This is a genomic window from Parabacteroides sp. AF17-28 (assembly GCF_003479205.1).
Taxonomy (GTDB): domain Bacteria; phylum Bacteroidota; class Bacteroidia; order Bacteroidales; family Tannerellaceae; genus Parabacteroides; species Parabacteroides acidifaciens.
Map to the genome: position 1 here is coordinate 298 of NZ_QUGV01000009.1, position 57671 is coordinate 57968.

A 57671-nucleotide genomic window follows, 5' to 3' on the forward strand; every position below is an offset into this window, starting at 1 on the left:
CTGACTCCTTTTTCTGTTTGTAGGGCTTTATCGTCTGATAAATAATAATGCATTCGTGATGGGATTATCAAATAAGATATTTATCTTCGCTACTTAAATCTAAATACAGAAAAACATTTGAAATGAAAAGAAGAACGTTTCTTAAATCGTCACTATTCATGACTGCCGGCTTGGGGTTGGAAACCTATGCTAAAGAAGAAGTCATAGAAGAATGCCAGCAAACCCAAAAGCCGCATGTTATCTTGATAATGACTGACCAGCATCGCGGGGACGCATTGGGATGTATGGGTAATTCAGCAGTAATATCTCCTAATATTGATAGATTGGCAAAAGAGGGAACTCTTTTTGTGAATGGATATTCTTCTTCGCCGAGTAGTACGCCTGCCCGTGCCGGTTTGCTGACGGGTATGTCTCCCTGGCATCACGGTATGTTGGGATATGGTCGGGTTGCAGAAAAGTACACGTATGAAATGCCTCAGATGCTTCGTAACCTCGGATATTATACGTTCGGTGTGGGTAAAATGCACTGGTTCCCACAAAAGGCGCTTCATGGTTTTCATGCAACGTTGATAGACGAGAGCGGACGTGTCGAATCCAAAGACTTCATCAGTGATTATCGGGAATGGTTCCAGCTCCATGCACCCGGAGAAAATCCGGATTTGACAGGTATAGGCTGGAATGCTCATGGAGCAGGTACCTATAAACTGCCGGAAAATCTACATCCGACTGCTTGGACCGGGCAAACGGCTTGTGAGCTAATTAAGAATTATAATAGTGACAAGCCTCTTTTCCTCAAAGTCTCTTTTGCACGCCCTCATAGTCCTTATGATCCTCCTAAACGTTATTTGGATATGTATAAGGATGCCGATATCCCGAAGCCTTCAGTTGGCGATTGGTGTGGAAAATATGCAGAGCGCCTGGATCCGGAGAAAGCGGCTCCCGATGCCCCGTTTGGTAACTTTGGGGATGATTATGCCGTTAAGTCCCGCAGACATTATTATGCCAATATCACTTTTATAGATGACCAGATAGGAGAGGTTATAACAGCGTTGAAGAAAAAAGGAATGTACGACAATGCTATTATCTGTTTTACTGCCGACCATGGGGATATGCTTGGCGATCATTATCATTGGCGGAAAACATATCCTTACGAAGGTTCGGTCCATGTCCCTTATATTGTGAAATGGCCTGCCGGTATATCTAAAGAGGTGCCTGCCGGAGCAAAAATCGAACAACCTGTAGAACTTCGTGATTTTTTGCCTACCTTTATCGAGTTGGCAGGAGGGGCTGTTCCTCCCGATATGGACGGTGTATCTTTGTTGAAACTGGTTCAGGGGCAACAAGGCGGATGGCGTAAGTATCTGGATATGGAACATGCAACTTGTTATAGTCCGGATAACTATTGGTGTGCATTGACCGATGGTAAGATCAAATACGTCTGGAACTTCCATACGGGAAAAGAACAGTTGTTTGATCTTCAGAAGGATCCGAAAGAGCTGGTGGAGTGTTCCGGTAAGCCTGCTTATGCAGCCCGGCTAAAAGAAATGCGCCAGGCGATGGTTGAGCATCTGGCTGAGCGCGGTGAAGATTTTGTAAAAGATGGAAAACTGGTTGTGCGGGAGACGACGATGCTTTATAGCCCTAATTTCCCTCAAACAATATGATTCGTATAAATTCTTTAAACTGTATGTGTTATGATGAGAAAATGGAAATTCCTGCTGGTTGGGGTAAGTTGTATAATGGGTACAGCTATGGCACAAAATAACCCTATATTGTTATTCCCGAAAGGTGCGCCGGGCGAAACAACCAAGCTGATCGAAAAGGCTGACACTGACGGTGGTAAAACCGGAGGCGAAACCGTGCTTCGAATAACGAATGTAAGTGAACCGACAATTACCGTTTATCCGGCTCCGGATGAAGTGGCAACCGGTGCTGCTATGGTCGTATGTCCTGGTGGCGGATATAATATCCTGGCTTATGACCTGGAAGGCGACGAAGTTTGTGAGTGGTTGAATAATCTGGGTGTTACAGCAGTTCTTTTGAAATACCGTGTGCCTCGCCGGGAAGGACGGGCAAAGCATGAGGCTCCTCTTCAGGATGTGCAGCGCGCTATCGGATATGTTCGCGCCCATGCAGAAGAGATGAACCTGGATCCGCAGCGTATCGGTGTAATGGGATTCTCTGCCGGTGGACATCTTTCTGCGATGGCAAGCAATAATTTCGAAAAACGTACTTACCCGGCAGTGGATGCCGCCGATAAGGTTAGCTGTCGTCCTGATTTCTGCTTGTTGGTTTATCCGGCATATCTCGATGGAGAGAATTTCCAATTGGCTCCGGAAGTTAAAGTATCTTCTGCTACTCCTCCTACCATGCTGATTCAGGCGGAAGACGATAAATCATATATCAACAGCAGCCTTTTCTATTACTATGCGTTGAAAGAAGCTGGTGTTCCGGCATGGATGCATTTATATAGCAAAGGCGGTCATGGTTACGGATTGAGAGATACCGGAGCTTCTGTCAATGAATGGCCGGACCGGGCCGAAGACTGGTTCCGTGAGATCGGCGTAATAGAATAAAAAAAGCTAAAATAGAGTACAAAGATCCCCGAATTTTCGTATCTTTGTACTCACAAATCATGGGGATGACCGGTTTTGACAGCGGGTAGAAGTGGTTTGTAAGCATGTAGTGCGTGGTCGGCTTGCACTTTAATCTCAGACGGCGAACAATTAACTGGCGAAAACAATTACGCTCTCGCTGCTTAATCGAAGTATAGTAGATTCAAGCTTAATCCCTGCAAAAGTTGCGGGGACGTGACATCACCCGGATGCTGTGGCTCCGAAGCGTTCCGATCAGGTGGTGCAGCAATATCGGAGATAGTTTGAAGGAAGCCTCGGACTTCAAGCGAAACTTTAGAGGATAAGGTTCAAGTGGGTGGCTTCGGTCTTGCTTGTTCCCGACAATCGAAGGCGAAGATAAACATGTAGAAAGCAGATTAGTTCCTCGTTTGGACGAGAGTTCGAATCTCTCCATCTCCACACAAAAAAGGCTGATAGTTTGACTATCGGCCTTTTTTGTGTGATCACATTCAACTATACATTCCCTATTTTGTATCCGGTTTTGTTACCAGTTTGTTACCGGTGAGTTCTTTCCGGAAATAAACCATATCCACCAACTGCCTGCCTTCATCGAAGATCGGATGGTCGTAGTTGTCCGTAAAAAAGTTTTTGACACGGTGGGAGTAGGTGAAACCACAATCTTCATAGAAAGGGACAGTCTGCGGGCTGTCGCCTGTGCCGACGAACATTGTGTGCTGCCTGCCCCGGTAGTGTTCGAACAGGAACAGGACTAATCTTTTCCCGTATCCCTGTCTTTGATATTGCGGGTAAGTCGCAAGACTCTTGAGTTCGGAGATGCCATCACCTTCATCAGTGACGACACAAGTTGTTTTTAGGATATTCTTGTCGTAAAGTGCAAACATTTCTCCCCGTTCCAGGTAGCGGTCTATCATTGACTCCTGTTCATCTGCCAATAGCAAAAGATCCAGGAAGTCCTTTTTGCAGGAAATGATTTGTCGGATACTTATGCCTTCATCAGTGCTTTTCAATTCTATCTCTTTTAGTGAGAGATGCAGGATCGGGAACGGATTCCCGCTTGGATCGGTTTCATCTCTGCCGATAATTTTAAATCCTCTGTTCAAGTAGAAAGACGTTGCCTTCTTGTTTTGCTCGTTGACGTCAACTTTGAAGATATGTTTGTCGTAAACTGCAAAATCGATTAGCTGTTTACCATATCCTTTTCCTTGTTCTTCGGGGTGTACGAAAAGCATTTCGATTAGTTCTTCACTTAATCCCATAAAAGCCGTTATCCGGTTTTGTTCGTTCCGGATGACGTATAATTCTACTGCCGGAATATACTCATTCCGGACCAGTGGCTTATAGAAAAGAATATCCTTTTCCGTTAGGAAATGATGTGTGCTGCGCACAGAGGCTTCCCACACTTCAGCCAATTCGTCTTTTAACTTTTCCGATTCATCAGGATTAATTGTTGACCAGTCTATTTTTACTTGCATGGATTTTGAATGATAAAGGGTTTCTATTGATGGAAAAACTCTTGAACTAAATGCCGGATGGCGGCTACAGGATGATACAAAATCATCCTGGGACCTGCGAAACGCATCACTTCCTGCATCTTCTTCCGCATATCCGGTTTGTAGCAATGAACGGGACATATCCGGCATGTCGTTTTCTTTTCTCCGAAAGGACAACGCGCAAGTCTGGCATGAGCATATTGTAAAAGCTCCATACAGTCCGGACATAATTCTCTGTGCCCCTCTTTCTGACGGCAATAGAGACGAATCATTTGCTCGACAATCTCTTGTTCTTGTTGGATGCGGGTCGATGGCATACTTTTAATTCTTTATTGATAAGATAAAGAACAATATTCGAATACGGCAGGTGCATTTTCATCCCCTTCGTGATAGAGTCCCGGACGGGCCACGCGGTCCCAGCGGATAAGGGAACGTATCGTTTCTTCCGATAAACCATGTTTGAGGCTATTCCAGCTCTTGCCGTCCTTGCTCCATGCGAACAGGAAGGGGAGGCCTTCTTTCACCTGCATACGGAGATGCAAGGCCGGGCTGGGAAGCGGCAAGTCTGCCAACTGCTGTTCTTTTCCATCGCGTATGACCTTTAGCTGTAAACGGTCACCGATGCTTCCGAAAGCGAGATGACAACTATTGTCGCCATACATGGTGATCCCTTTCCAACTGCCGTTCTGGTTTGAGATACCCGTTTCCAGTATGTAATCGGAACTTGCCGGACGGAGGCAGAGGGCTTCACCACTCCTGGATTCCTCTTTCGGAGAACCGCTTAACTGTAACCTGCCTGCTTTTACTTCGGTCTTTACGTCGGCATACGGATAATTCCAGCTCCATTCCGGACGAAGGTTTGAACCGTTGAAATCGTCGAAGAAGTCGGCGACAGGTTCTTGTACGCAGTCCGTGAAAGGCATCGGCTGCACCAGGCTTGCATATTCCCCGGTTACAAAATGAGGCCAGTTGTCTTCCCCGAACCGTAGTTCCTGTAAATGGGGTTGGCGTCCCTGATAGAAACCGCTGTTAGGCAAGTAAGCGTGGCAGAGATAGAACATCCGCCCGTCGGGAGTCGTCGTTATCGTGCCGTGACCGATGGAAAGGATATCCCGGCTTCCGTGCAGGATCGGATTTCCCTCGTATTTTTCATACGGCCCTTCGAGTTTGCGGGAACGGGCGACTGCGACTGCATAATCGCTGCCCGGACCGCAACAGCCGTTGATGGCATAGATCAGGTAATAATAGCCGTCTTTCTTGAACCATTGTTGTCCTTCCATGCCCCGTCTCTCGTCGTCACGAAGCAGGCTGAACGGTTTACCCGCTAACTTTAGTCCGTCCGGTGTCAGCTTACTGGCTAAAAGTTCGATGGGACGGTTATCCAGTCCGTATGCTTTCCAGGTGATGTATAGTTCCCCTTTGTCTTCCATTACAAAAGCGTCTATCGCTTCCTTCTCAAACTCCACAACCGGCCCGTAATCCTTGAATTTACCGGTGGGAGAGTCGGCAACGGCTACTCCGATGTAAGAGGTGTTGTTCGATTTCATGCGTGCCGTATAATAGACGTAGACTTTCCCTTTGTAGTAGAACAATTCGGGCGCCCAGAACGACGACTTGGTCCATTCCGGCTGTTCCGTAAATATATGTCCGGTTTGTTTCCAGTTGACCAGGTCCGTAGAGGTGAAGACCGGGTAATAGGGCGCCCATTCGGAGGATGTTCCGGTTGCGTAATAGGTGTCGTTGATCCGTAGGATAGACGGGTCGGCTACATCTCCGTGGATGACGGGATTGGTGAAATACGTTTGCTGCTGCGCAACGCTTGTTCCTGTAAAAAGAACTGTGCCTAATAAGGCGATAAGAAGTTTGTTCATGGTCTGTTAAAACACTTTATTTGATTGGTCTAAAATTGATTGGTTACAAAACTAATGGATTAATCAGACCTGTCCAAAAATTTCCTTTACTTTTGCCTTGTAAAATGTTTAGATTGTAGAAACAGCATGGACAAACTTCACTCTTTTGCAGGTGCCGCCGCCCGAATCCCGTTGCCGGACAAGTTCACCTATCCGTTCCACTATACACCGCATCCCCTTTGTGTGATGGCGGCGGGAGAGGTGCAACGTTATCTCATGTCTGTCGATGTTTGGCAGGAGGAATTGCGGAAAGGAAAGATGTTCGGCGTTTTAGTTGTCCGGACAAGTAGGGGAGAGGTCGGTTTTCTTGCTGCTTTCTCAGGTATTTTGGCGGGAAAGAACCAGCATGCTTACTTTGTCCCTCCCGTCTACGACGTGCAGGAGCCGGGCGGATTCTTCGAGGTCGAAGAGGAACAAATATCGGCTATCAACGAACGGATCAGGCAATTGCAGGAGGACACGTCGTATGCGGAATGCAGGCAACGGTTGTCCGCCGAAACCCTTCTTGCCCGGCTGGAACAGGACGAGATGAAGAATCAGATGAAAGAAGCGAAGGAACAGCGTGAGCGACTGCGACAGGAATATCCGGACGATGCTACACTTGAAATCCTGACGCGCGAGAGCCAGTTCCAGAAAGCCGAACTGAAGCGGCTGAAGCAGCATTGGAACACACGCCTTCTCTCCCTGCAAGCTGAAATAGAAGCTTTCGAAACAGAGATAGAACGGTTGCGGACAGAACGCAAAACCCGCTCGGCGGCCCTTCAGCAGCGCTTGTTCAAACAGTTTCAAATGCTGGATGCCTGTGGCAGGAAACGCGATTTGTGTGATATCTTTCAAGACACTGCCCAAAAGGTGCCCCCGGCCGGAGCGGGCGAATGTGCTGCGCCGAAACTTTTGCAATACGCCTATCGGAGCGGCTTGCAGCCTGTAGCAATGGCGGAGTTTTGGTGGGGAGATTCTCCGAAGAACGAGATTCGTCGGCACGGTTATTATTATCCTGCCTGCAAAGGCAAATGCGAACCGATCCTGAGACATATGCTACAAGGGTTGCAAGTGGAGGATAATCCGCTGCAAAACGATTCCCATCGGGATACGGAGCTTGAGATTCTTTACGAAGATGAATGGTTGTTGGTCGTGAACAAACCTGCCGGGATGCTCTCGGTTCCGGGAAAACTGGATGTCGATTCCGTCTACCAACGCGTTCGAAGAATCTATCCGGAGGCGACTGGCCCAATGATTGTGCATCGGCTGGATATGGCAACTTCCGGCCTCTTGCTTATCGCCAAAACAAAAGAGGTACATCAAAACCTGCAGGCGCAATTCAAGAACCGGACGGTGAGGAAGCGTTACGTCGCCCTGCTTGACGGCCTTGTCAAGCGGAGAGAAGGTCTGATCGCCCTGCCTCTTCGTCCTGATCCGGAAGACCGTCCGCGGCAGGTTGTGGATGAAGTAAGCGGGAAGCCGGCTGTAACCTTGTTCGAAACGTTGACATGCGAGGCGCACCGATCCCGTGTCTTGTTTTTCCCGCAGACCGGGCGTACCCATCAATTGCGTGTCCATGCCGCTCATCCCCTCGGGCTGGATGCCCCGATTGTCGGCGACGAGTTGTATGGAAAGAAGGCTGAAAGGCTTTATCTACATGCTGAATATCTGGCTTTCCGGCATCCGGTATCCGGCCGGATGATAGAAGTGGAGAAGCTGGCGGGGTTCTAACTGTTTGTCGTTTGTGCCACAGGCTTGGCATAACAGTGTCACAGGCTTGGCACGGCTGTGCCATAGGGGTGGCATAACTGTGCCAAGCTGATGGCACAAGGATTACCAGTCGTAGCTGTCGTAATAACTATCGAACTCCCAGGGTTCGTTTACTCCATGTTTTTTGAGAATGTCTCTGACGATTTGCTGTTCGTCAGGAGACAAGGGACGTTCTCCTTTGCGTACACGGTAATAAGTCCTGCGCTTGAAAGAATATATCAGTCGGCCGACAATCTCTAACATTTGCTTGTGGGGCAATTTGTTCAGGATACCGATGAATCCCTTCGCAAGGCGGATTTTTTGGCAAGGACGATAGTAGCGGCATTCGCCTTCTGTGGCGGCCAGATGTTTGAGGGAGATAAAACTCCAGTGGGTAACGCTGTCCGGCATGTTGATCTCCGCCTGGCGGCGGAGGCATGTGTCGGCTTTTGGACATTGTTGATTTAAGCATACCGAGTATCCCAGCGGTACTTCAGAGAAGTTCAGTTCTTCTTCCATGTCTTATGGGTTAACAGATTTGTTTAATTATTCTATATAAATCATTTTCTTCGTCATCCCTCCGTCAATCGTAATGTTTTCTCCGTTGATGAAGTCGTTCTCTTCCTGACAAAGGAATACGCACATACGGGCGATGTCTTCCGGTTTTCCGACCCGTCCGGAAGGATGTTGGCTGTGGTCTTCCGGCCGAAGCTGTTCGTAGTCATGTGTTTGTATCCAGCCCGGTGCGATGGAATTGACGGTGATGTGCCATTGGGCAAGCGAGAGCGAGAGGGCGTGTGTCAGTGAATAGATGCCGCCTTTGGATGCCGCATATCCTTCACTGCCGGGTTCGCTCATCAAGTAACGTGTAGAGCAGATGTTGACAATCCTGCCGAACGGATTGGGTGTCGTTTGTGACTGGCGATGGATGGCAAGCTGGCGGGAGGTGATGAAAACCGGGCGCAGATTGACGGACAGGATGTGGTCGAAGTCGTCCACGCCGGTTTCCGTAATGGGAGAAAACTGACTGATGCCTGCATTATTGATCAGGATGTCGATGTCTCCCCATTCCTGGAATATCTGCTGCATACAGTTTTCCAGTGCTTCTTTATCGCTGACATCAGCATGGAAAAAAGAGGTTCCGGTCTTTAATGCCGTATCCTTTCCCGCCGCCTCATTCCGGTCGCAGAACGCCACGCGGTGGCCGGCGGAGCGGAATGCTTTTACAATCGCTTTCCCGATCCCCTCGGCACCTCCTGTCACAAAGACTCTTCTGGTCTTATGGATAGCCGTCGTCTTCTTGCTGCTGCTTGCACGTGTCCCGGCCGATTTGCGGGATTGTAGCTCTTCGTATTTCTTTTCCAAATAGTTGTCTGCCATGATGATGTCGTTTAAATAGAATAATCCTTCATCCATTTTTCGGCAGCAGCTAATATTTCCGCTTTCCCTACGTCGAGCAAGCGAAGATTGTCGTCCGCATAGGCATGGATATTTGTTTTGGCACAGATGGACAGGTAGAAGTTGATGATAGAGAACTTCCCGGTCCATTCTTCCATCCAGTCGAATATTTTGGGCGACAAGACATGTATGCCGCTGAACGCATATTCGTTGTATTGATTCGGGTCGAAGTCCGGATAGAAAGATTTGACCTCACCTGTGTCACGGTTGCGCCAACCGCATAATTTGTTTTCTTTATTGAAAAGCAGATAACGGGAGGTATTGCGTTTACTGACCAGTAATGTCGCCAGCGGGTTCATCTCCAAATGATGGTTATAGAGTGCACGCAGGTCGATATTGGACATGATATCTACATTGTGTATCAGGAACGGCTCGTTTCCTTGCAGGAATGCGGCGGCGTGTTTGATTCCTCCGCCGGTATCGAGCAGGTAATCCCGTTCGTCGGATAAGTAGATCTGGACACCGAAATTGTTGTTAGCCGCCAGAAAGTCGATGATCTGGTCACCCAGATGGTGTATGTTAATGGCGATTTGGTGGAAACCTGCGTCTTTTAATTTAAGAATCACATGTTCGAGCATTGGTTTTCCGTTGATGGGAATTAATGCTTTCGGGGTGTTGTCGGTCAGCGGTTTGAGACGTGTTCCTAAACCGGCGGCGAAAATCATAGCTTTCATAATGTAGCGTTAAAGAGTTGTTCAATATTTTGTTCTCTGTGCACAAGGTCTACCCGGACTCCGAACTTCGAGTGAATGTGTTCGGCCATGTGCTGGGCCGAATAGACCGAACGATGCTGGCCGCCTGTGCAACCGAAGCAGATCATCAGGTTTGTGAATCCGCGGTCCATATAGCGTTTGACGGAGGCATCCACAATTTCGTAGGCATGTTCCAGGAACTTCGTGATCTCTCCGTCTTCTTCAAGGAAGCGGATGACCGGTTCGTCCAGTCCGGTGAAATGGTTATAACGTTCATACTTGCCGGGATTGTTGATGGCGCGGCAGTCAAACACGAACCCGCCTCCATTGCCACTCGGATCGTTGGGAATGCCCTTTTTATAGGCAAAGCTGACGATCTTTACCTTAAGTGTATGCTTCTGTATGTCATCGTAGAACTGGGACAAATTAGTCAATTCCCGGAGCACTGCGCATAAGTAGGGATATTCGGGATAATCTTCTTTTAGAAGTTGGCGGAGGTTATCGATTGCAAAAGGCACGCTTTGGATAAAGTGGGGCTTCTTCTCGAAATAGCCCCGGAAACCGTAAGCGCCTAATACTTGCAAGGTTCTGAAAAGAACAAAATGGCGCAACTGGCAGAAGAAATGCTCTTCGTCCACCTTTGTGTATCGCTGTAAGGCTTGCAGGTAATCCGTAATCAGCTCTTGCCGCAATTCGGCCGGATATTTTGCTTTTGCCTGCCAGAGAAAGGAGGCGACATCATAATAGATCGGTCCCTTGCGGCCTCCCTGGAAGTCGATAAACCAAGGCTCACCGTCTTTTACCATCACGTTGCGCGACTGGAAGTCCCGGTACATGAATGTCGGAGTGCAATCTTGCAGCAGAACAGCGCTCATCTTTTGGAAATCATCTTCCAAGCGGTCTTCCTGGAACTCCATTCCGGTCGCTTTCAGGAAGCAATATTTGAAATAGTTTAAATCCCAGAGGATGGAACGTTTGTTGAATTCCGGTTGCGGATAACACTGGCTGAAATCGAAGTCTTCTGCTCCTTTAAACTGGAGAGCGGGCAGGAGCGTGATCGTTTTGTGCAGCAAGTCCCGTTCGGACTCGTCGAAGAAACAGCTTTTACGTCCCTTTTCAATCGCGTTGAAAAGCAGTGTGTCACCTAAATCTTCCTGTAGGTAAAAGGACTGGTCTGAAGACCAGTTGTACACTTCGGGGACGGGAAGCCCTTCTTCCCTGAAATGTTTTGCCATATAGATAAAGGCTTTATTTTCGTCCGTTGAAGTGCCGCTTACACCTATCAGTGAGACAGGACCCGACAATCTGAAGTACCGGCGGTTGGAGCCGGAAGAAGATAGTTCGGTTATATCGGTTGGCTGCGAGCCGGTGTGTGCCTGGTAGAGTTGTTTTAATTCTTCCGTTATCATGTCTTTCTATTTTCGGCACTAAAGTAGTAAAACAATTGAAAATAAAGAGAGAATCCGGACAATAAAAAAGGGAGAAGCATCTGTTTCCAGCTCTTCTCCCCTTATTCAATAATCATTAATCCCTATTTACTTCAAATATCGAATCAAACTAATTCTCAATTCTCCATTTTCAATTTTCAATTAAAGAATGCCCTGTGCCATCATTGCTTTGGCAACTTTCATGAAGCCGGCTACGTTTGCACCTTTCACATAGTTTACGTAACCATCGGTTTGTTTGCCGTATTTTACGCATTGTGTGTGGATGCTTTCCATGATGCTCTGCAACTTCTGGTCTACTTCTTCGCTGCTCCAGCTCAGTTTCTGAGCATTCTGTGTCATTTCCAGACCGGAAACAGATACACCGCCGGCATTTGCCGCTTTACCCGGAGCATAGAGGATCTTAGCTTCCAGGAATGCATCGATTGCTTCCGGGGTTGAAGGCATATTTGCACCTTCTGATACAGCGAAACAGCCGTTGGCAAGCAATGTCTTTGCTTCTTCGCCGTTCAATTCATTCTGAGTTGCACTCGGCATTGCAATATCGCATTTTTCTCCCCAAGGACGAGCGCCTGCTACATATTTGCAGCCGTATTGTTCGGCATATTCACGGATACGTCCGCGGTAGAGGTTCTTTAATTCCATGATGTAGTCCAGCTTTGCACGGTCGATGCCGTCCGGATCATAGATGTAACCGTCTGAGTCGGACATCGTCACCACTTTGGCGCCGAGGCTGATCAGCTTTTCTACTGTATATTGAGCCACATTACCGGAACCGGAAACGGCTACAACTTTACCTTTAATGTCGATACCTTTAGTCTTCAGCATCTGCAGTAGGAAGTAAACGTTACCGTAGCCTGTTGCTTCCGGACGGATCAGTGAACCGCCGAATTCGATGCCTTTTCCTGTGAATGTACCTGTATTTTCGCGAGCCAGCTTCTTGTACATGCCGTACATATAGGCAACTTCACGTCCGCCGACACCTATATCGCCTGCCGGAACATCGGTATCCGGACCGATGTGGCGCCACAATTCCAGTACGAAGGCCTGGCAGAAACGCATGATTTCAGCATTTGACTTACCGCGCGGGCTGAAGTCTGAACCTCCTTTACCGCCACCCATCGGTAATGTTGTCAGTGAGTTTTTGAAAGTCTGCTCGAAGGCCAAGAACTTAAGGATTGACTGGTTTACGGAAGCATGGAAACGGATACCGCCTTTGTACGGGCCGATAGCATTGTTATGCTGGATACGGTATCCCATATTTACTTGGATCTGGCCTTTATCGTCTGTCCAGGTTACGCGGAAAGAGAAAATACGATCGGGGATACAAAGACGTTCGATCAGATTGCTCTTCTCGAATTCTGGATGCTCGTTATAAGCCTCTTCGATTGTTCCTAATACTTCTGAAACTGCCTGATGATACTCCGGTTCATTCGGGAATCTTCTCTTTAAGTTGTCTAAAACTTCACTTGCCTTCATAAGACTGATTTTCTTTAGAATGTTATACTTGTTATGTCATATTGTTAACCGCATGCCGTTTTTTCAACGACTTCGCAAAGGTAAGCTAAAAATTTACACAAACAAATATTTGAAAGAGAAAATGCGAAAAAAATATCATTTAGGTATTTTAATCGGGTAAAAGCGATCAAATGTTATTCGTTCTTACGTCTTCTGCTCTTATAGATAGGGACAAACACAATGATAGCCGATGCTACCAGGGCAAATACAATGTCGAATGTTATCTTTTCGCTGTATGCAAGCAGCATGTAGCAAAGAATACCCCATAAAAGAGTTATACATACAGCCTGACTATTTGTAATCTTTTTGCGTGCCATTGTTTACATTTGTTTAGTTGGATGAGACAAGCGATCCGAAGTAAATGACCAGTGCCAGAAATACGGCAACCAGGATGAAAAGAACGATAATTTGCCTTTCGAGCGGGAGGTGGCGGAGGAACGGTATATGGCGCGCCCATCCGGAGACAACCTGGATTTGCTCCGGTTCTTCGTCTTCTTTGGGGAACTCGTATCCGTTTGCTTCCATGACTTCCATTGCATGGGGCACTTCGCTTTCGAGGAGTTCGACGCGGATGCCTCCCATATTGGCGGGATACATGACCTGGCTGGTATATTCATTTCTCAGATAGCATTTGATTCCTTCCGATTTGAGGAGCGATTCAAGCATCTGAGCCTGTTCCGGTTCGTAAAACCGGGCGATTTCAACTATTTTGTCTTCTTCGTTTTCCATCATTCAATTAATTAGACTGTTTGCGATAGCTGTTGCTTGGCGGATGCGGTCGGCCATGCCGATGCCGCCTTTGAGATTACCGGCCAGAATAAGGCCGGGATAGCTGGCTTCTAATTCGGCTATGGTAGCGAAACGGATGCCGCTGTTCTGTTCGTATTGGGGAATGGCGTGTTCGTGACGGAAGATGCGGATCATATCCGGCCCGGCTTCTTCCGGAAACTTCAGCATAGCATGAAGTTCGTGCCTAATAAGAGCTTCCAGCTCATCTTCCGGCCAGGTTGTCAGATTGGCATGTTTTACGCCTCCGATGAAGAACGAGAACAGGGCTCCTCCTTCCGGAGCCCGTCCGGCAAAGCAGGCGGCAGGGAAAAGAATGCCGAGCACATCCTTTTTCTCACAGGAAGGAACCAAGCCTCCGAAGGCTTCAAACCGCAGTCCTCCGGTATTGCGGAAGCCGACGCTGGCTTGTACGACCGGCGCATAATGCAGGTTGCTGACCTGCTCCATTTTTTCTTTGGGGATGAATGGCAGAAGGCTTGGCAATGTGTAAGCTCCTGTGGTGGTGATTACTTTGTTGGCAATGAGCGTTTGCTGGCCCTCGGCTGTCGTGTAGGTGATTTGCCATTTGCCGGCAGACGGTCGAATGGTGACATCCGCAGCCGAAAGCGTGATGCGTGTATGCCCGATAGCATCGGCCATTGCAGTTGTCAGGCGGTCCAGACCTCCGACGGCAGAGAATACTTTCTTGCTGGCCAGGCGGTCGCGTTCGGTTTTCGGCTGTCGGGCTTTGGCGATCGAGCCGCGTATAAAACTGCCGTATTCCTGTTCCAGGTTATATAGCTTCGGAAGCGCATAACGGGTGACGAGTTTCAACGGGTCGCCGGCATACACGCCTGACAGGAACGGGTCGACTGCGTAGCGCAGGAAGGATTTGCCGAGGCGCCTCGCCGCCAGTTCGCCGACCGACTCATCGGGATTAGTCCCTTTGGCGCGAAACGGCTCGCCGAGGATGCGAAACTTGTCGCCAAGCGTAAACAACGGAGTCGTGACGGCGCTGAACAGTCCGGAAGGTAGTGCGTGAAACTTGTTTCCTTTCCAAATCAAGCGGCGTTTGGATTCTTCGCGGGCCGTTTCGAGTGTGCAGGCTGGTGCCAGGGCGGCAAACAATTCGGCCACTTCGGGATAAGAGACAACTCCTGTATTCGGTCCGCTCTCAAAGACGAAACCTTCTTCACGAAAGGTATGAATTTGTCCCCCTACGTGATCCGAACATTCCAGTATCTGCAGGTCTTTCCCTGCACGTGACAGCCAGAAGCCTGTTGTAAGCCCGGTCAGTCCGGCTCCGATGATTACTATGTCTGTATCCATTTATATCGGTTTAGAAAATGATTTATTTGTATCCAGCATCAGTTTGTCAAGCGAAGCCGCCACGTTACGGACAAACGGTTTGCCCTCGGGCGTTACCCATATTTGGTCGTTGTCGTATTCGATAATACCGTCGTCGGCAAATTCCTGTAAGCGGGCCTCATCATAGGCTGTCGCTTGCTTGATCTCTTCGATCGGGAAGGCCAGGCGTTCGGACAAATCCTCCCACTTGATATGGTAATTGCACATCAGCGCTTCGATAACTTCACGCGTGATCTGTTTTTCCCGGTTTAATTGATAGTATTTTACGGTAGGCAGGATACCGGCTTCGACTTTCTCGATGTATTCCATGATATCCTTTGTGTTTTGAGCATAGGCCGTTCCGAGCTGGCTGATACCCGACACGCCGAAGGCATACACTTGACCGGTCGTCTGACGGGTGCAGTATCCCTGGAAGTTACGGTGCAGTTGTCCTTTGGCGAGCGCCCGATAGAGATCGTCATCTCCTGTGACGAAGTGATCCATCCCGATCTGTTTATAGTCCGCCTCGAGGAAAATCTTACGGGCAGCTTCGAACATTCGGCTTTTTTCTTCTGCGGAAGGCAAGCCGGCTTTTTCCAACATCTTTTGGCGGTTGAATATCTGCGGAAGATGTGCGTAAGAGAAAGTGACGATACGGTCCGGCTGCAAGGATACAGCCTTTTCGATTGTCTCGGCAAAGCTCGCTTCCGTCTGGTAGGGCAATCCGTAGAGGAAGTCCATATTGATCCGTGCACCGCCCGAGCGAAGGGTTGCTATTGCCTTTTCTATCGGTATCAATGGAGCTTCGCGATGGACAGCTTTCAGGACTTTATTATTAAAATCCTGTATACCGATGCTGACCCGGTTGAACCCGGCTTCTGTCAGTTTCATCCACGCGTTTTCTTCCATCCATCCCGGGTGACATTCAATTGCGATTTCCGGATTGTCGATTGTGTCGAACGGTGCCAACAGATGCCTGTTCAAGCTTTCCAGTTCGTAAGCCGGAATTATATTGGGGGTTCCTCCTCCGTAATGAATTTGCGATATCTTGCGCTTTGGGTTTAGTAAGGGGATAATGATATCCATCTCCTTATGTAAAGCAGCGATATAACGATCTATGATTTCCGGTTCGGGACAAGCTATTGAATTGCATCCGCAATAATGGCACAACTTCAAACAAAATGGAATATGGATATAAAAGGATATTGCCTCGGGCTTTTGGCTGTTAGACTGCCAGATCGCTTTTATATAATCCTTCTGATTGGTCTTGTCTTTGAAATAATTCGCCGGCGGATAGCTTGTATATCGTGGGACCGGTACATTATATTTATCAATAATCTCTTGTTTCATATCGTATTTTTTTCGTTTTTAAAAACCGTTACTATGTAAATGAGTGAAATCAGGGCGATACTTGCTTCAAAGAAGAAGAGCCCGTGATAACCTGTATGATCGGCTATTTTCCCGCTAAGGATCGCCATCAGCATACCACTAAGATGTGTGATAACTGTCTGGATCGTGAAATCCGTCCCTTCGCGTCCGGGGCGTACACAGTCCATTGCGGTGGTATAGACCACTATTGTCGCCATCCCGTAGCTTCCCCAGAGAAGAATGATCCCGCCGTAGAGTAATGCGGTTGTGGGATGCACATACGACAGCCCGAGAAAATAGAGAGTTGCCGCAAGCACGAACACGGCGAATAAGATGCGTGCACGGAACCGGCCGATCCGGCGTACGATCATCCCACCGGCGAAAGATGCAAGAAAGCCGGCAAACGTTCCGACCAACCCACTCATTACCCCGATCTCTTTCATGTCGTAGCCCAGATCGACAAGCCAGGGCTTCAGCATAGCTAACGTCCCGATCAGCCCCGAATAGTAGAGGAACAGGAAACCGATCTGTTTCCAGATGCTCCGGCGGGTAAAGAAGTAGAATACATCCGCTTTTTTAGCACGTTCATGGCTATCTTTCGGCTCGATCCGGATGCCTTTATTAAAGACAAGCGGCAGGAGGGCGACGACAACGAACAGTGCCAGGCAGGGTAACAGGCTGTTCCAGCCGATCTGTTTGAAAAGCAGTAGCAAGACGCCGCCTCCGAGCATCGAGCCACCGAAACTCCCCATCGACTGCATACTGTTGACCATACTTTTGTCTTGTTTGCTGAACGAAAGCACTGCTAATGCATCGGTTGCAATATCCTGTGTCGCAGAGGCGATAAACGAGATGATGATCAGGCCCACGATCGTGTAAAAATCTGTATGAAAATCGAGGAAAGCGACGGCAAAGATCAATGCGGCGTATATTAACTCGGAAGAAAATATCCATCGCTTATAATCTCCGGTGGTCAGCGCATGGCGGTCGACCATCGGCGACCAGAGGAACTTTAATATCCAGGGCAGCTTGATCAGTTGTAAGAGCCCGATGGCCGATAACGAAAAGTTCTCCTGGCGCATCATCACCGGGATGACGGTCGAAAAGAAGCTCATCGGGATCGTCTGCGCGATGTAGAGGCAGAAGAAGGTCGCGAGGTTGTATGTTTTATCTTTCTGTATCATCAATTATTTTGTTTATCGTTTTCCGGACTTCCGGAAAACTTTAAAAACTCAATTGGATATTGCCTCCGATCGTGAACGGCCGCCCTTTTTGTGCCAGGCCATTGCCGGCGCTTTCAAAATAGTAGGCCGCATAATCGGCATTGGTAATATTCTTCGCCCAGATTGCAAAGGTAATAAAATCTTTGGTAGCAGATACTTTCGCATTCAACAGTCCGTAATAAGATTGCGACACCTTGTTGTCTTCTTTCCACAGGATGCGCCCTGTTCCGGTATAGCCGGCACTGACAGTGAAGCGGTCGATATGCGTGCAAGGATGTGGGATCGTGTAGTCGGCGCCTGCGGCAAACGTGTGGCGGGGCACCATCGGAAGGAAATTGCCGGCATAGTCGATGCCTTTCCTGTTGTCTTTATAATCCTTGAAGGTGGCATGCGTGAAGCCGTAGTTGACCTGCACCATCAGCCCGTTCACCGGGTTTCCTTGCAAGCTGACTTCTATGCCTTTGCTTTCGCTTCGCCCGGCATTGCGGAGGAATTGTCCGGTTTGCGTGGCGAGCATCTGATAAATCTGCTGGTTTTTCCAGTCGATCCAGAAGAAACAGAACTCGGCGTTGAGGCGGTTGTCGAGGAACGGGTGTTTGGCGCCCAACTCGTAGTTCCAACTCGTCTCGGGCTTGAAGCTGCGGTCCTCCTCTCGATCGAATGAGGTGTTGAAGCCGCCTGTTTTATAGCCTTTTGTCGCGGTGGCGTAGATCATTCCGGTGGATGGGAACATATATTGCAGGGCGATCTTTGGCGTCACTTGGCTGAACTTGAGCTTGTTGTCGAAAGCGTCCATCTGCTGGCTGCCACCGTCTGCCTCTTTATAGAAAAGGTAATCGTTGGAGGCGTGTTCGTAATCGTAGCGGAGTCCGAAGGTGAGCGAGAGGCCGCGCGTCAGCAAATCATCTATCGTCGATTGGTGATAGAAGGCGACGCCGTAAGTGGGCGTGTCGTATAACTTGCGCGTCGTATAGTCTTTGGATAGATAATCGAGAATTACAACGTTGTCTATGCCTTGCCAGAATCCGAAGGCGCCGAAAAGCCATTTATAGTGGCCGGTAGTGGTCGATTTGATGTTTAATTCTTCGGAAACCATCTTCTGCTTCATATCCTGACGGGCGAAATAGATGCTTCGGGGCGAGAAATCCTGGTCGATGCCCTGGTGGTCCGAGAGATATTGGAAGGCTGTACGGCTGTTGATGCTGTAGCCCGCGCCCTGGTAGTCGGCCGAAAATCCGGTGGTGGAGAGTGTCCGTTTGTAGAAGCTGTAATCGTTATAATTCACGTCGCCGGGGCGGTGTGTCACCGAGTCGCAGACGGCGTAGGGGTAGCCTCCCTGGTTCGAGCGGTCGAACGAACTCATCAGCCCGAGAGAGAGCCGCGCACTGGGTTTCCATTCCAGGCGGATGCGAGCGGAACCGGCTTTCGAATCGTCCGTTTTCTTGTCGGTATAGAGGTTGGTGAAGTATCCGTCACTGTTAGTGTAATTGCCCGAGATGGCATACCCGAATTTCTCGCCGATTTTATTGTAATGGGAGAGGGAATAGTCGCGATAACCATAGGTCCCGTTGGAAAGCCACAGGTTTGTTCCTTCGTACTTCAAGGGCGATTTGGTGTAGACGTTGATGATGCCGCCCATTGTGTTACGCCCGTAGAGTGTTCCTTGCGGACCGCGCAACACTTCTATCCTGTCTACTTCGGCAAAGTCGAAATCGAATGCAGATTTCTCGAAGTAGGGGATTCCGTCGACGTAGAGGCCGACCGACGGCGAGTTGATCTTCGAACCGATCCCGCGGATGTAGACGGGCGACGTCAATTTCGATCCGTAATCGGGCATGAAGAGGTTCGGGATGAAGGAACTGAACTCTTTGATCCCCGTAATGTTACGGTTCTGTATGGCTGTACCCGTAACGGCTGTGGCCGAGAGGGGTTCGAGCCGGAGGTCGCGTTGCTGCTTGAAGGATTGAACGACGATCTCGTTCAATTCCACGTTCCGTATCTTCGACGTGTCTTTCTCTATTTCTTCTCCTTTTGCCGTATAGGAGAGAAAGAAGAAAACCGGGAGGAAATATAATAGTTTCATGTTTTATCTCTTAAAATGCTACCGTTATTTCGCCGCCGATCTGGAAAGGTTTGCCTTTCTGGATGAACGAACGGTTGAATGACTCGAAATAGAACGCTTGGTAGTCTGTGTTAGTGATGTTTCTGCTCCACAGGTTCAGGTTTACGATCCCTTTGCGGACTCCGACTTTGGCATTCAGCAGTCCGTAGAAGGGCTGGCTGATATCGTTCTTTTCCGTCCAGAATATCTTGCCGGCTCCGGTGAATTGGGCGGAGGCGGTGAACTGGTCGATCGGCTTATTATGCAACAGTTTCGTGTATTGCACTCCCAAGCTGACCGTATGGCGTGGGGTGTAAGGTATATAATTGTCCTTACAGTCTGTTTCGACTATCTTGCCCTGTTCATTTTTGTCGGTGAAGACGTAATCGCGAAACGAGGCATGTGTAAAGCCATAGTTGAGGTCGGCCGTCAGCCCTTCAGTGATCCGGCTTCGCAGGCTCACTTCCACACCGTAGCTGTTTGCCTTCCCTCCGTTGGTGATCAGGCGGCCGCTGCCGTTTTCGGCGAACGAAGTCAGTTGGATGTCGCGGATATCCATATAAAAAAGGGTCAGTTCGCTGCTGAGGCGGCCTTTGATCAGTTCGCTGCGGATACCGGCTTCGTAGTTCCAACTGTGCTCGGGTTTGTAGGAAGCGACATCTTTTACCTCTCCCGGTTTTTTGGCTCCGTCGGGCATGAATTTCGACTGGAGTTCATATTGCGCTTCCGCCTGGACGAGGTCACCAAACATTTGGACGTTGTATCCTCCGGTCTTGTAGCCCTTGGCAACCGAAACGTAGGTGAATGTCCCTGGTGTGCACTGGTAGCGTAGTGACACTTTTGGTAACACCTGGAGGAAATCTTGCGAGATGTTGCCATCCATCACCGTGTTGACGGGAAGCGTTATGTTCATCGGGCCCATTTGTACGCCGATCTTCATGCTGTCGACAGCCGAATGGTAAGTCAGTTCCGCCTTTTCGTAATCCAGTCGGATGCCGGCGGTGATGGAGAGGCCATCTATAAACAAATTATTGTAAGTCGATTGGTGGAACGCTGCAAATCCGTGTGTTGGTGTGTCGAAGTTTCCGGGAAAATAGATCTGGTTCGATTCGTCGCCCAAGACTGTTAGCTTCGGCGCTTTCGGATTATTGGCCAGCATGTCGTCGAATGCTTTTTGCAGGATGCCGCTGAGCCCGTCCTTTTTGAAGACGACGGGGCCGTCGGTGTTCAGGCTGTTGTAGAAACCGTATGCACCGAAGCTCCACTGGTAATTACTTTTGGTGTTGGACTTAATTGCCAGTTCTTCGCTCCAAGCGTATTGCTTTTGTTTCTGGTTGAGGGTGAAAATGGAGAGCTCCGTGTAATCCTGGTCCATCTTCATGTCGTCTTTCAGATATTGGTAGGCGGTGGTGGAAGAGAGGGTAAACCGGTCTGTCTTCCATTCCAGGTACAGGCTGTTGTTGAGTGTTCGCCGCCAGTAGGAGCTCGGGTCGTTGATGCGGATCGGCTGTACGGTTCCGGTTGCCGGATCGTATTGACCGTATGGGAAGGCTTTCTGGGTGACATAATCGTAATTGAACGTGTATTGGGCCATGAGCTTGTCCGTTATGTGCCAGTCCAGCTTGAATCGTCCGCCGGCCGACTCCTCTTTGTCTGCTTTACTGTTGTCGTATTCGTTGATGAAGAAACCGTCGTTCCGGTCATAATAGCCGTTAACCGAGATGCCGACGTTTTCACTGAGTTTGCTGTATTGGGAAACCTTTGCTTTAGCTGTTCCGTAATTACCCATCGACATGGATATCTTCGTTCCTTGGTAGGTGAAGGGCGAGAGGGTATAGATGTTGACGATTCCTCCCATTGCATTACGCCCGTAAAGAGTTCCCTGCGGACCACGGAGGATTTCGATGCGTTGGATGTCATTCAGCTCGAAATCGAAAGCACTTTTGTCCAGATAGGGGACGTTGTCTACATAAAGTCCGATAGATTGCCCGCTGCTTCGTGCCCCGATTCCGCGGATATAGATGGCTGAAGTCATTTTTGACCCATAATCCGGCATGTACAAGTTGGGGACAAATGCACTGATGTCCTTCAGCGCATCTATCTGACGAGCAGCTATCGCCTGGGGCGAAAGAATGGAAACTGCTCCGGGAAGCAAGCGCAGGTCGTTCGTCTCCTTCGTCGATGAGGTGATCACCACTTCGTCGATATTGTAAGTTTTAATCGTGTCGTTAATATTAACATGCTCTGCCTTTAATGTTTGCAGGCCGATCAGTGAGCTCGCAACAAGAGCATAGAGGTAGCGTTTGTTCATCGTGTTGTTGTAAACTATTAGTATTTTACGCTTACAAAGGAACGAGAAAGATTCAAGGCTGTCAATCACTATATGTAGTGATTTTTAACTTTCAATTCTCAGCTTTCAACTTTAAAGTTCGATCTCGTCGCCCGAGATAATGCCGTTCATGATGGCGTAGAAAGTGAGTCCGGAAACTGTTTTGATACCGAGTTTGGTAGTGATGTTTTTGCGATGGGTGAGAACGGTGTTAAGACTGATGTTCAGTTTGTCGGCGATTTCTTTGTTTGTGCTGCCTTTGACGATCAACTGGAGAACGTCTGTTTCACGGATAGACAGGTCTTTATTGTTTTCGCCGGGATAGCAGCTGCTGTCTCCTGCAAATAGTTGTTCCAACTGCTCGATGATGATTTCCTGCGGAGCTTTGGTCGTGATATGATTTGTGGTTGACAAGCCGCCTTCTCCTTCTGTTCCGTCTATTAATACCATTGTCTTACTGCGTCGGGGCAGAAAGAAGTCTGCATTTAGTACAAACAGGGTAGAGTTGGTGAAATAGTAGTCGAATGTGTCGTTTCCCGAAGTCGACAAGGCTTCGAATGTAGGATAATGGCTGATTTCTACCGGTGGAAAATAGTCGATCAGCATACTTTGCAGTCCCGTGCTTTGCAGTGTGTCGGACAGTATGATTGCTATTTGCTTGTTGTGGTGCATCCGGTCGAATTTGTTAAATACACAGCTTCTCCATTGCAGAAACCATAGGAGTCAGTATCCGGTAACGGATGCGGTTGTGTTGTTTGATGTCTTTTTCCAAACTGCTGACAGCAAATATGACGGCGTAACACAAGTTCTCATTATAATCGCCGGATAAGTGCTTGATCATAATGCTTTTCAAATCGGCCAGCAGTGCTTCTATCGGATCTTCCAGCCGTTGTTCGGAACCCAGGTGAAGGGCTTCGACTTGTCCGGATGATTGATAGTTTTTCAACTGTTCGCTTAATGATAAACAATAGGGGAACCAAACCTGTTCGTCCTTCTCTATCCGTGAAGTCAGTTCCTCTTTGAACGAAGAGAAAAATTTTCCGATCAGGTTAAGTGTATTATTTCCCGGTGTACTCATGGAAATGAACGAACCGAGATGCCTTTCTATATTCGGGATTTGATAACGTTGGTAATATTGATTGGTTTTAGTCAGGTAATCGATGATCTGTGATGTATGGAATGTTTGTAACTTCTTTTCGGGGAAGTATTCTTCATTGAGAAACGTATTGATCACCGTCAACAGGAAGTCGGTATCCAGCTGATATTCTTCACAAATTGCTTTGACCGATTTGTCGCCTAATCCCAGACGGATTCCAAACCGGTTGATAACAGGAATGAGTGAGGGGTGCTCTTCCACCACCTCACTCATTTGCATATTAGGATATACTAATGGCATATTATGCTTCTTCCCACTGTTTACGTAATAATTCAACTGCGGCAGGAACCAAAACATTCCGGTCACCCTGACATCCGCATTCGAAACTTACATATTTATCATAGCCTAACATTTTCAAACCTCTGAAGCCGTTTACATAGTTATCTGCATCTCCGTCTTCACCTGGCATGCTGCGGCGTTTACGGCTGGCAATGTGTACATGTTGCAGGTAATCGCCTGCAGAAAGGAATGCGCCCATGTCGCTTGTCTCTTCCCATGTCATATGCCAGAAGTCACCCATGCAACGTACGCCCGGATTGTTGATGTCGCGGCAGATAGAAGCGGCATCTGCTACCTGACGAAGGTAGAATGCTTCTTTTCTGTTAAGCGGTTCAAAGATTACTGTCGTACCGTGCTCCTTAGCGAAGTTGCCCATTTCATTGAACTGTTCGCATAAGAAATCGCGTGTTTCCTGCGTATGAGGCATTACCGGAGACTGCGAATTGAATGCCGGAACGATAATTACACCGACGGAACCAAGCTCTCCTGCGGGAGCAATAATTTCCTTCATGGTGTCCATGCATTTTTTGCTTTTTTCCGGATCGCTTGATAGGATGAAACCATCGAAACCTGCACAGATCGCACTCACTTTGATATTGCGTCCATTCAAAGCATCCTTGATTTCCTTCACCCGGTCTTTCAGTCCACGTCCGCCCGGTTCGAAACCTACAACACCCAACTTTTCCATCAGGTCCAGTTTCTGATTTAGGTTTTCACCCGGCGCAATACCTTCCTGGAAGGATATTTTCAACTCGGCTTTGCTATTGCAACAAGCTTTCTTGTCGGTCGGACAACCTTCAGCAGAAGCCCCTTTGCCACCACAGGCAGCAAGAGCTGAACTACCGGCTGCAACAGCCGCACCTGCCAGAGTCGTTCTTAAAAAGTTTCTTCTGTTCAGTGCCATATGTTATTTTTTCTTTTCGTCACGAGGTTTACCCGGTACCGGAACAGTAAATCCACTCATGTCCATCTTACCCAGATTCAGGTCTTTTGGAGTATAGTCCAGAGGAGATGCAGTCATCGCTTCCCATGTTGTTTCCATCCCACTGTATGCTGATTCACGTCCCATGATGGCAGCCATGTTGGCCACTGCTGTTTCGGAAGCTTGTTCGATTTTCTTGCCGCCACGAATACAGTTGATCCAGTTTACGTGTTCCAATACATATGGATTCTGCTGTTTTGTGTTTGCTTTTTCAGCTTCGGAATCATATTTCCAAACAACATTGCCGGCATTGTCTTTGATTACTGTTTCACCGTTAGCTGTTGACCAAGTACCTTTTGTTCCCTGGATAAATTCGCTGACGTTGTTTACGCAACCGTCGATCTGGCGACACATACTGTGCATATGGATACCATTTTCCATTGTGAAGTCAATGCTGAAGTTGTCATACTGGTCACCCGTGATACGGCGTTGACGAGAACCGAAACCTACAGCCTTAACCGGTTTCAAACCGCTGAACCATGTAAATACGTCAATGTTATGTACATGCTGTTCTACGATATGGTCACCGGATAACCATTTCCAGTTAACCCAGTCTTTGATCATATATTCGCAATCATTCCAGTCTTTCTGACGTTCGCGGAACCAAAGCATATTCTGATTCCAGTAAACAACACCGCCGGTAATTTCACCGATAGCGCCTTCCATGATCTTCTTATAAGATTCAACATAGCTGCGTTGGTGATGACGTTGTGTACCTGTTACGACACACAGGTTCTTGGCCTGGGCTTGTTTAGCCGTAGCCATAATAGTACGGTAACCTACGGGGTCTACACAAATCGGTTTTTCCAGGAAGCAATGTTTGCCTTTTTCAACTGCGTATTGGAAATGAACCGGACGGAAAACCGGAGGAGTCGCTACGATAACTACGTCTACACCGCTATCGATCAATTGTTTGTAAGCATCTAAGCCAACGAAGCGTTTGTCGGCAGGAATATCACATCCTTTTGCTTTCAATTTATCAGCCAACCCGTCTACACGTTCTTTAAAAGTATCAGCCAAAGCAACGATTGTTACGCCGTTTGCTGCTTCCAGGAAGTTTTCAGCAGCGCCGGAACCACGTCCGCCACAACCGATAACACCGGCTTTCAGTTCTTTACCGTCTGTTGCCAAGTCAGGCAATTCGGGGATATAGTATGTTCCGGGTTCTTTCAGCGGTTTGTTGGCTGCTGCACTTTCGCTACCGCTACCGGCACATGAGGTTAATACACTCGCACTACCTGTACCGATAGCACCCAGTGCACCGGCCATAGCTGTACTTTTCAAAAAAGATCTTCTGCTAATACTGTTTTCTCGCTTCATGATATAGTAAATTATAGGTATCAATTAATCATCTGTTATTTTACTCCAATCGCAGGGTCCGGTTCGCAAACCACACGGAAACCGATACCACGAATATCCGAATACCACCAAATACTCTTCGGTTGTTGCGGGTCTGTTTTTAACCAGGCATCATGCTTTGTATAATCACGGGCTGCAGAACGAACATCTGCAGCATCGGAAGTGTAGTTACCTCCACGTACAACCCATTCTTCACCCTCAGTGACCAATGGGTTTGTTACGTTTTCACCGCCTTTGCTATAAGCTTGCGGATCATATTTGTCTGCACAATATTCCATTACGTTACCCAACATATTTTTCAAGCCGAACGGATTTGCTTTCACTTCATTTGGCTCCTGTGTCCTGTTCTTGCTGTTCTTTACATAAATTACGAATGAACTGATGCTGTCTGTTTTTGCATCGAAGAACTTACGCCAGAATCCCTGGTCTGAAAAATCTTTCGGGTTGCCGGTGAAGAAGTAAGGGGTTTCCGTACCTCCACGAGCAGCATATTCCCATTCTGCTTCAGTCGGCAGACGGTATTTCTTTCCTGTTTTCTTAGATAACCACTGGCAGAACGTTTCTGCAGCATAGTGGGTCATTGTGATTGCCGGACGATCACCGCCACCCCATCCCTGGTCGGGGAATCCGAACGGTGGAGTCGGACCGGAAATCGCATCTACATCCGGGTTGCTGTTGTTGGCATACACCGTTTCCGGAGGCGTACGTCCTTCACTCATGGTCTGTCCATAGAATGCCCAGTACTGATCCCAGGTAACCTCGACTTCGGCAATGAAGAACGGACTGACTGTTACGTTCCGTACGGGAGCTTCATCTTCCTTGTGGAATGCTTCCTTTTCGGTGCTACCCATTTTGAATGTACCACCCGGTATGGCAACCATCTTGAATGAAACGGGCGTTCCGGGGATTTGTTCCGTATAATCGGCAAAAGACGTGACAGGTGTAGCTGTTTTGAAATACATACTGGTGTCTATGGATGCAGTCGTATTTGCGCCCGGAATGCCTGTCAATTTGCCGTGTTTGTAATCCGGATTATAATGTCCTGCGTCAAGGTGGCAACTGATACATTGTAAATCCAGTTTCTTTTCGTTTTCATCATAATAGAGGTGTGCGGTAATGCCATCCTGATTGATTCCCTCCGGAAACAAATTCTGGTGACATTCTTTACAAGATTCGTTCGGGATATATTTAACCGCGTGTTCCAATTCCGATTTTGTGTCCCAATCGAAATCGGCACTGTCTTTTGTCATATAGGACCATACATCCTTTAATCCTAATTTGGCTTTTGCCGTATAATGGTTCCATGTATCACTTTGAGGCGGGAGGTGGCAAGCTACGCAATGAGTTTTAACCCCACTTCCGTTGTTTACATGTTTGGAAAGTTTCCAACTGTCTTCAACGTGTGGATGTACATGGCACATCATACACGATTCGTCGGATGAAAAGTAAACGGATGTCTTATATACGGCAACCATAATGCCCGCACCGAGAAGTAATCCGATCAAGAGAATAAAGGTCTTTCCTTTGAAAAATCTTCCTTTTTTCCCTGAAGGATAGCGATTCAAATTCTTGTTAGTAGCCATTTGTTTCTTATGGTAAGCGATTTTACAATTAGTCTTGAATTAGATTTAAAAATCGGGAATAAAAGTAGTGTTTTCCGGTATAAAACGAAAGTCTATACTGGCTATTTAACGAAATATGCACAGGGATTATACTTTTTTATCAGTTTTTATAAAGGAACGCTTGTCTCCGCTTGATATATCGGCTTTTAAGAATCCCATATCGTCGCGGGAACAAGCGTTTTTTAGTAAAAACTTATAAATTGGACTGGATCGGTTTCATGATGAATGAGAATTCATAATCCCCATAATGAATACGATATTGTTCCAGCGGCAGTGTTCCCCAGCTGTTGATACAACCCAATCCCATTTGTACCTTGTCTATACACATATTGGTGTAGTTTATCTGCGGTACAAGTTCCGAATGTCTTTGTTCTTTCTGTGTGCCGTCATCCAACGACTCGATCGAATAATGTAATGCGGAAGCAGAGAAAGGAGCTTCAGAAATAAACATCAACCCGTTACCTCCCTTATTCATTTGTTTCCACCAGCGGATATCTGTTTTTGTCCCTGTTTCCTGCGGGCGGATATATGAATAGAACTGTTCGTCTACGGTCTGTTTGTAGTTCCCTAAATCAGTTACATTGTTACGATCGGAATAGTTTTCAATAGGACCTCTTCCGTAATAATTGATTTGATCCAGGCATTTCGGCATTTGCATTTGCATACCGAAACGGAACATATCAGATACTTTTGCGGACTTGTCGGCTACCATTTTTTGTGTAACTTTAACAGCACCTTCATTATTGATCGTATAGGTCAGATACAATTTTGCTTTGACAGCATCCATTGTGTATTCAGCACTGACAATAGCCATGTCGTTTTCGATCTTATTTGTCAGAGAGGTCAGCTTCAGCCCCGGTTCTTTCCATGCCGCATATTTATTCTGCAGGTTGGCACCCATATCGTTATCCGTTGGAGCGCGCCAGAAGTTCGGAGTCAGTTTTCCGTCTTCTTTCAGCATAGGCATACCGTTTACGTCATATCTGCACAAGAATCCGTCATGTCTGTTGAAATCCATCCGGAAGTTTTCTCCTTCAATGATCAGATAGTTGAAATCATTCTCTTTAATAGTCGGAACGACTGTGGCAATGTTTACTTTCTGTTTGTTTTGCAGATCCAGTTTCGGAGCTTCATACGGACGGATTGTCATTTGATTCTTGGCAACCGTGTAACCGGCAGGAAGCAATGTTTCCGCTTTCTTTAATTTAAAAGCTACATTCAGTAAGAGCTCTTTACATTTGCAGATACCTTCTGTGCTGTAATTCAACTTGACAGATTTAGTCTGCTGCGGAGCAACTTCCAAATCTTTCACCATACCTGTCTGAACAACTTCTCCGTTTGCCAACAGTTCCCATTCTGCATAGTAGCCGCTCAGGTCGCGGAAGAAGTTTTCATTATAAACATTGATGACGCCGTTTGCCAAATCGGAGGGAGTAGCCCAGATGGACTGATAGATATGGCCTACTTCGTACATATGCGGATTCGGTTTGCGATCCGGACTAATTAAGCCGTTGTCCATAAAGTTGTTGTCGGAAGCATCATAACGATTCCAGTCACCGCCATAAGCATAGAAAGGAACACCGTCTTTTGTTTTCCAGCGTAAGGACTGGTCTACGAAGTCCCAGATAAAGCCACCCTGGTATTTCGGGTATTTACGAACCAGATCCCAATATTCTTTAAATCCGCCTTCCGAGTTACCCATGGCATGTGCATACTCACATTGGATAAGGGGTTTGTCAATGCTACCTTTACTATATTCTTCACTTCTCTCGTAGTTCAGGTACATCGGGCAATAGATATCAGTGAATTCGCTTGTCCGTGCTTGTTCATATTGTACGGCACGCGTTTTGTCCTCGTTCTTAATCCAGGTATAACAAGCCTCGAAGTTAGGACCCATACCGGCTTCATTACCTAACGACCAGAAAATGATGGATGGGTGGTTATATCCGCGTTGCACGTTACGTTGATTGCGTTCCATATGCGCTTTTGCGTATAATGGATTTTTAGCCAGTGTCTTGTCGCCGTATCCCATACCGTGCGATTCGATGTTGGCTTCGGCAACTAAATAGATACCGTATTGATCGCAAAGGTCATACCACAGGTTGTTGTCCGGATAGTGGCAGGTGCGTACGGCATTTATATTATATTCCTTCATCACTTTGATATCCTGGATCATGCGCTCCGGTGAAACGACATATCCGCCGTCGGGGTCCATTTCGTGGCGGTCGGCACCTTTAAACAATACCGGTTGTCCGTTCACCAATATCTGTGAATTTTTCAGTTCGATTTTACGGAAACCGACTTTGACCGGAATTACTTCCGTATTGTTACCGTCTTTCAGAGTTGCTGTCAGGGTATAGAGGACCGGAGTTTCTGCCGACCATTTTTCAGGATTTCTGACTGCGATATCTGTTGAAATTTTACCGGCACCTTTTACGGATGAAGTGGCAACTTCTTTTCCTGCCTTATCCAACAATTTCAGATCCACTGTGCCGCTTCCTTTCAAATTAAGCGATACATTCAAAGTCGCATCTTTGTATTGTGCATCCAGATCCGGAGTTACGCGGATATCCTGTATATATTTCGGATTACGGGCATACAGGTAACAGTCACGTCCGACACCCGAGAAACGCAGGAAATCCTGGTCTTCCAGATAAGTGCCGTCACACCAGCGGAATACCTGGAATGCGATCACGTTTTTTCCCGGTTTCAGATATTTAGTCAGGTTAAATTCTGCTTCCAGTTTGCTGTCTTCGCTATAACCTACAAACTGTCCGTTTACCCACAGGTACATATTGGATGTGACAGAACCGAAATGGGCGAAGATTTCTTTTCCCTTCCAATCTGCTGGAACGATTATTTCCTTCCGGTATGATCCCACATGGTTGTTTTCGGTCGGAACTTCGGGAGGGTTGTTCTCGAACTGGCTTCTCCATGCATAACCTACGTTTACATAGATCGGATCACCGAATCCGTTCAATTCCCATAAGCCAGGAACTTTCATGTCGGCCCAGCCTTTGTCATTGTAATTTACCTGATAGAAATCTGTCGGGCGCATATCTGCGTTCTTAACCCAGAAAAATTTCCAGTTTCCATTCAAGGTCATGAAATTTTCAGAGGATTCTTTACATCCTTTTAATGCACTGTTCTCATTTTCGTATGCGAAATAATTTGTGTGCATGGGAGCCCTGTTGATTTCGTTTACGTTAGGGTCTCTCCACTCATTTTTTTGAGCGAAAGCTGCTGTCCCGATCAGGGACAGACAGCAAGCAGCAAGTACGTTTAGTTTCATAAGATGTTATTTATTTACGGTTTTTCAGGATTTAATCAATCCATTTTTGCCATTTTACATTATCGTTATATCCGGCTTCAACCATTGTTTCAATGAATTGCATGCCTCTTACGCCATCATGGACAGTCGGGAAGTCCAGGCAATCTCCGCTTGGGGTTTCGCCGTTTTTGATAGCTCTTACAGTAAGTGAGAAATTACGGTAGATATTGGCGAAAGCTTCAATGAAGCCTTCCGGGTGTCCGGCCGGGGTTCGGGTATTCCACAATGCCTTTTCGCTCAGATAGCCGTTATTACCGATATTCAATATTTCTGCCGGACGGTTGCCCCATTTCAAGGTCAGTGTGTTCGGCTCCATTTGATGCCATTCGAGCCCGCCTTTTTCGCCATATACACGGATGCGGATGTTGTTGGCCTCGCCTGTTCCTATCTGGGTTGCCGTCAGGACACCTGTCACATCGTTCTCGTAACGAAGGAATGCGGCGCCGTCATCATCGATCGGACGTCCGGGAACGAAGGCTTTCAGGTCTGCACACAGTTCTTGTACTTTCAGTCCGGTAATATATTCGCTCAGATGCCAGGCATGTGTTCCGATATCGCCTACGCAACCAGCCTTGCCGGAGCGTTTCGGGTCTGTGCGCCACCCGGCATTGTTGCCGCCTTGCAGCTCGATGCGCTCAGCCAGCCATCCTTGTGTGTATTCGACATATACACGGCGCAATTTGCCGAGTTCGCCATTCGCAATGCGGGCTTTCGCTTCTTTTACGGCCGGATAGGCTGAATATACATGTGTCAAAGCCAGGATAAGTCCCGTCTCTTCAACTTTTTTCTGCAGGAGTTTAGCTTCTTCCAGTGAAAATGTCATCGGTTTATCCACTACCACATGAAATCCTCTTTCAAGTGCCATCATAGCCGGTTCGAAATGCCAACGGTTGGGAGTCACGATGGTAACAAAGTCCATCCGCTCGTCTTCCGGCAAGGTCATTTCATGTTCGAACATTTCCTGGTAAGTGCTGTAAATCCGGTCTTCCGGCAAGAAATAGGATAAACCGGAACTTTTGGATATCTCAGGGTCTACGCTGAAACATCCGCAAACTAATTCAATTTGGTTGTCCATAAAGGCTGCCCGGCGGTGGATTGCCCCGATAAAAGCGTCGCTTCCTCCGCCAACCATACCCATTCTTAATTTTCTGTTCTTCATGATATTATTAAATTAGCAATTTAATGAATTGAGATACTGCCCAAAGTTACAAAATCTTGTAAGATGTACAATAGCGTTGCAACATTAAATTGCAATATTGGTTGTATAGGTTTCAAGATTCAGTATCACTCTATCACGGTTGCTTATTAAATATTGAGGAATAAGTGTGATAGATGTATTAGGAAAAATAATTTATAAAATAGATGATTGGTGTAGAAGTCTCATGTTCGAAGGGGGGCAGAATACGCCCCCTCTTCTTAGGTGAATTTTTAGATTATTCTCCATATCCAGGATTCTGGATCAAGTTTGGATTACTGTTGCATTCATTGCGCATCATAGGTAAATAATAACATTTGTCTACGAATTGGCGGCCTTCATTGTTTAGATCAATTACTTTGTAGTGCATGTCCCAAACAGTAGGGTCGGCGTCATATTTACTTCGAGCCCCGATACCAGGTTTCAATGTTGCGGTCACACGGATACCTTTTAAGCTATTCAGGCCTGGCAATTCTGGTGCAATCATCCAGCGGCGAACGTCCCAATAACGAATTTCTTCATAAGTAAATTCCAGGCGGCGTTCGTTTTGGTAGATCTTTCGCAATTCATTTTGATCGTTTGTTGTTATAGTCGGTAAATTGACATTCGCGCGATATTCGTTCAAGTACTTCTTGGCTTCATCCAGCTCTCCTAATTCAATACAAGCTTCGATGTAGTCGAAATAAATTTCGGAAAGGCGAATGAACGGGAAGATGGCATTAATCTTGTTACGATGGTCTCCATCCGCCGGGTTGATATATTTTTTCAAATAATATCCAGTGTAAGTGGCATTCCAGTTTTCTCCTCCTCCTGCACGTGTATCCATTCCGGGGAAGAACTTAGAGTCGTCTGTTATGGACGGATCTAACTGGTAGTAACCGGTCTGGATTTTGCCGGTTGGCTCTATTGCCGCAAAGTCCGATGGACGTTGAATCCATTGCATTCCATCGTACATGATTGTTGCATAAAAGCGTGGTTCGCGATTGCTGTAAGGGGCTGTTGCATGTTGAGGATCGTTCCAGTTGAACTTGCTACCGTCTTCCATTGCATAGGCATCAACCAAATCTTGTATAGGTGTATTGCCTCCCCAAGCATGATAACCGGAAGGACCATTGAATATCGGCATCTTGGTTCCACTTTCATCTTTGGTGTCGATGAAATAGCGCGAGAAGATGTTGTCTGCACTTTCCGTTAGAAAGAATTTCCAGATAGCTTGTGCTTTCTCTTCTGTTGACAGTCCGCTTCCGCCATAAGTCGGAATGGCGTGTCCCATCGGATTGTCCAAAAGGTCTTTAGCTGCAGCTTTGGCTGCTTGCCAACGTTCAGTACGTGATCCTTCTGTGTAGAATAACAGTTCGGGATGTGCGTAAGAACCCAGTAAGGACGATTTGGCAGAAGCAGTAGGCTGATCGTGCAGATCACTGGCTACATCTGTTAATACGCGAACTCTCAGCGCTTTTACGGCGGCTAAAGTTGCACGTCCTTTTTGTGTATTAGCAAATGTGCGGTCTTTCAGGTATTCTGCAGCATTGTCGATATCACTTAATACTTGCTTGATGCAATCTGTATAAGAAGACCTTGGAATAAGGAATGATTCGGGATCATCTGTCAATTGGGTTACCCTCAACTGGATGGGTACTCCGCCGAATGCGCGGGTTAAACGGTGTAAGAAATAAGCACGTAAAAAGTATGCTTCTCCTTTTAATTGCACTCGTGCATCTTCTGCAAATGTGGCATTATCCAGATTTTCGATAAAGTCATTGCAAGAACGTATATTCAAGTATAGACGCTGCCACTGATGCCCGCTTTGAGTCTTTGAGAACCAGCCGAGGTTAACATCGGTGACTGCACCGGCATTCGTTTCCGGAAATTCGCGTCCATGCGTGAACATGGCTTCGTCGCATGCAGAAGCCTGTAACTCTTCTGTAAAACCTGCATCTTGGAAAGCAAAATAGATATCGTACATATAGGCTTCAGCCAGGCTTTTTTCTTTCCAGATATCTTCCGCCATGATTTCCGTTTGTGATTTTGTATTCAGGAAATCCGTACTACATGAACTTGTCAGTAATATGGCAGTGAGTAAATATAATATATTCGCCTTTTTCATATTCAAATTGATTTAGAAAGTTACTGTAAAACCGACGTTGATGATCTTAGACTGCGGATAGTTGGTTGCGTTGGAACTTGTACTTTCCGGGTCGATATCCTTGCATGGTGAGAAGGTCAACAAGTTAACACCATTGACATATATGCGGGCGTATGAAATAAGCTTAGTTTGTGCTAACCAGGCTTTTGGTAGCGACCAACCGATTTCAAGGTTCTTCAAGCGGATATAGTTGGTGTTAACCATCCAGTAAGTATTGTTTCCGGCCGCTGTTCCATCCCAATAATACTGGCTACGTTCATTTACGCGCGGGTATTTGTCCGAGGGGTTTTCAATTGACCAATGTTTGTCATATACATATTTCGGATAATTACCGATATCGCCTGCTTCCCAATATACTTTTGTCCAAGAGTCTGCAGCTCCCTGGAACAAGACGCTCAGATCGAAGTTTTTCCATTGCAGGTTTCCTGTGATACCATATGTCCATTTGGGTTCATTATTGCGGTTTGAACGAACACGGTCGTCTGGTGTGATTTTACCGTCTCCGTCAATATCCTTGAACTTCATATCGCCCGGTTTCAGGTCTGCATCTTTTGTGATACCGTCATAATTCGGGCGGTTTGCAGTGTTATTGATTTCGTCCCAATCTTTGAATACACCGTCATATTGGTAATATAGATCTGTATTCATCGGATGTCCGGTTGATTTCTGCCACTGGGGAGAACCGGGAGATTCGTCCCAAAATTTGATTGTGTTTCTTGCATAACCTCCGGTTGCAGAGATGCTGTAATGCCAGTCTTTACCGATGTTGTCGTTCCATTCGATTTTAAAATCGAAACCAGTGTTGTCTACTTTACCGATGTTTTCAGCTGGTAAGGTTAAACCTGAAGTTGTCGGAATAGAGGCATTTCTGCGCCACAGAATGTTAGAGCGCTTATTGTAGAAATAGTCTGCTTCGAGGTACAGACGGTTGTCGAATGTACGGGTTTCAATACCGACATTGAAATTGTTGGCGCGTTCCCAAGTAATATTCGGATTCGGGAAACGGCTGATACGCAAACCTTTTTCGTCTGCATTGTCGACGATATATCCCCATTCGTAGTAGTAAGTCGGAGCAAATTGATATTCTCTCAAGCTACCGTCATAATATACCTGGTCGTTACCCATCTGCCCCCAGGATGCACGGACTTTGAAGTAATCAATAAAGGAGAGATTTTCTTTCCAAAAATCTTCTTCGGAAATACGATATCCTAACAAGACACCGGGGAAAAAGCCGAAACGGTTCCCTGCTGCAAACATATACGAACCATCGTAACGCCATACAAACTCAGCCAGATATTTTTCTTTATAGTTGTATGCTAAACGTCCGAAATAGTTCATGCGGGCACGCTCCCAGTTGTCACCATCGCTTTTAGCATTCTTTTCTTTATCACCGCCTGCATTAAAATGATGCAGGGCGTTTGATAGGAAATAACGGCGATAGGCATTGAATGACTCTGCGTTTGACCAGTCACGTTCCATGCCGATAAGAAAGTTTATGCCATGGTCTCCAAAGTTACGGTCGTAAGTCAAAATACCACTTAGCACGGTATTGGTCTGGTCTGTGGATTCCATAGATAAATCAGGGTCTTCATGATTCGGATAGCTGAGCATCGGCGTCAGTTTTGGAGTAATGCCATCTGCTTCATAGCTTACTTTATCCCAATCATATAAAGTCCATGGCTGGAACCATGTTTTGCTCTGTTTTAAATATTTATCATACGATACGGAAGCTGTCAATTTCAAACCATCAATCCATGGCTGGGTAATTTCAACTTTTGCATTACTCTGGATATAGTAACGTTTATCATGTGTATAACCTGTTGCATCCGTACAGGCGACAACAGGGTTGCGTCCGTATTCCTGCGCCGGACCGGGAAGTCCGTTAGGCCAGTATGCTTGGTCTGTAGGGCGGCCCCTGGAAGTGAACCATAGTAAATCACCGGCTCCCTGGCTGGGGAAATTACGATTTTCCTGGCGTCCCATCAATTGTGCACCGACTTTAATATAATCATTAAATTGTGCATCTACGTTCATACGCAGGTTGAATTGTTTGTAGTTGTTTGCGGAGTTTTGATAAAGCCCGTCGGTATATTTATGACCGAAATTTACAAAATACTGGTATTTGTCGGATCCACCTTCTAAAGATGCGTTATGGACACGTTGAGGTGACCAGTTCTTAAATGTTGCGGCATACCAGTCTGTGTTCGGATATCTCCAGGGGTCACTGCCGTTACGATAGAGCTCGATCTCTTCCGGCGTTCTGAATAACGTATAATCCCCCATGCTTTCTCCGTTGTTCAGAGCCGGGTTTTTCATAGCTTTGTTCATATAGAGTTCATTCATTAGTTCGGAATATTCTACGGCGTCGCACATATCCGGCAGGTTGGTCGGCTTAGACCATCCTTGATTGAATGAATAGGTAAATTCAGGTTTTTTTGCGGCCCGTCCTTTTTTTGTTGTGATCAAGATTACGCCATTGGCGGCACGGGCTCCATAGATAGCAGCAGATGCATCTTTTAACACGGACATTGTCTCGATTTCGTTTGGATCCAAGCGTTCTAAGCCACCGGCTCTTGCAGCAACTCCGTCGATTACGATTAAGGGGTCGTTGTTTCCTAATGTATTTGAACCACGGATGCGGATGGTGGCTCCATCGTATCCCGGCTCACCGGAACGTTGGTATGTTACTACACCTGACATTTTACCGGCAATAGCATTTGACAGGTTTGCAACTGGTGATTTAATCAAATCTTCACCTTTCAATGTCGACACAGAGCCGGTAACAGTTTCTTTTTTCTGTACACCGTATCCCACAACGACTACTTCGTCGATGTTTTGAGTGTCTTCCTGTAGTGTGATGTTAATTGACGTTTGGTTTCCGGCTGAAACTTCTTGTGTCCGGTATCCGATGTAGGAAAATACAATTATTGCATTTGTCGGAACTTCTAAAGTGTACTTGCCGTCAATGTCGGTAATGATACCGGTGGTAGTACCTTTTACTGATACGTTTACACCGATAAGTGGTTCGCCGGTGGCGTCAATAACGGTGCCTTTAATGGTCTTTTGCTGTGCAAAAACGGTGGTTGTACAGAATGCAAAAAGCAATAAGGTTAACATTTTAAGAAGATTGCTTATTACACCACCTTGCTTGGAATGTGTTTTTAAAGAAGATTCTTTCATGTTCTTTCTTTATTAAATGAATATAAGGTTAAAAAAACAATAAGGATATTACTATCCTGCTAAAAAACTGGAATTCTAATATTATGTGATCATAGGCAACAAGTATTAAATGAAACATTTATTTTGAAAAAAAATATCATTTGATATTGGGTGAATTTTACAATAAGAGGATTACGTTATAAATGACCGAGTAAGTATTTTCCTGGCATATCCATCCGATATGCCAGGGCCTGATTGGAAATGCCTCTTGAATAGAGGTTGAAAGATAAGTGATGCATTGTAGATGCTCTTTTGGCTGTAATACAAACTTTTCTTGGTCTCATCTTGAACTCTTTTTTAGGTTAACAATCTTATAATGAGATGTGTATTTCTTGAAGTAAACACAACTCTTGTTAATTGTTATGAATTATATTTGATGCAAATATATTGCAAAATGTTATATGTGCAAAATTATTCGCAATAAAATATTGCAGGATGTGCTTATTTTGTTCTGAGACAATTGTTAACTTGGTTATATGAACAGTATATTGGATAATATTGATACAATTCGAAGGAATAAAGGTTATTCACAGGAATACATAGCTGCACAAATAGGTATGAAGCAGGCGGGGTTTAGTCTGATAATGTCTGGAGAACGTGAGCTTAAATATAATACCTTATTGCAAATTGCAAAGGTATTACAGATCTCTGTAATAGATGTTATTACATTTCCGGAGAAATATATTCCTTCTAAAGGAAGCAGTCTGTCGACAGAGGCTGTCTTACAAATAAAACTGGATGGCGATAAAAAAGATCAGATACTAAACATTGCACTTGGAGAACAGATTGCAGATTTGCTGAAATCGAAATGATTTTCTGGAGGAATGCACGGAAGGAGAGGCTCGAACTCCCGACACCTGGTTTTGGAGACCAGTGCTCTACCGACTGAGCTACTTCCGTGTTTGCGGGTGCAAAGGTAAGATATTATTTTGAATAACCAAGCCCTTAATATAAATTCTTCACTTTGTACTTTGAGAATGTTTTGAATATCTTTGTGTGTTCCATAAAATCAATCAACAAAAACATGAAAAACGAATTAGAAATGAACGCCAACCCTTTGGTTGAGCATCTTCAGAAGCCATCTTCCGAATTTACAAAGGCGGATATTGTATCTTATATAAAGGATAAAGGTATCCGGATGGTAAACTTTATGTATCCTGCCGGTGACGGACGGTTGAAAACGCTGAATTTTGTAATTAACAATGCGGCTTATCTGGATGCAATTTTGACTTGCGGCGAGCGTGTGGACGGTTCCAGCCTGTTCTCGTTTATCGAGGCGGGAAGTAGCGATTTGTATGTGATCCCGCGTTTCCGGACGGCGTTTGTCGATCCTTTCTCCGAATTACCGACGTTGAGTATGCTGTGTTCGTTCTTTAATAAAGATGGGGAGCCGCTGGAAAGTTCACCTGAATATACATTGCACAAGGCAAGCAAGGCTTTTACGGATGTGACCGGCATGGAGTTCGAGGCGATGGGCGAGTTGGAATATTATGTAATCGCAGAAGAGGAAGAGCTGTTCCCGGCAACAGACCAGCGGGGGTATCACGAGTCAGGGCCGTATGCCAAATTTAATCAGTTCCGTACGCAGTGTATGCAATATATCGCACAGGCAGGCGGACAGATCAAATACGGACATTCGGAAGTGGGTAATTTTACCCTGAACGGGAAGATCTATGAACAGAATGAGATCGAGTTCCTGCCGACGAGAGTGGAAGACGCAGCCGACCAGTTGATGATTGCCAAATGGGTGATCCGGAATCTGGCATACGAATATGGTCTTGACATTACTTTTGCCCCGAAGATAACGGCGGGGAAGGCCGGCTCCGGTTTACATATACATATGCGCATCATGAAAGACGGCAAGAACCAAATGTTGCAGGATGGTATTTTGTCGGGAACAGCCCGCCGGGCAATTGCCGGAATGATGAAGCTGGCACCGTCTATTACGGCATTCGGCAATACCAATCCGACTTCTTATTTCCGTCTGGTTCCCCATCAGGAGGCTCCGACTAATATTTGTTGGGGCGATCGTAACCGTTCCGTTTTGGTACGCGTTCCGTTGGGATGGGCAGCCAAGAAAGATATGTGTTCGCTGGCGAATCCGCTCGAGGCGGACAGCCATTACGATACGACGCAAAAGCAGACAGTCGAGATGCGTTCGCCGGACGGATCGGCTGATCTTTATCAATTATTGGCAGGATTGGCAGTCGCTTGCCGGTATGGATTCGAAATCCCGGATGCGTTGGATGTTGCGGAAAAAACGTATGTGAATGTGAATATCCATCAGGCTGAAAACAAAGCGCGGTTGGAATCTTTAGATCAGTTACCGGACAGCTGTGTCGCTTCAGCTAAACGTTTGCAACAGCAGAGAGCGATATTCGAACAATATAATGTGTTCAGCCCGAGTATGATCGACGGTATCATAAAGAAACTGGAAAGTTATTGCGATACGATGTTGCGCAAAGACCTGGAAGGCCACACCGAAGGAATGCTGGAACTGGTGAATCGGTATTTCCATTGCGGGTAAGATATAGTTGAAAGTGGAGAGTTGAAAGTTAAAAATATCGCTTGTCGCAACTTTCCACTTTCAATTTTCCACTTTCAACTGATATTCAGTTCTTCAAACATGACTTTATAGGCAGCAGCCTTTTCTTCCAATGGTTTCGGGTACGCCCGGGAGGAAGAAGGCATGCGGTAAAGGCGGAAGACACGGTCCAACAAGGTGAAACGGGAATAGGAGCCGACTTTGGGTTCTTCAACCGGAGGCAGCATGGCAATTAATGTATCCATCGCTTTTTGTCCTGTTACGACAATGGCTTCACATGCGGGAATCTTGGCCAGAACTTCAGCCGGGTTCAATGGAGTGACAACCTGCAGGAAGTTGTCGGATGCATTGCCTTTCAGACGGATTACCTCCATTGCCGTATCGCCGATCCCGATTCCTTTTTCCCGGCAGAAAGCTTTCGCTTTTTCTTCGCTGAAAGCCTTCTTTGTTTCCAGAAAGTATTCCTTGTTATGATAGAAAATCAGGCCGAGTATCCGCCACATATCGTTTTGGATATTCGGGTAGTAGAAGTTCATAGACCAGCGCGCGAGCGGAGGCGGGAAGCTTCCTAACATCAGTAACTTCGTATTCTCCGGCAGGAAGAACCCTAAAGGATGTTGTTCGACCTCTTTCTTCTCCATTATTTATCTTCTTTCCTTTGTCTCTTGGCATCTTCCTTTGCCATCAACACGACATTGTAGACAAAATCGGTCATCCATTCTTCCGAGTAGCCGAGTGACTCTTTGTATTTCCGTATTCTCCAGGCTACTTTCTGTGTGCTGACTTCTTTCCATTCCGAGCGGGTTACGATCTCGTGGATGGTCTTCTGCGTCTGGGCATATAAAAGTTTCTTTACCAGCATGGAGAAACGGAACTTCCATTGCATCAGAGTGTCCAGCAGGGAGAACAGGTCGTTGTTGAATCCCTGGTACATGATGAAATAAGATTTAATGTCGTTCTGCGTCCGGCAGTTCTTTTTGATGGAAGCGTCGATTTCTTTGAAGAAGTTTTCGTTCAAGCCGTATTCCTGCATCAGTATTTTGCGGGCACGCGATTTCTCGGCGATCCCTAACTTATTGTTCTGTGTCGGGATTTTGAGCATCCGTTTAAACAGCGCCATATCGTTCAATATGTTGAGGTTCGTGATCCCTAACTGTACGGCCATCACTGCCTGATAATACACGCGGATCAGCGTAACAAACTCCTCGACGGAGCCTTTCGATACGACTGTTTCTTCTTCTTCTTTCTTCTTGAATAGTTTGGAAATGATATTCATTTGTATGTTCGTTATGATAATTTGGGGGCAAATATACTAAAACTTGTCCCGCCGACAGACATTCTTCCTACTCAATTCGTTCAATCGTTATTTCCGGAAATGTCTCCGTGAACCAGAGGAGCGGGCTGTCATCCGAATATTTCTTTGCTTTCACAACTAATGACACGAGGTAAGTGTTTGTGGCCGTATGGCTTAACTCCTTTAGCTCGTAAGAGGCGAGCAGATATCCCCGTTCGGATATGACGGGTATGATCTTTTTAATAATATCTTTCTCTGTCGTGGAAAAAACAATCAGCGAACTTTTCATTCCCACACTTTTAAAGATAACGCTTAGTAGCTCTAACCCGACCAGCGTGAGAATGGTTGCGGCAATACTGATGCCGTACATACCGGCACCGCAAGCCAACCCGATACCGGCCGTAGCCCAAATCCCGGCGGCTGTGGTCAGACCTCGCACGAACTGTTTCTGTATGATGATGGTGCCGGCCCCGATAAAACCGATACCGCTGACAACCTGTGCCGCAACACGGCTCGGGTCGAGTGATACGCTGTCTTCCAGGATGATTTGCTGGAAGCCGTATTGCGAAACAATCATAATCAGTGCACTTCCTAAAGAAACGAGGAAGTGAGTGCGGTACCCCGCCTCTTTAGCCCTGTATTCCCTGTCGAGCCCGATCACGGCTCCCAGGATGCCGGCCACGAATAGTCTTAAAATAAAATCCCATATCATGACAAAAATATTATATTCTGCAGTATGTAAACCGCGGCGCCCGACAAATAGCCGGCCATTGCGAGCAGGGAGACCCGTTTCAGGTACCAGAGGAAGTTAATCCCTTCCAAGCCCATGACGACGACTCCGGCAGCAGACCCGATAATCAACATGCTGCCTCCGACACCGGCACAGTAGGCAAGGAACTGCCAGAACACGCCGTCCTGTACGAAATGAGTCATATAAACCGGATCGGCGGCTGTCGCAATCATCGCATCCGAAGCGATCGGGTACATGCCGATAGCTCCGGCGACAAGCGGAACATTGTCGACAACGGCTGAAAGGGTTCCGATAATCAGGTTGACCGCATACACATTTCCGATCGTGTCGTCCAGCCAAAGTGAGAAACTACCTAAAACGCCACTGCAACGCAGCGCGTCTACAGCCAGCAGGATGCCGAGGAAAAACATCAGAGTCGCCCCGTCGATGCGGCTGACTACTTTCGACAGGCGCAGTTTCAGGTCTTCGTTGATCGGCGTCCGCCGATACATCAGTTCGGTGAATACCCACAAAATCCCGACTCCCATCAGAATCCCCATAAACGGGGGCAGATGCGTGATTGTCTTGAATATCGGCACGAACAGCAGGCAGAACACGCCGATGCAAAGAATCGCCAACTTTTCATTTGCCTTTAATACCTTTAAGAGCTGGTTATCCCTGTTTTCCTCGAAAGCGTTAGGCGGCGTCACCTTCCCGTGCAGATAGCGGGAGATGAGCAACACCGGAACCAATGCCGACACGAGGCTTGGCAAAAACAAATGCGGGATGGTTGCCGAAGTCGATATGTTTCCTCTGACCCACAACATGATGGTCGTCACATCACCGATAGGCGACCAGGCTCCGCCGCTATTGGCTGCAATCACGATGATACTGCCGAAAATCCAGCGTTCCTTATAGTTACCGATCAGTTTCCGGATCAGCATGACCATTACGATAGAAGTAGTCAGGTTGTCCAGGACTGCTGACATGAAGAATGTTATGGTGGCGATTACGAATAACAGTTTGCGTTTGCTATTGGTCGTGATACGGTTGGTGATAAACATAAAGCCCCCGTGCGAATCGACCAGCTCGACTGTGATCATGGCCCCGATCAGGAAAATCAGTGTCTCGGCAATCTCACCGATGCTATCTAATATCTGGTGGTCGATGACAAAACGGATACATTGATCGGCGTATGGCAAATCCTTCATGAAAGGAAAAGCGTCCAGGAAAAGACTGAATTCTTCGGCGGAAGCCGTCGGGATAAATTGTGGTGATCCAAAGGTGTATAAGACCCAAAGAATCGTCCCTGTCAGGAGCGCTGTCCCCGCCTTGTTGATTTTTAGAGGATGTTCCAATGCGATAAGTAAATATCCGACCAGGAACACGATGATCATTGCTGTCAACATCATATTTGTATTAATTGCTTTATATCCGCAAAATTATCAATTTATATGGAACTAACACTGTTGTGGAGACGCTTTTTCTAAATATAAATGTAACTGGATTTTCATTCCCTGTAACACCTTAGTCATTATGTTGAAATGCAGTTGGAGGACTTTTGCAGCGGAAATACATTTATCCACTAAATACAATTGTGTATGAAAAAAAGTTTACTTCTTAATGTGCAGTCTCTGGTTGCTGCTGCACTTGTTTCTTTAACGGCTGGCGTACAGCCGCTTTCCGCACAGGAAACAACTCTTACATTGAATAAGGCGGACTTTTCCGTTCCTACCTGGACGAAGTTGTTGCGCGCATCGAAGGCTGCCGATGGCAAACTGCCTTACAGTATTAATATGACAATAAACGGCGATCCTTCTTCACAACTTGGTTTTGCCTGGTTTACGAATCCGACTTCGGAAAAGGGGATGGTTCAGATCGTAAAGAAAGCAAATGCAACAGAAAAGGATTTCGAAGGTTCTATTATTACTCAGGATGCAACAATCGAGCATGTTTCTGTGAATTATCTGGTAGATGCCAATAAGGTGGATGCCGGTATCGAGTCGAAAACGGATATGGCTTACACCAGTCATAAAGCGCTGGTCGATAAGCTTTCTCCGGGTACAACTTATTCATTTCGCGTCGGTGTGCCCGGAGCTTGGAGTGAAATTGGTAGTTTTACAACCGCTAAGAACGATAAGAGTGCCTATTCCTTTATTTATATAACGGATACACAAGCCCAGTATGATGAAATGTTCGATGTGTCGCAGAAGACGATTCACGCAGCTCAACGTCTTGTCCCGGATGCGCAGTTCGTACTTTGCAACGGTGACTTTGTTGAAACGACCGGTGCGACAAAAACTGCTGATGTAGACAAAAACTTCTCATCCGAATGGGAGTGGGAACAGTGGTTCTCAACCATGCAGGATGTATGGATGCAAAAACCGTTGGTTCCGGCACAGGGAAATCATGACCGGAGCGTGCGTGACAGTAATTTTGCCAAACATTTCAATACGGATAATTCATTCAATGAAAATTCTTCGGCCAAGACTGCTATGGACGGAACTATCTACTCCTTTGTTTACGGAGATGCGCTCTTCATGGTAATCAACTACGAAGATTATAGCGCCGAAGGATATTTTGATGAGTTGAAGGCTTGGATGCGCAAGCAGGTAGATGCTCATAAGGATGTGAAATGGCGTATCGCTACCTATCATAAGAATATGTTTACCGGTAGCAACTCCCACCAGGACGATGCCGACGGTAAGGCTGTCCGTGCCGCCATGCTTCCGATATTCGATGAGTTGAAGATTGATCTGGCGCTTCAGGGACACGACCATATCTATGAGGTGATCGGCCCGGTCAGCAATACAGCCAAGACGCTGGTCGCCGATGCTGTTCAGAACGTAGAAGTAGTCGGCCAGCCGGGTGCTCGTGAGAATATGACCGGAAAGAAGGGTGGCGTGTTTAATGTAAAAGACGGGACGCTTTATTTCTTGAACAATTCCGCCGGTAAGAAAAAATACGAACCGCGTAACGAAGCTGCCATGATTGCATCTTTGGACAAACATGAGGTGGCTAATTACTGGGGTCTTTTCTCCGGCAAATTTGGCCAGACAGGCGAACCTACTTTCAGCCGTGTCAATATGAGTACGGATAAAATCGAGATTGAAACCTATACGGTCAACGATCTGGGCGAACCTTCTTTGTTCGACTCTTTCACTGTGGTCAAAGACGATGCGACAGCCAATACAAGCGTTCTCAAGTCGGCTCAGGTGACGGTTGCGCCGAATCCTGCATCCGATGTAATCCGTATCGACGGAGTGATTGCCGACAAAGTGGAAATCTTCTCGATGAACGGAGATTTGGTTAAAGTAGCCAGAAATAGCAACGAAGTGAATGTAAGTTCGCTGGCGACCGGTATGTATGTGGTAAAAATCACTGCAGATAATGAGTTGTTCTTCTCCAAAGTAATGAAAAAATAACCAGGATAAGGGGGTGTGTCAAAAGTAAGTTCTAACGCTTTAGCGTGTCATTGCGGACTTGCCCCGCAACCTTATACTAAACTGATTTACAGTAATTAGGATGAGATGGCAGGTGCAGTCATCCCGGACTTGATCCGGGACCGCCAAGACACAGACGCTATAAATAGGACTTTTGACACATCACCTTATTGTATAAAACGGTTTTTTTAGGTTTAAGAGACATCCGAAACAAAACAAATGTTAATCTACTTTTTTGACCTCAAAAAGGGACTTTTTCGCCTTTTTTGAGTGTTTTCCCAAATTACGACAGTCTTCTTTGCCATTACGACCGTGCTACTGTGTAGTGCACTCGGCACCTCGCGAAGATTAGGACGGTCATAATGGCGATTAGAACGGTCGTAATTGAAAAGAGGACCGTTTTCAGGGCAAAAAAGCCCCTTAATTTCCTTGGGATATTTGGAACGCCGTCCGTTTTATTTTCAAATATTCGATTCTCCGGGAGTTAAGCTTTATCACATTGTCGGTGTTTCCGGTTTCCGGCAATCAAATTGCACGCTTTTTGAAACGGACTGCGCACCTCGTTTTTCCCATTGTCAGAAAGGGAAGCTTAAACCGTGAAAAGAGTCAATCCAAAATCGATCAAATTTTCGGACGAAATAGAAAAATAGCCAAAAAGGGGGTTATTGTAAATTTCGTATTTAAGACATGAGGTTTTTCGAACCTGTAAGTGTTAATCCGCTTTTCGAACGTCAAAAAGTTGGTTCTGCCCAATCTTTTGTATCTTTGTCCTGCATTTTAAGCAGATATGAATATATGATAAGCTACTTACAGATAGATAAGCTGACCAAGAGCTTCGGCGACCTGGTTCTTTTTGAGGATATTACTTTTGGAATTGCGCAAGGACAGAAAGTCGGGCTGATAGCCAAGAATGGTACAGGTAAAACGACTTTGCTGAATATCATAGCCGGTAAGGAAGATTATGACAGTGGGGCGGTTGTCTTCCGTAACGACCTGCGCGTCGGATATCTCGAGCAGACGCCGCATTATCCGGACGGCTTGACTGTCTTACAGGCTTGTTTCTATTCGCCGAACGAGACGGTGCGTCTGATTGCCGAATACGAACAGGCGATAGCAAGCGGCAACCATTCCAATCTCGAAGACATACTGCTCCGGATGGATAACCTGAAGGCCTGGGACTACGAACAGCGGGCGAAGCAGATTTTAGGGCAGTTGAAGATACAGAATTTCGACCAGAAGGTGGAAACGCTTTCCGGCGGACAACTGAAGCGCGTGGCATTGGCAAACGTCCTGATTACCGATCCGGAACTGATTATTCTTGACGAGCCGACCAACCACCTGGACCTGGAGATGACCGAATGGCTCGAAGGATACCTGTCTCGTGCGAACATTAGCATATTGATGGTGACGCACGACCGTTATTTCCTGGACCGTGTCTGTAGCGAGATCATCGAAATAGACCGGCAGCAGATTTACCAGTATAAAGGAAATTACAGCTATTACCTGGAAAAACGCCAGGAACGCATAGAGGCTTTGAATACGGAAGTCGACCGGGCGAGCAACCTGCTTCGCAAGGAGCTGGACTGGATGCGCCGTCAGCCACAGGCTCGCGGGACCAAAGCCAAATACCGGATCGACGCTTTCTACGAACTGGAAAAGAAAGCGAAACAGCAGCATGACGCGGGCAACGTGAACCTGGATGTGAAGGCGTCGTATATCGGTTCCAAGATTTTCGAGGCGGAACATGTCTGTAAGCGTTTCGGCGACCTGAAGATCGTAGAAGATTTCAACTACGTCTTTGCCCGTTACGAAAAGATGGGGATTGTCGGAAACAACGGGACCGGGAAGTCGACCTTTATCAAGATGTTGATGGGAGAGGTGGAGCCGGACAGCGGACGGTTTGATGTGGGCGAAACGGTTCGTTTCGGCTATTACAGCCAAGACGGTCTTCAGTTCGACGAGCAGATGAAGGTGATCGATGTGGTCCAGAATATTGCCGAATATGTTGATCTGGGCGACGGGAAGAAGATGGGCGTTTCCCAATTTCTGAACTATTTCCTGTTTGCTCCGGAGAAACAACATAGCTATGTCTATAAGCTGAGCGGAGGGGAGAAGCGGCGTTTGTACCTGTGTACAGTCCTGATGCGCAATCCGAATTTCCTTGTGCTGGACGAGCCGACGAACGACCTGGATATCGTGACGCTGAATGTGTTGGAGGAATATCTGCGAAATTTCAAAGGATGCGCGATTGTCGTTTCCCACGACCGTTATTTCATGGATAAGGTGGTCGATCATCTGCTGGTGTTCCGGGGTAACGCGGACATCAAGGATTTTCCCGGGAACTATTCACAATATCGTGACTGGAAAGAGGTGCAGGACCAACTGGAAAAAGAGGTCGAAGCCGCTCGCCAGCCGAAACAGGCTCCGGTAGCCGATAAAACGTCCCGTCCCGAAAAAGAACAGAAGAAGAAACTCACTTTCAAGGAACGCAAAGAGTTTGAAGCGCTTGAAGCCGAAATACCGCAGCTCGAAGCCGAAAAAGCCGAGCTGGAAGTGGCGATGAGCAGCGGCACGCTCAGCAACGACGAGTTGTTGGCTAAGTCCGAACGGATTGCAAAAGTAATAGATGAAATAGACGAAAAGACAATGCGCTGGCTCGAATTGAGCGAGTTGGCGTGAATAATGTGCCAATGAGTCAATATGCCAATGTGCCAATTATGAATACGGAGAAACCGATCTTGTGGAACCGGAACTTTGTGCAATGTTGCATTTCCTATTTCCTGATGAATTTCTCTTTCTACCTGTTGATGCCGACGATGCCGCTTTATCTGGTGGAAGTTTTGGGGATCGACACGGCAAATGTGGGGATTGTGCTGTCGAGTTATACGGTCGGGCTGCTTTGTGTCCGTCCCTTCTCCGGATTTCTGGTGGATTGCTTCTCGCGTAAGCCGTTGTATTTATTGGCTTTCTTTGTTTTTGCCGTTATGTTTGGCGGCTATCTGGTCGCGGCGACTATGCTGACGATTATGGCGGTGCGGTTTGTGCAGGGCGGCTTTATGGGGCTTACTTCCGTTTCCGGCAATACGATTGCGATCGATGTGATTCCGTCTGCGCGGCGGGGGGAAGGAATGGGATTCTATGGTTTGACGATCAATCTGGCGATGTCGCTGGCTCCGCTGGTGGCAGTCGTTATCTATGATAAATGGGGCTTTCATTCGTTGGTGCTGGTCGGGTTGGTAGCAGCTTTCATCGGTGTCGGGTCCGTTTGCCTGATCCGCTATCCGAAGCGGGAGAAAATGCCGCGTCCTCATTTTTCCCTGGATCGTTTTATCCTGGTGAAGGCGTTGCCGGCTGCGTTGGCTTATATCCTGGTGGCGATACCTTACGGGATGATTACCTCTTTTGTCGTTTTATATGGGAAAGAGATCGAGGTGGCCAATCCCGGCTACTTCTTTATTTATATGGCGGTTGGTGTGGGGACGTCGCGTCTGATATCCGGCCGCCTGGTCGATTATGGCAAGATCCATTGGGTTTCGGTCTGTTCGTCCGTCTGTCTGTTGGTGACGTTCGCTGTGTTTGCAACCGTTCATCATCCTGTGGCTTTCTTCGTTTGCGCCTTGATGATCGGGATCGGGTATGGCGTGGGAGTGCCTGCCTTCCAATGTCTTTTTGTCAACGTCGCTCCGCATAATATGCGCGGGACGGCAACTTCTACCTATCTGACTTCTTTTGATCTGGGTGTCGGGATTGGTATGCTTTCAGCCGGTTTTATCGCTTCCCATGCGGGGCTGGCTATGGCTTACGGGGTGGGAGGCGGTTGTTGTCTGCTCTCCCTGTTTGTCTATTTGCGTTGGGTACGGCCGTCGTATGAGAAATATAAATTATTAGTTTGATGTATGAAAAGCATTCTGTTAACCATCTTTTTACTGACATATACCTGTTTGCCATGCTTTTGTCAGCAGGCAGTTGATGAAGCATGGGTTGCTTCTATTGATAAAGAATATGCCGTTTTCCCTTCTGAACTGATTTATCTCCAAGTCAGCAAAGGTATTTATGAGACAGGTGAAGACCTTTGGTTTAAAGCCTACCAGTTGAATGCCCAGTCTTTCGGTTTGTCGGATCAAAGCAAGACATTGTATCTGCAAATGATAAATTGCGAAGATAGTATCGTCTGGCAAGAAAAGTATCCGGTAGAAAATGGTATGGCATTCGGCCACGTTTATGTAAGTGAGAAGTTGTCGGAAGGAGATTATTTTCTGGAAGCCTATACCCGCCACTCCTTTCACAATGACACAACTGGAATAATTTCATCCCGTAAAATAAGGGTAGTTAAAAATATCGCTCATGACAGTCAACAACCGGAGAACATTGAAAAAGATCGTTTGCAGTTTGATCTTTTTCCGGAGGGAGGAAACCTGGTTTCGGGCTTGCCTTCGCGTGTGGCATTTAAGGCGACGAATGGCAGAGGATATCCGGTAGCAGTAAAGGGAACTTTGTATCAAGGAGAAGCTCCGGTCATTCGGTTTGAAAGTCGTCATGACGGAATGGGAGCTTTCTTCTTTACTCCTGATTCGGAGAAGAAATATCGTATAGAGTTAGATAATGGTGCAGAGTATTCTTTACCGGAGATTTATCTTCAAGGAATGACTTTATGTTTATTTAAACAAGACAAGAAACATCTGGAATTTTTTATTTCACAAGCGGAAGGTTCGTCTGCTCAGGAGATTTGTCTTTTAGGGCAAATTCGTGGAATGATTTGTTGTGTGGCAAAGGGGGTGCTGAAGGACCGGCTTAAAATAAAAATGCCGCTTAATGAGTTTCCTTATCAGGGAATCGTAGAGTTTACCTTATTTAATGGCAATAGGCAACCGGTAGCAGAGAGGTTGGTTTATGTGAATCCGGAAAAGAAGATGCGGATAAAGATTGAACCGGATAAGAAAACATATGCTATTCGTGAAAAAGCGACATTGAAAATAAAGGTTACGGATGAGAATGGCAGACCGTTAAAAACGAATTTGGGCATTAGTGTGTTTGATAAGGCCTATGATAATCCGGCTGATCCGGTAAATATATTGACTCATTGTTATTTGTCTTCCCAAGTACGCGGGAAAATCCACAATCCGCTTTATTATTTCGATGATAAGAATAAAGATCGTATGTCGGCAATGGATTTATTGTTGCTGACGCAGGGGTGGAGGCGGTATGTCTGGAATATAGAAAATGCCTCCGATAATGAGAACCTGGTTTTGCCTGATGAAATAATGGGTGTACAATCTGTTGGCAGTAAGAAGAAAGGGAAAAAAACGCAGGGGACGGAGCAGCTTATCCAGATATCCGGGGCAGAGGGTAATTCAATGTATATATGGGCTGATTCAACCGGTTCTTTTACCGTCGGTACGGATATGTTGAAAGAACTACGGGGCGGTTATGTCTATTTGAAACCGATGTTGTCGAAAGAACTTAAACCAAAACTTGAGATAGAAGATTATTTCGCTCAAATCGATAGCATAAGGAAAAAGAAATCCAGATATTATCCGTCTGCAGAGCCGGAGCAGGATGAAAACGGGCTAATCCTTGATTTGCCTGTAGTGAGCAGTGACAGTACGGTCTTGCTGGACGGTGTAACGGTGACAGGGAAAGCGCGGAGGGCGTTTCGGGATAAGTTTATGGGGCGGTTGGATAGTCTGGCGCAAAAGGATTTGAATAATATCTGGGTTTGTAATTCCTGTGGTTTGTTACTGAATTATAAACCGGGATATGACGGACATCATGCGGTAAACGGTTGTCGGGCTGACAGTATGAGTAGACCTGTTGATGGGCAAACTTACAGGATTGCTAAATTTGAACATTTTCAATCTTCCGGAGTTGGCATACCTTTCCGGGTTATTGACGAACAGCTGGTCGTTTATCAGGGTCCGCTGTATTCGGAAGCAGAACTGCTCCGTATGAATAACATTTGGCGAGCCAAAGGCTATTATGCCGAACGCGAATTTTACAAGCCGGACGAAATAGACATGCAATTGTCAACTCCCGATGCCCGCAATACTTTATTATGGGAACCTTCTGTGATAACAGACGAAAAAGGGGAAGCGGAAGTCTCTTTCTTTTGTTCCGATATCAATACCGGTTTTATCGGAGTGGCGGAAGGGGTTGATGGAACAGGATTGCTTGGCTCCGGTAAATGCGAATTCAGAGTGATAAGAAAATAGAATGATATGAAAAGTTGTTATTGTTATTTGTTGGCGTTGTTGTTGGTTACTGCTTGTTCCGGTAACGGGAGAAGTGTGAAGAACGAGTTTAGAGGAAAGTTGGTAGCTACCAAACAATTGGTGGAAACGGGCGAGAAGAAATTCCGGCTCGATACGGATACGAAAGTGAAGCCTCCTTATATACAGATTTATACCGATGATGCGGGCGATTGTTTGTTGACATTTTTGAATAACCGGAAGAATGCTATTTATTTCTATCGCTATTCGGATACGACTTATCTTAAGCAGATTGCATTTGAGCGTGAAGGGGCCGATGCGATCATGAGCGCGGGCGCTTATTATGTCAAAAGTCCGGATTCGATCTATGTGTTCAACCGTCCGTTGATCGAGATCGCTTTGGCGGACAGTACCGGTCGTGTGCATAACCGTGTCACATTGTTGGATAAGGAAGATAAAGAATGGGCGTTGCATAATCCGCAATATCTGTTTTCGCCTGTCGTACCGTTGATGTTGATTGAGAATCATCTGATTTTGCCCGGAATGTCTCCTTTTCCTGAAAATCTGGCAGATAGGGAAAACTTCCGTTTTACCGCCTGTATCGATCTGGCGACAAACAAGGCGGAATATCACCATCTCTATCCGGAAGAATTATTCGGTAACGGCTACAATTGGGGTGGAGACCTGATTCTTCAACCTTATCCGGCTATCAGTCTGGAAGGGAAGATGGTTCATAGCTTTACCTGCTCGCATGATCTTTATATTTCGGATTGGAAGAATGATGCCGAAACTAAAGTTTATGGAGGTGGTAATACTGCCGGAACGATCCGCTCTATTGACCATGATGCTAAAGGAACGCCGGACGAACTTGTTTATGCTTGCTATATGCAGCAGGATTTATACGCTGCGCTCATTTACGATCCATTCCGCAAAGTCTATTACCGGTATTTGCAACGTGGCTTGCCTGATGCGGATCTGAAAACTCCTCTTGATAGCAAGCCGTTGACAATTATCGTAATGGATGATCAATTCCGCTATCTGGGCGAGACGGAAATCGGTACGGGGCAGGAATGGAATTGGACGAACTCTTTTGTTACGGCCGAAGGGTTGAATATAGAGCATATCGGAGATGAACCCGAAGATGACGATTTTCTGACTTTCGGTTTGTTTAATCTGAAAGATTTATGATAGTATGAGTAGACCAGTCGGTGGGCAAACTTATAGAAATGAATTTATATAGATTGTGTTTATGTAAATATCGATTCGGTCTATATAATCGTGATATTGTGTCTTATTTGTAATATGTGTCTCGTTTGTGCTTCAAAAAGATTCTTATATTGTTAAATTGTGCTCGTTTTGATATTAGTTAACAAAGTTTTACTGTATTCAAGAACAATGTTCTAAAACATGTTGTTATATTTGTAGCAGCAAAAAGATAAAAGGTGAAAAGATAGGGGACAGCGGTCCCCGTGTTTAGGTTTAACAATTTAATGTTTAGGTATTATGAGACGTTTAGGTATGGCTGTTGCAGCCGTTTTATTATGTGCAACGATGGGTTTTGCACGCGAAAACCGTAACAATGTGAGTAAAGAACCGTTTGCTATTAACTTTGAAAAATTGAGCAACTATTTGCAGTTGTCATCTTATCAGGCTAATGAAGTGGCAAACATTAACGAGTATTTTCAGGATATGCAGAAGGAGAGTCTCAGGTCAAGCGAACAGATGCGCGACAAGAAGATGCGCCAGGCTGTTTACGGGAATCTGAAATTGATGAAGAAGGTTCTTACGCCGGAGCAGTATCGCAAATATGTGATCCTGTTGAATGTGACCAACAATAATAACCGTACGTTGAGTTTCTGATTCAAAAAGGTTATTTCTAATAACGGAAGAGATTGCACGCTTTGTGTGTGCAATCTCTTCTTTTTTATCTATCTTTGCGCTGTTTTTTAACAAATAATGAACACATATAAATCGAAACAACAACGCAAACATGGAACAACCGCTTAATCTGGCCTCTAATGCCGCATTGAAAAGAAATGTAGCAGACTACACTTTGATTGTTATCGGTGCTTTTTTCCAGGCACTTAGTTACGTCCTCTTTCTTGCTCCGTACAAGATCGTACCGGGAGGTGTGTATGGTATCTCAATCGTACTTCATTATGTGACAAAAGGAGTTTTCTCTTTTATGCCCGATGGCCTTCCGATGGGTGCGACGGCCCTCTGCTTCAACATCCCGCTGATGATTCTGGCAATGAAAAAGATCGGTTTGGCGTCCGGGCCTAAAACGATCGTGACGTTTGTGTTAATTTCCATCTTTACGGACTCATTGTCCTATTTATTGGGAAATCAGCCTTTGGTTGAGAACGATAGCTTTATCGCTTGTTTCTATGGCGGCGCAATCCTGGGTATCGGTGTGACTTGCGTGTTCCGGGCGCAGAGTACCAGTGCGGGAACGGATGTACTGGCACGTGTGATTGCCAATAATTCGAATCTGAAAGTCAGTAATATGATTATCGTGTTGGATTCATTGGTAGTCTTGTTGGGGCTGATTGTTTTCCGCGACTGGGCGGTTCCTTTGTATTCGTGGTTTACTATCTTCGTTTACGGGAAAATCGTGGAGATGTTCCAGACCGAGAATCCCAACCGGGCTGTCTTTATCGTATCTCGGAAAACACAGGAAATAAAGGAGCTGATCGTCGGGAAGATGGGAATGCGCGGTACTTTTTTGCACGGACGTGGTATGTATGAAGGCAAGGAAAAAGAAATCATCTTTACCATTGCTGAACGTAAAGACCTGCCCCGTCTGAAAGACGAGGTGAAGGAGATCGACCCGAATGCCTTTATCTCCACCATGCACGCGAGCAAGGATTCACCACGACCGGGAATCTAAAGAGTTGAAAGTTGAGAATTGAAAGTTGGAAGAGGTGGATTGAAAGTTAAAAAGTGGTAGCAAAAATAACTTTCAACTTTCAATTTTCAACTTTCAACTAAAATACATACCTTTGCCACATTTAAAAACAAACTGTAAGAAAGAAATGCCTAATATTTCACAACGAGGAGTCAACATGCCGGCTTCTCCTATCAGAAAGCTCGTTCCGCTTGCCAATCAGGCTAAAGCTAAAGGTACTAAGGTGTATCATCTGAATATCGGCCAGCCCGATCTGCCTACGCCCGAAGTCGCGATGGAAGCGATGCGCCGTATCGACCGTAAAGTGTTGGAGTATTCTCCGAGTGAGGGTATCCGCAGTTTCCGTGAAAAGCTGGTGAAATATTATGCGAAATTCAATATCCTTGTGGATGTTGACGACATCATCATCACGACCGGCGGATCGGAAGCTGTCTTTTTCTCTTTTATGGCTTGTCTGGACCCGGGAGACGAGATTATTGTGCCGGAACCGGCTTATGCCAACTATATGGCGTTTGCCATTTCGAGCGGTGCCGTGATCAAGACGGTACCGTCTACGATCGACGAAGGGTTTGCCCTTCCTTCCGTGGAGAAGTTTGAAGAGCTGATCACACCGCGCACGAAAGCAATCCTGATCTGTAATCCGAATAACCCGACCGGTTATTTGTACACGCAGAAAGAGATGGACCAGATTCGCGATATCGTAAAGAAATATGACCTGTTCCTGTTCTCCGATGAGGTTTACCGTGAGTTCTGCTATACGGGTGCGCCCTACATTTCCGCCTTCCACCTGAAAGGGATCGAGAATAATGTCGTGCTGGTCGATTCCGTATCGAAACGTTACAGTGAGTGCGGTATCCGTATCGGAGCGCTGATCACGAAGAACCAGATGGTGAAGGAAAATGTTATGAAATGGTGCCAGGCCCGTCTGAGCCCTCCTTTGATCGGCCAGATCATTGCCGAGGCTTCGCTCGATACGCCGGAAGAATATATGCTGGATGTGTATAACGAATATGTGGAACGCCGTAAATTCCTGATAGACGGCCTGAACCGTATTCCCGGTTGCTATTCGCCGATACCGATGGGGGCATTCTACACCGTTGCTAAGCTACCGGTGGATGATGCTGATAAATTCTGTGCCTGGTGTCTGAGTGAGTTCGAATATGAAGGTCAGACTGTCATGATGGCTCCGGCTTCCGGTTTCTACACGACTCCGGGCTTGGGAAAGAATGAAGTCCGTATCGCATACGTCCTGAAAAAAGAAGACCTGGCAAAAGCGCTTGTAGTGCTTCAGAAGGCGCTGGAGGCTTATCCGGGTAGAGTTATGTAATGAATTTAGAACTATTTATAGCAAAAAGAATCTATTTCAGCAAGGAGGGGGAGCGGAAAGCTACGCCTCCGGTCGTTCGTATCGCTATGGTCGGCATTGCTTTGGGGTTAGCTGTTATGATTCTTTCTGTTGCTATAGTCATTGGTTTTAAAAAGGAGATCCGGAACAAAGTGATCGGTTTCGGATCCCATATCCAGATCACGAATTTCGATAATAACACATCCTACGAATCGACGCCTGTTGCGGTAAGCGATACGTTGCTCAATCATCTTAAATCCTTTCCCGGCATCACGCATGTGGAGGCCTTTGCTACGAAACCGGGCATTCTGAAAACAGATACCGATTTCCAGGGAATTGTATTGAAAGGGGTGGATGAGAACTACGACTGGACCTTCTTTCGTAATAATCTGAAAGAGGGAGAGATTCCTGTTTTTGATAAGGATAAGACCTCTACCGATGTGCTGATTTCCCGTTATCTGGCTAATATGCTCGGATTGAAAGTCGGCGATTCGTTCCTGACTTATTTCGTGGGTGAAAATATCCGTCCCCGCAAATTCCATATCACAGGTACTTATGAAACAGGTTTTGTTGATTACGACAAGATATTTGTAATGGCTGATATTCGCCAAACCCGTCGCCTGAACGATTGGGATGCAGATGAGGTAAGCGGTCTGGAGCTTCAGGTGGATAATTATGACCATCTGGATCAGATAGCAGAAGATTTGTATTTCGATATCGCAGAGAAACAGGACCGGAACGGCAATAGTTATTATACTCGCTCCGTCAAGGAAATGAATCCGATGATATTTGACTGGCTGGATGTGCAGGATATTAACGTAGTCGTGATTCTTGTTCTGATCCTTGCTGTTGCCGGGTTTACGATGATTTCCGGGCTTTTGATCATTATCCTCGAACGTACCAATATGATCGGTATCCTGAAAGCATTGGGAGAATGCAATACCAGCATTCGCAAGATATTTCTTTATATCTCCTTTTTCCTGATCGGCAAGGGAATGATTTGGGGGAATGTGATTGGAATTGCGCTTTGCCTGATCCAATCTTTTTTCCATGTTGTGAAACTGGATCCGTCCATCTATTATCTGGATGCGGTGCCTATTGATTTGACGGTATTGTCTCTTGTCCTGCTGAATGTCGGTACGCTGGCTGCCTCCATGTTGATGCTGTTAGGGCCTTCCTACCTGATAACCCGTATCGAGCCGGCAAAAAGCATACGGTTTGAATGATTTATTTATGGCTTTGGTCGCCTGGCGGTGGAAAAACGAGGACTGCTGTCTGTGACAGATGAAAAAAGTACGGAGATAAAAGGTTTATTATCAGTGATGATTGAAAAATGATGAAAAATATATGCCGGCAACTCTTGCATAATTCAAATAAACCACCTACTTTTGCATCGCAATTCAGAGGAATGGCGGTGAAAAAAGAAATAATGGTTCGGTAGTTCAGTTGGTTAGAATACATGCCTGTCACGCATGGGGTCGCGGGTTCGAGTCCCGTCCGGACCGCTCAAAATAAACATTTTGGTGCGTTAGTTCAGTTGGTTAGAATACATGCCTGTCACGCATGGGGTCACGGGTTCGAGTCCCGTACGCACCGCTTCTTTAGAAAACAAAATTAGGAAAAGCTCTGATTCTCAACAGAATTAGAGCTTTTTTTTATTGTTTTTACCTGGCAGAATATCGCACTTATGCGAAGTATGTAAAGTGCAAATTGAGGGTCCTTTTTAGGGTTGCAAGGAAAAGCCCCTGAATTGTATGATATTTCATTGATTCTCATGTTTTTGCGTAGGATTTACCTGTTCCCTATTCATTAATTTTACAATGTAAAAGAAAGTGTGATATGAAACAGGATTCGATGAAAGTTTTGTTCTTCATTCGTAGAGCAAGTTATTGAAAAATGGTGAAGCACCGATTTTTCTTCGTGTGACAATCAGC

At 46.3% G+C, this 57671-nt stretch carries 43 protein-coding genes, 3 tRNA genes, 1 other RNA gene and 1 pseudogene (1 of these 48 running past the window's edge); 18 read left to right on the forward strand and 30 right to left on the reverse strand.

The window, feature by feature from the left end; all coding sequences use genetic code 11:
* Positions 1-122 precede the first annotated feature (122 nt).
* From DWW90_RS08095 to ssrA, 3 genes are all read left to right on the forward strand, one after another.
* A complete protein-coding gene (locus DWW90_RS08095; RefSeq protein WP_122344617.1) occupies positions 123-1664 on the forward strand; it encodes an arylsulfatase in 1542 nt (513 codons plus the stop codon).
* A gap of 30 nt (positions 1665-1694) precedes the next feature.
* The gene (locus DWW90_RS08100; RefSeq protein ID WP_115499623.1) at positions 1695-2576 is read left to right on the forward strand and encodes an alpha/beta hydrolase; all 882 of its coding nucleotides are present in this window, start codon (positions 1695-1697) and stop codon (positions 2574-2576) included.
* A gap of 61 nt (positions 2577-2637) precedes the next feature.
* Positions 2638-3038, forward strand: a transfer-messenger RNA (tmRNA) gene (ssrA, locus tag DWW90_RS08105).
* Between the two features lie 62 nt (positions 3039-3100).
* Here the strand turns inward: ssrA and DWW90_RS20750 are convergent.
* The 4 genes and pseudogenes from DWW90_RS20750 to DWW90_RS08120 form a co-directional block, all read right to left on the reverse strand.
* Positions 3101-3583: an N-acetyltransferase gene (locus DWW90_RS20750; protein ID WP_233547687.1), complete on the reverse strand. Its 483-nt coding sequence runs from the start codon at positions 3581-3583 to the stop codon at positions 3101-3103.
* A 93-nt stretch (positions 3584-3676) separates the two neighbouring features.
* Positions 3677-4069 (reverse strand): annotated as a pseudogene (locus tag DWW90_RS20940) (GNAT family N-acetyltransferase); the annotation flags it as partial.
* 23 nt (positions 4070-4092) lie between these two features.
* Positions 4093-4404, reverse strand: coding sequence for a nitrous oxide-stimulated promoter family protein (locus tag DWW90_RS08115; protein ID WP_122344619.1), 312 nt, complete (start codon positions 4402-4404; stop codon positions 4093-4095).
* A gap of 12 nt (positions 4405-4416) precedes the next feature.
* On the reverse strand, positions 4417-5958 hold the full coding sequence (locus DWW90_RS08120; RefSeq protein ID WP_122344620.1) for a family 43 glycosylhydrolase: 1542 nt from the start codon (positions 5956-5958) through the stop codon (positions 4417-4419).
* A 126-nt stretch (positions 5959-6084) separates the two neighbouring features.
* Between DWW90_RS08120 and DWW90_RS08125 the strand changes: the two genes are divergently transcribed.
* On the forward strand, positions 6085-7710 hold the full coding sequence (locus tag DWW90_RS08125) for a pseudouridine synthase (RefSeq protein ID WP_122344621.1): 1626 nt from the start codon (positions 6085-6087) through the stop codon (positions 7708-7710).
* Positions 7711-7812: 102 nt separating this feature from the next.
* Here the strand turns inward: DWW90_RS08125 and DWW90_RS08130 are convergent, their stop codons facing one another.
* From DWW90_RS08130 to DWW90_RS08230, 21 genes are all read right to left on the reverse strand, one after another.
* A complete protein-coding gene (locus DWW90_RS08130) occupies positions 7813-8247 on the reverse strand; it encodes a DUF6078 family protein (RefSeq protein ID WP_122344622.1) in 435 nt (144 codons plus the stop codon).
* Between the two features lie 27 nt (positions 8248-8274).
* On the reverse strand, positions 8275-9108 hold the full coding sequence (locus DWW90_RS08135; protein WP_122344725.1) for an SDR family NAD(P)-dependent oxidoreductase: 834 nt from the start codon (positions 9106-9108) through the stop codon (positions 8275-8277).
* Between the two features lie 11 nt (positions 9109-9119).
* Positions 9120-9860: a nucleotidyltransferase family protein gene (locus DWW90_RS08140; protein WP_122344623.1), complete on the reverse strand. Its 741-nt coding sequence runs from the start codon at positions 9858-9860 to the stop codon at positions 9120-9122.
* Complete coding sequence (locus DWW90_RS08145; RefSeq protein WP_122344624.1) at positions 9857-11287, reverse strand: RNase adapter RapZ; 1431 nt, start codon at positions 11285-11287, stop codon at positions 9857-9859. Before DWW90_RS08145 ends, DWW90_RS08140 begins: the two co-directional genes overlap by 4 nt.
* Before the next feature lie 180 nt (positions 11288-11467).
* The gene (locus DWW90_RS08150; RefSeq protein ID WP_122344625.1) at positions 11468-12802 is read right to left on the reverse strand and encodes an NADP-specific glutamate dehydrogenase; all 1335 of its coding nucleotides are present in this window, start codon (positions 12800-12802) and stop codon (positions 11468-11470) included.
* A 173-nt stretch (positions 12803-12975) separates the two neighbouring features.
* The gene (locus DWW90_RS08155) at positions 12976-13158 is read right to left on the reverse strand and encodes a hypothetical protein (RefSeq protein WP_115499614.1); all 183 of its coding nucleotides are present in this window, start codon (positions 13156-13158) and stop codon (positions 12976-12978) included.
* A 13-nt stretch (positions 13159-13171) separates the two neighbouring features.
* The gene (locus tag DWW90_RS08160; protein WP_122344726.1) at positions 13172-13570 is read right to left on the reverse strand and encodes a DUF2007 domain-containing protein; all 399 of its coding nucleotides are present in this window, start codon (positions 13568-13570) and stop codon (positions 13172-13174) included.
* Between the two features lie 3 nt (positions 13571-13573).
* The gene (hemG, locus tag DWW90_RS08165; protein ID WP_122344626.1) at positions 13574-14938 is read right to left on the reverse strand and encodes a protoporphyrinogen oxidase; all 1365 of its coding nucleotides are present in this window, start codon (positions 14936-14938) and stop codon (positions 13574-13576) included.
* On the reverse strand, positions 14939-16306 hold the full coding sequence (gene hemN / locus DWW90_RS08170; RefSeq protein ID WP_122344627.1) for an oxygen-independent coproporphyrinogen III oxidase: 1368 nt from the start codon (positions 16304-16306) through the stop codon (positions 14939-14941).
* A complete protein-coding gene (locus DWW90_RS08175) occupies positions 16303-17508 on the reverse strand; it encodes an MFS transporter (RefSeq protein WP_115499610.1) in 1206 nt (401 codons plus the stop codon). Before DWW90_RS08175 ends, hemN begins: the two co-directional genes overlap by 4 nt.
* 40 nt (positions 17509-17548) lie before the next feature.
* Positions 17549-19630: a TonB-dependent receptor gene (locus tag DWW90_RS08180; protein ID WP_122344628.1), complete on the reverse strand. Its 2082-nt coding sequence runs from the start codon at positions 19628-19630 to the stop codon at positions 17549-17551.
* A gap of 10 nt (positions 19631-19640) precedes the next feature.
* Complete coding sequence (locus DWW90_RS08185) at positions 19641-21959, reverse strand: TonB-dependent receptor (RefSeq protein WP_122344629.1); 2319 nt, start codon at positions 21957-21959, stop codon at positions 19641-19643.
* Positions 21960-22070: 111 nt separating this feature from the next.
* Entirely contained in the window at positions 22071-22649 is a 579-nt protein-coding gene (locus DWW90_RS08190; protein ID WP_122344630.1) for a response regulator transcription factor, read from the reverse strand.
* A gap of 13 nt (positions 22650-22662) precedes the next feature.
* Positions 22663-23352: a helix-turn-helix transcriptional regulator gene (locus tag DWW90_RS08195; RefSeq protein WP_187574930.1), complete on the reverse strand. Its 690-nt coding sequence runs from the start codon at positions 23350-23352 to the stop codon at positions 22663-22665.
* 22 nt (positions 23353-23374) lie between these two features.
* Positions 23375-24316, reverse strand: coding sequence for a sugar phosphate isomerase/epimerase (locus DWW90_RS08200; protein ID WP_115499604.1), 942 nt, complete (start codon positions 24314-24316; stop codon positions 23375-23377).
* Positions 24317-24319: 3 nt separating this feature from the next.
* Positions 24320-25714 (reverse strand): Gfo/Idh/MocA family oxidoreductase, encoded by a 1395-nt coding sequence (locus DWW90_RS08205; protein WP_122344631.1) that lies wholly within the window; start codon positions 25712-25714, stop codon positions 24320-24322.
* Between the two features lie 35 nt (positions 25715-25749).
* A complete protein-coding gene (locus DWW90_RS08210; protein ID WP_122344632.1) occupies positions 25750-27336 on the reverse strand; it encodes an SUMF1/EgtB/PvdO family nonheme iron enzyme in 1587 nt (528 codons plus the stop codon).
* 232 nt (positions 27337-27568) lie between these two features.
* The gene (locus DWW90_RS08215) at positions 27569-30667 is read right to left on the reverse strand and encodes a glycoside hydrolase family 2 TIM barrel-domain containing protein (RefSeq protein WP_122344633.1); all 3099 of its coding nucleotides are present in this window, start codon (positions 30665-30667) and stop codon (positions 27569-27571) included.
* Between the two features lie 31 nt (positions 30668-30698).
* Positions 30699-31865, reverse strand: coding sequence for a Gfo/Idh/MocA family protein (locus tag DWW90_RS08220; protein WP_122332823.1), 1167 nt, complete (start codon positions 31863-31865; stop codon positions 30699-30701).
* A 274-nt stretch (positions 31866-32139) separates the two neighbouring features.
* Entirely contained in the window at positions 32140-34008 is a 1869-nt protein-coding gene (locus tag DWW90_RS08225; protein WP_122344634.1) for a RagB/SusD family nutrient uptake outer membrane protein, read from the reverse strand.
* A 12-nt stretch (positions 34009-34020) separates the two neighbouring features.
* Positions 34021-37227: a TonB-dependent receptor gene (locus tag DWW90_RS08230; protein WP_122344635.1), complete on the reverse strand. Its 3207-nt coding sequence runs from the start codon at positions 37225-37227 to the stop codon at positions 34021-34023.
* A gap of 515 nt (positions 37228-37742) precedes the next feature.
* Here DWW90_RS08230 and DWW90_RS08235 point away from each other — a divergent pair.
* Positions 37743-38078: a helix-turn-helix domain-containing protein gene (locus DWW90_RS08235; protein WP_122332821.1), complete on the forward strand. Its 336-nt coding sequence runs from the start codon at positions 37743-37745 to the stop codon at positions 38076-38078.
* A gap of 15 nt (positions 38079-38093) precedes the next feature.
* Here DWW90_RS08235 and DWW90_RS08240 read toward each other — a convergent pair.
* Positions 38094-38166: transfer RNA gene (locus DWW90_RS08240), tRNA-Trp, on the reverse strand.
* A gap of 124 nt (positions 38167-38290) precedes the next feature.
* On the opposite strand from DWW90_RS08240, the gene DWW90_RS08245 reads away from it, so the two are divergent.
* Positions 38291-39793 (forward strand): glutamine synthetase family protein, encoded by a 1503-nt coding sequence (locus DWW90_RS08245; RefSeq protein WP_122344636.1) that lies wholly within the window; start codon positions 38291-38293, stop codon positions 39791-39793.
* 74 nt (positions 39794-39867) lie between these two features.
* Here the strand turns inward: DWW90_RS08245 and DWW90_RS08250 are convergent, their stop codons facing one another.
* The 4 genes from DWW90_RS08250 to nhaD form a co-directional block, all read right to left on the reverse strand.
* On the reverse strand, positions 39868-40452 hold the full coding sequence (locus DWW90_RS08250) for a uracil-DNA glycosylase family protein (RefSeq protein WP_122344637.1): 585 nt from the start codon (positions 40450-40452) through the stop codon (positions 39868-39870).
* Positions 40452-41087 carry a hypothetical protein gene (locus tag DWW90_RS08255; protein WP_115499597.1) on the reverse strand — a complete coding sequence of 212 codons (636 nt, stop codon included), beginning with the start codon at positions 41085-41087 and terminating at the stop codon, positions 40452-40454. Before DWW90_RS08255 ends, DWW90_RS08250 begins: the two co-directional genes overlap by 1 nt.
* Positions 41088-41154: 67 nt before the next feature.
* Complete coding sequence (locus DWW90_RS08260; RefSeq protein WP_115499596.1) at positions 41155-41817, reverse strand: MgtC/SapB family protein; 663 nt, start codon at positions 41815-41817, stop codon at positions 41155-41157.
* A complete protein-coding gene (gene nhaD / locus DWW90_RS08265) occupies positions 41814-43244 on the reverse strand; it encodes a sodium:proton antiporter NhaD (RefSeq protein ID WP_122344727.1) in 1431 nt (476 codons plus the stop codon). Before nhaD ends, DWW90_RS08260 begins: the two co-directional genes overlap by 4 nt.
* A gap of 192 nt (positions 43245-43436) precedes the next feature.
* On the opposite strand from nhaD, the gene DWW90_RS08270 reads away from it, so the two are divergent.
* From DWW90_RS08270 to DWW90_RS08325, 12 genes are all read left to right on the forward strand, one after another.
* Positions 43437-45260 carry a fibronectin type III domain-containing protein gene (locus tag DWW90_RS08270; protein WP_122344638.1) on the forward strand — a complete coding sequence of 608 codons (1824 nt, stop codon included), beginning with the start codon at positions 43437-43439 and terminating at the stop codon, positions 45258-45260.
* Positions 45261-46073: 813 nt separating this feature from the next.
* Positions 46074-47957 (forward strand): ABC-F family ATP-binding cassette domain-containing protein, encoded by a 1884-nt coding sequence (locus DWW90_RS08275; RefSeq protein ID WP_122344639.1) that lies wholly within the window; start codon positions 46074-46076, stop codon positions 47955-47957.
* Positions 47958-47995: 38 nt separating this feature from the next.
* On the forward strand, positions 47996-49171 hold the full coding sequence (locus DWW90_RS08280; RefSeq protein ID WP_122344640.1) for an MFS transporter: 1176 nt from the start codon (positions 47996-47998) through the stop codon (positions 49169-49171).
* 3 nt (positions 49172-49174) lie between these two features.
* Entirely contained in the window at positions 49175-51487 is a 2313-nt protein-coding gene (locus DWW90_RS08285) for a hypothetical protein (protein ID WP_122344641.1), read from the forward strand.
* 6 nt (positions 51488-51493) lie between these two features.
* Complete coding sequence (locus DWW90_RS08290) at positions 51494-52672, forward strand: DUF4221 family protein (RefSeq protein ID WP_122344642.1); 1179 nt, start codon at positions 51494-51496, stop codon at positions 52670-52672.
* Positions 52673-52987: 315 nt separating this feature from the next.
* A complete protein-coding gene (locus DWW90_RS08295; protein WP_115499590.1) occupies positions 52988-53344 on the forward strand; it encodes a hypothetical protein in 357 nt (118 codons plus the stop codon).
* Between the two features lie 130 nt (positions 53345-53474).
* Entirely contained in the window at positions 53475-54374 is a 900-nt protein-coding gene (locus DWW90_RS08300; protein WP_122332809.1) for a YitT family protein, read from the forward strand.
* A 145-nt stretch (positions 54375-54519) separates the two neighbouring features.
* Positions 54520-55719, forward strand: a complete 1200-nt coding sequence (locus DWW90_RS08305; protein ID WP_115499588.1) for a pyridoxal phosphate-dependent aminotransferase — start codon at positions 54520-54522, stop codon at positions 55717-55719.
* Positions 55719-56963, forward strand: coding sequence for an ABC transporter permease (locus DWW90_RS08310; protein ID WP_122332808.1), 1245 nt, complete (start codon positions 55719-55721; stop codon positions 56961-56963). Before DWW90_RS08305 ends, DWW90_RS08310 begins: the two co-directional genes overlap by 1 nt.
* Positions 56964-57168: 205 nt before the next feature.
* Positions 57169-57242 (forward strand) — tRNA-Asp (locus tag DWW90_RS08315).
* A gap of 17 nt (positions 57243-57259) precedes the next feature.
* Positions 57260-57333 (forward strand) — tRNA-Asp (locus DWW90_RS08320).
* 326 nt (positions 57334-57659) lie between these two features.
* Positions 57660-57671, forward strand: the 5' end (the start) of a protein-coding gene (locus DWW90_RS08325; RefSeq protein ID WP_233547680.1) for a site-specific integrase. 1035 nt of this gene lie beyond the right edge of the window; 12 of the gene's 1047 nt are visible here — the first part of the coding sequence; its start codon is at positions 57660-57662; its stop codon lies beyond the right edge, outside the window.

What these genes read in the sequence shown, in the direction of transcription:
- DWW90_RS08095 (WP_122344617.1), top strand. Translation starts at nt 123, where the DNA reads ATGAAAAGAAGAACGTTTCTTAAATCGTCACTATTCATGACTGCCGGC.
- DWW90_RS08100 (WP_115499623.1), top strand. Translation starts at nt 1,695, where the DNA reads ATGATGAGAAAATGGAAATTCCTGCTGGTTGGGGTAAGTTGTATAATG.
- DWW90_RS08115 (WP_122344619.1), bottom strand. Translation starts at nt 4,404, where the DNA reads ATGCCATCGACCCGCATCCAACAAGAACAAGAGATTGTCGAGCAAATG.
- DWW90_RS08120 (WP_122344620.1), bottom strand. Translation starts at nt 5,958, where the DNA reads ATGAACAAACTTCTTATCGCCTTATTAGGCACAGTTCTTTTTACAGGA.
- DWW90_RS08125 (WP_122344621.1), top strand. Translation starts at nt 6,085, where the DNA reads ATGGACAAACTTCACTCTTTTGCAGGTGCCGCCGCCCGAATCCCGTTG.
- DWW90_RS08130 (WP_122344622.1), bottom strand. Translation starts at nt 8,247, where the DNA reads ATGGAAGAAGAACTGAACTTCTCTGAAGTACCGCTGGGATACTCGGTA.
- DWW90_RS08135 (WP_122344725.1), bottom strand. Translation starts at nt 9,108, where the DNA reads ATGGCAGACAACTATTTGGAAAAGAAATACGAAGAGCTACAATCCCGC.
- DWW90_RS08140 (WP_122344623.1), bottom strand. Translation starts at nt 9,860, where the DNA reads ATGAAAGCTATGATTTTCGCCGCCGGTTTAGGAACACGTCTCAAACCG.
- DWW90_RS08145 (WP_122344624.1), bottom strand. Translation starts at nt 11,287, where the DNA reads ATGATAACGGAAGAATTAAAACAACTCTACCAGGCACACACCGGCTCG.
- DWW90_RS08150 (WP_122344625.1), bottom strand. Translation starts at nt 12,802, where the DNA reads ATGAAGGCAAGTGAAGTTTTAGACAACTTAAAGAGAAGATTCCCGAAT.
- DWW90_RS08155 (WP_115499614.1), bottom strand. Translation starts at nt 13,158, where the DNA reads ATGGCACGCAAAAAGATTACAAATAGTCAGGCTGTATGTATAACTCTT.
- DWW90_RS08160 (WP_122344726.1), bottom strand. Translation starts at nt 13,570, where the DNA reads ATGGAAAACGAAGAAGACAAAATAGTTGAAATCGCCCGGTTTTACGAA.
- hemG (WP_122344626.1), bottom strand. Translation starts at nt 14,938, where the DNA reads ATGGATACAGACATAGTAATCATCGGAGCCGGACTGACCGGGCTTACA.
- hemN (WP_122344627.1), bottom strand. Translation starts at nt 16,306, where the DNA reads ATGAAACAAGAGATTATTGATAAATATAATGTACCGGTCCCACGATAT.
- DWW90_RS08175 (WP_115499610.1), bottom strand. Translation starts at nt 17,508, where the DNA reads ATGATACAGAAAGATAAAACATACAACCTCGCGACCTTCTTCTGCCTC.
- DWW90_RS08180 (WP_122344628.1), bottom strand. Translation starts at nt 19,630, where the DNA reads ATGAAACTATTATATTTCCTCCCGGTTTTCTTCTTTCTCTCCTATACG.
- DWW90_RS08185 (WP_122344629.1), bottom strand. Translation starts at nt 21,959, where the DNA reads ATGAACAAACGCTACCTCTATGCTCTTGTTGCGAGCTCACTGATCGGC.
- DWW90_RS08190 (WP_122344630.1), bottom strand. Translation starts at nt 22,649, where the DNA reads ATGCACCACAACAAGCAAATAGCAATCATACTGTCCGACACACTGCAA.
- DWW90_RS08195 (WP_187574930.1), bottom strand. Translation starts at nt 23,352, where the DNA reads ATGCAAATGAGTGAGGTGGTGGAAGAGCACCCCTCACTCATTCCTGTT.
- DWW90_RS08200 (WP_115499604.1), bottom strand. Translation starts at nt 24,316, where the DNA reads ATGGCACTGAACAGAAGAAACTTTTTAAGAACGACTCTGGCAGGTGCG.
- DWW90_RS08205 (WP_122344631.1), bottom strand. Translation starts at nt 25,714, where the DNA reads ATGAAGCGAGAAAACAGTATTAGCAGAAGATCTTTTTTGAAAAGTACA.
- DWW90_RS08210 (WP_122344632.1), bottom strand. Translation starts at nt 27,336, where the DNA reads ATGGCTACTAACAAGAATTTGAATCGCTATCCTTCAGGGAAAAAAGGA.
- DWW90_RS08215 (WP_122344633.1), bottom strand. Translation starts at nt 30,667, where the DNA reads ATGAAACTAAACGTACTTGCTGCTTGCTGTCTGTCCCTGATCGGGACA.
- DWW90_RS08220 (WP_122332823.1), bottom strand. Translation starts at nt 31,865, where the DNA reads ATGAAGAACAGAAAATTAAGAATGGGTATGGTTGGCGGAGGAAGCGAC.
- DWW90_RS08225 (WP_122344634.1), bottom strand. Translation starts at nt 34,008, where the DNA reads ATGAAAAAGGCGAATATATTATATTTACTCACTGCCATATTACTGACA.
- DWW90_RS08230 (WP_122344635.1), bottom strand. Translation starts at nt 37,227, where the DNA reads ATGAAAGAATCTTCTTTAAAAACACATTCCAAGCAAGGTGGTGTAATA.
- DWW90_RS08235 (WP_122332821.1), top strand. Translation starts at nt 37,743, where the DNA reads ATGAACAGTATATTGGATAATATTGATACAATTCGAAGGAATAAAGGT.
- DWW90_RS08245 (WP_122344636.1), top strand. Translation starts at nt 38,291, where the DNA reads ATGAAAAACGAATTAGAAATGAACGCCAACCCTTTGGTTGAGCATCTT.
- DWW90_RS08250 (WP_122344637.1), bottom strand. Translation starts at nt 40,452, where the DNA reads ATGGAGAAGAAAGAGGTCGAACAACATCCTTTAGGGTTCTTCCTGCCG.
- DWW90_RS08255 (WP_115499597.1), bottom strand. Translation starts at nt 41,087, where the DNA reads ATGAATATCATTTCCAAACTATTCAAGAAGAAAGAAGAAGAAGAAACA.
- DWW90_RS08260 (WP_115499596.1), bottom strand. Translation starts at nt 41,817, where the DNA reads ATGATATGGGATTTTATTTTAAGACTATTCGTGGCCGGCATCCTGGGA.
- nhaD (WP_122344727.1), bottom strand. Translation starts at nt 43,244, where the DNA reads ATGTTGACAGCAATGATCATCGTGTTCCTGGTCGGATATTTACTTATC.
- DWW90_RS08270 (WP_122344638.1), top strand. Translation starts at nt 43,437, where the DNA reads ATGAAAAAAAGTTTACTTCTTAATGTGCAGTCTCTGGTTGCTGCTGCA.
- DWW90_RS08275 (WP_122344639.1), top strand. Translation starts at nt 46,074, where the DNA reads ATGATAAGCTACTTACAGATAGATAAGCTGACCAAGAGCTTCGGCGAC.
- DWW90_RS08280 (WP_122344640.1), top strand. Translation starts at nt 47,996, where the DNA reads ATGAATACGGAGAAACCGATCTTGTGGAACCGGAACTTTGTGCAATGT.
- DWW90_RS08285 (WP_122344641.1), top strand. Translation starts at nt 49,175, where the DNA reads ATGAAAAGCATTCTGTTAACCATCTTTTTACTGACATATACCTGTTTG.
- DWW90_RS08290 (WP_122344642.1), top strand. Translation starts at nt 51,494, where the DNA reads ATGAAAAGTTGTTATTGTTATTTGTTGGCGTTGTTGTTGGTTACTGCT.
- DWW90_RS08295 (WP_115499590.1), top strand. Translation starts at nt 52,988, where the DNA reads ATGAGACGTTTAGGTATGGCTGTTGCAGCCGTTTTATTATGTGCAACG.
- DWW90_RS08300 (WP_122332809.1), top strand. Translation starts at nt 53,475, where the DNA reads ATGGAACAACCGCTTAATCTGGCCTCTAATGCCGCATTGAAAAGAAAT.
- DWW90_RS08305 (WP_115499588.1), top strand. Translation starts at nt 54,520, where the DNA reads ATGCCTAATATTTCACAACGAGGAGTCAACATGCCGGCTTCTCCTATC.
- DWW90_RS08310 (WP_122332808.1), top strand. Translation starts at nt 55,719, where the DNA reads ATGAATTTAGAACTATTTATAGCAAAAAGAATCTATTTCAGCAAGGAG.